Source organism: Streptomyces hokutonensis (assembly GCF_042751305.1).
GTDB classification, from domain to species: Bacteria; Actinomycetota; Actinomycetes; order Streptomycetales; family Streptomycetaceae; genus Streptomyces; species Streptomyces hokutonensis_A.
Genome location: NZ_JBHYWD010000006.1, coordinates 368,393 through 424,769 on the forward strand (window position 1 = coordinate 368,393; position 56,377 = coordinate 424,769).

General features: G+C 69.8%; 50 protein-coding genes, 1 tRNA gene and 3 pseudogenes (1 of these 54 only partly in view). 32 read left to right on the top strand and 22 right to left on the bottom strand.

Annotation, left to right across the window (positions count from 1 at the left end; genetic code table 11):
• Positions 1-103, top strand: partial view of a ribbon-helix-helix domain-containing protein gene (locus tag ACFXC1_RS19195; protein ID WP_381244143.1) — the 3' end only. It extends 176 nt beyond the left edge of the window; 103 of the gene's 279 nt are visible here — the last part of the coding sequence; its start codon lies off the left edge, out of view; its stop codon occupies positions 101-103.
• Positions 103-498 carry a hypothetical protein gene (locus ACFXC1_RS19200; RefSeq protein ID WP_381244144.1) on the top strand — a complete coding sequence of 132 codons (396 nt, stop codon included), beginning with the start codon at positions 103-105 and terminating at the stop codon, positions 496-498. Before ACFXC1_RS19195 ends, ACFXC1_RS19200 begins: the two co-directional genes overlap by 1 nt.
• A gap of 98 nt (positions 499-596) precedes the next feature.
• Here the strand turns inward: ACFXC1_RS19200 and ACFXC1_RS19205 are convergent, their stop codons facing one another.
• Positions 597-794 (bottom strand): hypothetical protein, encoded by a 198-nt coding sequence (locus ACFXC1_RS19205; RefSeq protein ID WP_381244146.1) that lies wholly within the window; start codon positions 792-794, stop codon positions 597-599.
• Between the two features lie 227 nt (positions 795-1,021).
• The gene (locus tag ACFXC1_RS19210; RefSeq protein ID WP_381244148.1) at positions 1,022-3,976 is read right to left on the bottom strand and encodes an AfsR/SARP family transcriptional regulator; all 2,955 of its coding nucleotides are present in this window, start codon (positions 3,974-3,976) and stop codon (positions 1,022-1,024) included.
• Between the two features lie 209 nt (positions 3,977-4,185).
• Between ACFXC1_RS19210 and ACFXC1_RS19215 the strand changes: the two genes are divergently transcribed.
• From ACFXC1_RS19215 to ACFXC1_RS19225, 3 genes are all read left to right on the top strand, one after another.
• Positions 4,186-5,430 (top strand): amidohydrolase family protein, encoded by a 1,245-nt coding sequence (locus ACFXC1_RS19215; RefSeq protein ID WP_381244150.1) that lies wholly within the window; start codon positions 4,186-4,188, stop codon positions 5,428-5,430.
• The gene (locus ACFXC1_RS19220) at positions 5,427-6,350 is read left to right on the top strand and encodes an LLM class F420-dependent oxidoreductase (RefSeq protein ID WP_381244152.1); all 924 of its coding nucleotides are present in this window, start codon (positions 5,427-5,429) and stop codon (positions 6,348-6,350) included. Before ACFXC1_RS19215 ends, ACFXC1_RS19220 begins: the two co-directional genes overlap by 4 nt.
• Positions 6,351-6,455: 105 nt before the next feature.
• Positions 6,456-7,106, top strand: coding sequence for a response regulator transcription factor (locus ACFXC1_RS19225; RefSeq protein ID WP_381244153.1), 651 nt, complete (start codon positions 6,456-6,458; stop codon positions 7,104-7,106).
• Positions 7,107-7,126: 20 nt separating this feature from the next.
• Here ACFXC1_RS19225 and ACFXC1_RS19230 read toward each other — a convergent pair whose 3' ends face one another.
• Entirely contained in the window at positions 7,127-7,918 is a 792-nt protein-coding gene (locus ACFXC1_RS19230) for a hypothetical protein (RefSeq protein ID WP_381244155.1), read from the bottom strand.
• Positions 7,919-7,979: 61 nt separating this feature from the next.
• Positions 7,980-8,714, bottom strand: a complete 735-nt coding sequence (locus ACFXC1_RS19235; protein ID WP_381244157.1) for a hypothetical protein — start codon at positions 8,712-8,714, stop codon at positions 7,980-7,982.
• Positions 8,715-8,874: 160 nt separating this feature from the next.
• Here ACFXC1_RS19235 and ACFXC1_RS19240 point away from each other — a divergent pair, with 160 nt between their 5' ends.
• The 4 genes from ACFXC1_RS19240 (at position 8,875) to ACFXC1_RS19255 (ending at position 14,175) form a co-directional block, all read left to right on the top strand.
• Complete coding sequence (locus tag ACFXC1_RS19240; RefSeq protein WP_381244159.1) at positions 8,875-9,645, top strand: SDR family NAD(P)-dependent oxidoreductase; 771 nt, start codon at positions 8,875-8,877, stop codon at positions 9,643-9,645.
• 110 nt (positions 9,646-9,755) lie between these two features.
• Entirely contained in the window at positions 9,756-10,874 is a 1,119-nt protein-coding gene (locus tag ACFXC1_RS19245) for an LLM class flavin-dependent oxidoreductase (RefSeq protein WP_381244161.1), read from the top strand.
• A 101-nt stretch (positions 10,875-10,975) separates the two neighbouring features.
• Positions 10,976-12,715, top strand: a complete 1,740-nt coding sequence (locus tag ACFXC1_RS19250) for an N-acyl-D-amino-acid deacylase family protein (protein WP_381244323.1) — start codon at positions 10,976-10,978, stop codon at positions 12,713-12,715.
• Positions 12,712-14,175, top strand: a complete 1,464-nt coding sequence (locus tag ACFXC1_RS19255; protein WP_381244162.1) for an aldehyde dehydrogenase family protein — start codon at positions 12,712-12,714, stop codon at positions 14,173-14,175. Before ACFXC1_RS19250 ends, ACFXC1_RS19255 begins: the two co-directional genes overlap by 4 nt.
• 19 nt (positions 14,176-14,194) lie before the next feature.
• On the opposite strand, the gene ACFXC1_RS19260 is transcribed toward ACFXC1_RS19255, so the two are convergent.
• The 4 genes from ACFXC1_RS19260 to ACFXC1_RS19275 form a co-directional block, all read right to left on the bottom strand.
• Entirely contained in the window at positions 14,195-14,515 is a 321-nt protein-coding gene (locus tag ACFXC1_RS19260; RefSeq protein WP_381244164.1) for a type II toxin-antitoxin system PemK/MazF family toxin, read from the bottom strand.
• Entirely contained in the window at positions 14,491-14,721 is a 231-nt protein-coding gene (locus tag ACFXC1_RS19265) for a hypothetical protein (RefSeq protein ID WP_381244166.1), read from the bottom strand. Before ACFXC1_RS19265 ends, ACFXC1_RS19260 begins: the two co-directional genes overlap by 25 nt.
• Positions 14,722-14,766: 45 nt before the next feature.
• On the bottom strand, positions 14,767-15,162 hold the full coding sequence (locus ACFXC1_RS19270) for a nitroreductase/quinone reductase family protein (RefSeq protein ID WP_381244324.1): 396 nt from the start codon (positions 15,160-15,162) through the stop codon (positions 14,767-14,769).
• A gap of 100 nt (positions 15,163-15,262) precedes the next feature.
• Positions 15,263-16,792 (bottom strand): CehA/McbA family metallohydrolase, encoded by a 1,530-nt coding sequence (locus ACFXC1_RS19275; RefSeq protein WP_381244167.1) that lies wholly within the window; start codon positions 16,790-16,792, stop codon positions 15,263-15,265.
• Positions 16,793-17,032: 240 nt separating this feature from the next.
• Here ACFXC1_RS19275 and ACFXC1_RS19280 point away from each other — a divergent pair, with 240 nt between their 5' ends.
• From ACFXC1_RS19280 to ACFXC1_RS19290, 3 genes are all read left to right on the top strand, one after another.
• The gene (locus tag ACFXC1_RS19280) at positions 17,033-19,618 is read left to right on the top strand and encodes a bifunctional FO biosynthesis protein CofGH (RefSeq protein ID WP_381244169.1); all 2,586 of its coding nucleotides are present in this window, start codon (positions 17,033-17,035) and stop codon (positions 19,616-19,618) included.
• Positions 19,619-19,711: 93 nt separating this feature from the next.
• Positions 19,712-20,263, top strand: a complete 552-nt coding sequence (locus tag ACFXC1_RS19285; RefSeq protein WP_381244171.1) for a hypothetical protein — start codon at positions 19,712-19,714, stop codon at positions 20,261-20,263.
• Positions 20,264-20,440: 177 nt separating this feature from the next.
• Entirely contained in the window at positions 20,441-20,626 is a 186-nt protein-coding gene (locus tag ACFXC1_RS19290) for a zinc-binding dehydrogenase (protein ID WP_381244173.1), read from the top strand.
• On the opposite strand, the gene ACFXC1_RS19295 is transcribed toward ACFXC1_RS19290, so the two are convergent.
• A complete protein-coding gene (locus ACFXC1_RS19295; RefSeq protein ID WP_381244174.1) occupies positions 20,616-21,128 on the bottom strand; it encodes a DUF5753 domain-containing protein in 513 nt (170 codons plus the stop codon). The two genes, ACFXC1_RS19290 and ACFXC1_RS19295, sit on opposite strands and share 11 nt — an antisense overlap.
• A 24-nt stretch (positions 21,129-21,152) precedes the next feature.
• Positions 21,153-21,464 (bottom strand): helix-turn-helix domain-containing protein, encoded by a 312-nt coding sequence (locus tag ACFXC1_RS19300; protein WP_381244176.1) that lies wholly within the window; start codon positions 21,462-21,464, stop codon positions 21,153-21,155.
• Between the two features lie 1,154 nt (positions 21,465-22,618).
• Between ACFXC1_RS19300 and ACFXC1_RS19305 the strand changes: the two genes are divergently transcribed.
• Positions 22,619-23,746, top strand: coding sequence for an ADP-ribosylglycohydrolase family protein (locus ACFXC1_RS19305; RefSeq protein WP_381244178.1), 1,128 nt, complete (start codon positions 22,619-22,621; stop codon positions 23,744-23,746).
• A 266-nt stretch (positions 23,747-24,012) separates the two neighbouring features.
• On the opposite strand, the gene ACFXC1_RS19310 is transcribed toward ACFXC1_RS19305, so the two are convergent.
• Together ACFXC1_RS19310 and ACFXC1_RS19315 are read right to left on the bottom strand one after the other, a co-directional pair.
• On the bottom strand, positions 24,013-25,599 hold the full coding sequence (locus ACFXC1_RS19310) for a sodium:solute symporter family protein (RefSeq protein WP_381244180.1): 1,587 nt from the start codon (positions 25,597-25,599) through the stop codon (positions 24,013-24,015).
• A 135-nt stretch (positions 25,600-25,734) separates the two neighbouring features.
• The gene (locus tag ACFXC1_RS19315; protein ID WP_381244182.1) at positions 25,735-26,523 is read right to left on the bottom strand and encodes an SDR family oxidoreductase; all 789 of its coding nucleotides are present in this window, start codon (positions 26,521-26,523) and stop codon (positions 25,735-25,737) included.
• Between the two features lie 81 nt (positions 26,524-26,604).
• On the opposite strand from ACFXC1_RS19315, the gene ACFXC1_RS19320 reads away from it, so the two are divergent.
• A complete protein-coding gene (locus ACFXC1_RS19320; protein WP_381244184.1) occupies positions 26,605-27,444 on the top strand; it encodes a hypothetical protein in 840 nt (279 codons plus the stop codon).
• Here the strand turns inward: ACFXC1_RS19320 and ACFXC1_RS19325 are convergent, their stop codons facing one another.
• Together ACFXC1_RS19325 and ACFXC1_RS19330 are read right to left on the bottom strand one after the other, a co-directional pair.
• Entirely contained in the window at positions 27,445-29,292 is a 1,848-nt protein-coding gene (locus ACFXC1_RS19325) for a DUF2062 domain-containing protein (RefSeq protein WP_381244186.1), read from the bottom strand. It abuts the gene before it with no gap.
• Between the two features lie 187 nt (positions 29,293-29,479).
• Positions 29,480-32,737, bottom strand: a complete 3,258-nt coding sequence (locus tag ACFXC1_RS19330) for a D-alanyl-D-alanine carboxypeptidase (protein WP_381244188.1) — start codon at positions 32,735-32,737, stop codon at positions 29,480-29,482.
• Positions 32,738-33,013: 276 nt separating this feature from the next.
• On the opposite strand from ACFXC1_RS19330, the gene ACFXC1_RS19335 reads away from it, so the two are divergent.
• The 3 genes from ACFXC1_RS19335 (at position 33,014) to ACFXC1_RS19345 (ending at position 35,448) form a co-directional block, all read left to right on the top strand.
• Entirely contained in the window at positions 33,014-33,766 is a 753-nt protein-coding gene (locus ACFXC1_RS19335) for a GOLPH3/VPS74 family protein (RefSeq protein WP_026179532.1), read from the top strand.
• A gap of 372 nt (positions 33,767-34,138) precedes the next feature.
• A complete protein-coding gene (locus ACFXC1_RS19340) occupies positions 34,139-34,996 on the top strand; it encodes a helix-turn-helix domain-containing protein (RefSeq protein ID WP_381244191.1) in 858 nt (285 codons plus the stop codon).
• 242 nt (positions 34,997-35,238) lie between these two features.
• Positions 35,239-35,448, top strand: coding sequence for a DUF397 domain-containing protein (locus ACFXC1_RS19345; RefSeq protein ID WP_381244193.1), 210 nt, complete (start codon positions 35,239-35,241; stop codon positions 35,446-35,448).
• 416 nt (positions 35,449-35,864) lie between these two features.
• Here ACFXC1_RS19345 and ACFXC1_RS19350 read toward each other — a convergent pair whose 3' ends face one another.
• On the bottom strand, positions 35,865-36,737 hold the full coding sequence (locus ACFXC1_RS19350; protein ID WP_381244194.1) for a MerR family transcriptional regulator: 873 nt from the start codon (positions 36,735-36,737) through the stop codon (positions 35,865-35,867).
• 78 nt (positions 36,738-36,815) lie between these two features.
• Positions 36,816-37,319: a glutathione peroxidase gene (locus ACFXC1_RS19355; protein ID WP_381244195.1), complete on the bottom strand. Its 504-nt coding sequence runs from the start codon at positions 37,317-37,319 to the stop codon at positions 36,816-36,818.
• 137 nt (positions 37,320-37,456) lie between these two features.
• Between ACFXC1_RS19355 and ACFXC1_RS19360 the strand changes: the two are divergent.
• From ACFXC1_RS19360 to ACFXC1_RS19370, 3 genes and pseudogenes are all read left to right on the top strand, one after another.
• Positions 37,457-37,885 (top strand): annotated as a pseudogene (locus ACFXC1_RS19360) (MFS transporter); the annotation flags it as partial.
• Between the two features lie 204 nt (positions 37,886-38,089).
• Positions 38,090-39,220 carry a GNAT family N-acetyltransferase gene (locus tag ACFXC1_RS19365; protein WP_381244197.1) on the top strand — a complete coding sequence of 377 codons (1,131 nt, stop codon included), beginning with the start codon at positions 38,090-38,092 and terminating at the stop codon, positions 39,218-39,220.
• A 195-nt stretch (positions 39,221-39,415) separates the two neighbouring features.
• Complete coding sequence (locus ACFXC1_RS19370; protein WP_381244199.1) at positions 39,416-40,552, top strand: DUF475 domain-containing protein; 1,137 nt, start codon at positions 39,416-39,418, stop codon at positions 40,550-40,552.
• Between the two features lie 75 nt (positions 40,553-40,627).
• Here ACFXC1_RS19370 and ACFXC1_RS19375 read toward each other — a convergent pair.
• Positions 40,628-40,700 (bottom strand) — tRNA-Arg (locus tag ACFXC1_RS19375).
• Between the two features lie 675 nt (positions 40,701-41,375).
• Positions 41,376-42,329 carry a TetR/AcrR family transcriptional regulator gene (locus tag ACFXC1_RS19380; protein ID WP_381244201.1) on the bottom strand — a complete coding sequence of 318 codons (954 nt, stop codon included), beginning with the start codon at positions 42,327-42,329 and terminating at the stop codon, positions 41,376-41,378.
• Positions 42,330-42,430: 101 nt separating this feature from the next.
• Between ACFXC1_RS19380 and ACFXC1_RS19385 the strand changes: the two genes are divergently transcribed.
• The 8 genes from ACFXC1_RS19385 (at position 42,431) to ACFXC1_RS19420 (ending at position 49,207) form a co-directional block, all read left to right on the top strand.
• Positions 42,431-43,369, top strand: coding sequence for an NADP-dependent oxidoreductase (locus ACFXC1_RS19385; protein ID WP_381244203.1), 939 nt, complete (start codon positions 42,431-42,433; stop codon positions 43,367-43,369).
• A gap of 27 nt (positions 43,370-43,396) precedes the next feature.
• Positions 43,397-44,107: an SDR family NAD(P)-dependent oxidoreductase gene (locus tag ACFXC1_RS19390; RefSeq protein WP_381244205.1), complete on the top strand. Its 711-nt coding sequence runs from the start codon at positions 43,397-43,399 to the stop codon at positions 44,105-44,107.
• Between the two features lie 78 nt (positions 44,108-44,185).
• Positions 44,186-44,557 carry a DoxX family protein gene (locus tag ACFXC1_RS19395; RefSeq protein ID WP_381244207.1) on the top strand — a complete coding sequence of 124 codons (372 nt, stop codon included), beginning with the start codon at positions 44,186-44,188 and terminating at the stop codon, positions 44,555-44,557.
• Between the two features lie 38 nt (positions 44,558-44,595).
• Positions 44,596-45,234, top strand: coding sequence for an NAD(P)-dependent oxidoreductase (locus ACFXC1_RS19400; RefSeq protein WP_381244209.1), 639 nt, complete (start codon positions 44,596-44,598; stop codon positions 45,232-45,234).
• A 180-nt stretch (positions 45,235-45,414) separates the two neighbouring features.
• Positions 45,415-46,377, top strand: a complete 963-nt coding sequence (locus tag ACFXC1_RS19405; protein WP_381244211.1) for an NAD(P)-dependent alcohol dehydrogenase — start codon at positions 45,415-45,417, stop codon at positions 46,375-46,377.
• A 47-nt stretch (positions 46,378-46,424) separates the two neighbouring features.
• Positions 46,425-47,567 (top strand): LLM class flavin-dependent oxidoreductase, encoded by a 1,143-nt coding sequence (locus ACFXC1_RS19410; RefSeq protein ID WP_381244213.1) that lies wholly within the window; start codon positions 46,425-46,427, stop codon positions 47,565-47,567.
• A 321-nt stretch (positions 47,568-47,888) separates the two neighbouring features.
• Positions 47,889-48,776, top strand: coding sequence for a dioxygenase family protein (locus ACFXC1_RS19415; RefSeq protein ID WP_381244214.1), 888 nt, complete (start codon positions 47,889-47,891; stop codon positions 48,774-48,776).
• A complete protein-coding gene (locus ACFXC1_RS19420) occupies positions 48,773-49,207 on the top strand; it encodes a nuclear transport factor 2 family protein (protein ID WP_381244216.1) in 435 nt (144 codons plus the stop codon). Before ACFXC1_RS19415 ends, ACFXC1_RS19420 begins: the two co-directional genes overlap by 4 nt.
• Positions 49,208-49,485: 278 nt before the next feature.
• Here ACFXC1_RS19420 and ACFXC1_RS19425 read toward each other — a convergent pair whose 3' ends face one another.
• A complete protein-coding gene (locus ACFXC1_RS19425; RefSeq protein ID WP_381244218.1) occupies positions 49,486-49,944 on the bottom strand; it encodes a MarR family winged helix-turn-helix transcriptional regulator in 459 nt (152 codons plus the stop codon).
• 63 nt (positions 49,945-50,007) lie between these two features.
• On the opposite strand from ACFXC1_RS19425, the gene ACFXC1_RS19430 reads away from it, so the two are divergent.
• Both ACFXC1_RS19430 and ACFXC1_RS19435 read left to right on the top strand, forming a co-directional pair.
• Positions 50,008-50,376 carry a VOC family protein gene (locus tag ACFXC1_RS19430; RefSeq protein ID WP_381244220.1) on the top strand — a complete coding sequence of 123 codons (369 nt, stop codon included), beginning with the start codon at positions 50,008-50,010 and terminating at the stop codon, positions 50,374-50,376.
• 78 nt (positions 50,377-50,454) lie between these two features.
• Positions 50,455-50,816, top strand: a pseudogene (locus ACFXC1_RS19435) (transposase); the annotation flags it as partial.
• A gap of 156 nt (positions 50,817-50,972) precedes the next feature.
• On the opposite strand, the gene ACFXC1_RS19440 reads toward ACFXC1_RS19435, so the two are convergent.
• From ACFXC1_RS19440 to ACFXC1_RS19450, 3 genes and pseudogenes are all read right to left on the bottom strand, one after another.
• Positions 50,973-51,341 (bottom strand): DUF805 domain-containing protein, encoded by a 369-nt coding sequence (locus ACFXC1_RS19440; RefSeq protein WP_381244222.1) that lies wholly within the window; start codon positions 51,339-51,341, stop codon positions 50,973-50,975.
• A 370-nt stretch (positions 51,342-51,711) separates the two neighbouring features.
• Positions 51,712-51,978, bottom strand: a pseudogene (locus ACFXC1_RS19445) (alpha/beta hydrolase); the annotation flags it as partial.
• A 587-nt stretch (positions 51,979-52,565) separates the two neighbouring features.
• The gene (locus ACFXC1_RS19450) at positions 52,566-53,240 is read right to left on the bottom strand and encodes an SDR family oxidoreductase (protein WP_381244224.1); all 675 of its coding nucleotides are present in this window, start codon (positions 53,238-53,240) and stop codon (positions 52,566-52,568) included.
• A gap of 147 nt (positions 53,241-53,387) precedes the next feature.
• On the opposite strand from ACFXC1_RS19450, the gene ACFXC1_RS19455 reads away from it, so the two are divergent.
• Positions 53,388-54,083, top strand: coding sequence for a TetR/AcrR family transcriptional regulator (locus ACFXC1_RS19455; protein WP_381244225.1), 696 nt, complete (start codon positions 53,388-53,390; stop codon positions 54,081-54,083).
• Between the two features lie 809 nt (positions 54,084-54,892).
• Positions 54,893-56,152 (top strand): MFS transporter, encoded by a 1,260-nt coding sequence (locus ACFXC1_RS19460; RefSeq protein ID WP_381244226.1) that lies wholly within the window; start codon positions 54,893-54,895, stop codon positions 56,150-56,152.
• Positions 56,153-56,377: the final 225 nt, after the last annotated feature.

Consider the following 56,377-nt stretch of genomic DNA (forward strand, 5'->3'; position numbering starts at 1 on the left):
GGAGGCCGAACTCGCTGCGGCCGAGGCCGAACGCAGGGAAAACGAGCGCCACTTCACCGGTCACCATGGGGTCGACGATGTCGACTGCCCGAAGGCGAGCTGATGGGGCCGAGCACCTATGTGCTGGACAGTGAGGGCTTGTCGCAGGCGGTGCGTGGCGAGCGGATGATGCTGGCCAGACTCAAGGACGCCCATCGGACCGGCATCCGCGTGCTGACCAGCTCCATGACCCTCATCGAGGCGTACCACGAACAGGTGAATCTCGCGGCGTGGGGCTGGGCGATGTCCCGGGTCGTGGTCGAACCCGTGACACGAGACGTGGCCGACGCGGCGATCGCCCTCCTGAAGGACACCCGCCTGCACGGCCACGAATACGCCATCGACGCCGCCCTCGCGGTCATCGTCGGGCGTCAGCCGGGCGGTGTCGTGCTGTACACGTCCGACGTGGACGACATGCGGAAACTGTGCCCGCCGAGCGTGGCCGTCAGAGGTCTGTAGGGCCCCGGCCCCGGACACACATCGGCCGCGACGGCTCCCCCTCGGTGCCGCCGCGGCCGATCCCCCGTACTGGGAGAAGGTCTAGCCGGGTCCGGATGTCACGTCACGTGGGTGTTGTCCGGGGTGACGGTCCCGCTGTCCTCGTCCTCGTCCGCGATCACGGTGACGTGAGTGTTCAGCGGCTTGATCGGGCTGCCGGTCACGTGGGTGTTGAGCGGTGTGATCTCCTCACCGGCGGGTTCGTCGGTGACGTGGGTGTTGTCCGGCGTGACCGTGTCGTTCTCGGTGTCGCTCATGGTGGTGCCTCCCCTGTTGGAACAAGTCGGAACTGTGAGAGACCCGTCCGGTCACTCCCCCGAGGATGACCGGACGGGTACTCGGTCGCCACCCTAGATGCCGGGCCCGGCGACTTCACCGGCGGTCCGCCTGCCCCCCGACGCGACGGATCGACTACGAAGAGACTGCCTGGCGGCGATAAACGAACGATGAACGCCGCCCGGGGGCCCGGCCGTTGGATGGAGCCCTAGGAAGTGGCGACCTGGGTGAGGAGCGAGCGCACCTGCGCGGCCTCCTGCGAGTCCAACCCCTCGTAGATGTCGAGGGCTTCATGCCAGCAGACCTGGGCCCTCCCGGAGTGCCCGATGCCGTTCAGCGCCTTGCCCAGCACGGTGAGCACATGCGCCCGCCGCCACTCGCCGCCGATTCCCCGCAGGACGGTGAGTGCCATTTCGGCGTTGCTCGCGGCGCTGGCCTGCTTGCACGCGTCGAGGTCGACCTCCGCGAGCCGGCAGAGCGTCATCCCCTCCCACAGGCGCTGGCGGCTGGAGCGGAAGACCCGAAGGGCCTCCTCCAGCTGTTCGGTGGCGTTGGCGTACTGGCCCGTCTTGCCGAGGGCCATCCCGAGGGCATAGTGCCCGTTCGCTCCGCGCAGGGAGTGGCCCAGCTTCTCGTAGATGTCGGTTCCCTGTCGGGCGAGCTCCACCGCCGATTCGGCACGGTCTGTCGCGAGGTGCAGGCGGGACAGGTTGCAGAGGCCGGCCGCCGCTCCCGCCATGTCGCCGCAGTGCCGGAACTTCGTGATGGCCCGACCGAAGTGGTCCTCGGCGTCCTGGTGCCGGTTCTGGTAGAAGGCGATGCTTCCCAGGATGTTCGCCGCCCAGCAGGAGGGCAGCAGGTCGTCGGTGGCCTCCGCGAGCCGGAACGCCTCCTGCGCTTCCCGGTACGCCATGTCGAAGAGTCCGGAGAAGAGGCGCGCGTTGCTCAGGACGACCGACGCCCGCCCCTCCGCCCGGACGTCGCCCTCGGCCCGCGCGGCGTCGCGCAGGGCCGCCGCGGCCGCTTCGTACTCCTTGGAGTTGGCGCCCGACTCGGCCAGGTCGACCGACGCCCACATGAGGTCGATCGCACGGCGCAGGGTGGCCTTCTCGGTGGACTGCCGTACGCAGGCGAGCAGCGGAACGGCCTCCGAGTAGAGCCAGTCCCACGCCGCTTGGCGGTTCGCGAAGGTGAGGCCTTCGACGGCGGTCGGCTCCAGGTGGTCCACCAGCCGGTCTCCCGGCCGCTCGATCCCGTAGACCCCGGCCGCCGTGGCCAGGTAGAAGTCCAGCAACCGGGAGATCGCCGCACCCCGCTCGCTCGGCGATGACTCGTCCCGCTCCGCGCACGCACGCGCGTAGAGCCGCACCAGGTCGTGGTACCGGTAGCGGCCGGGCGCCGCCGACTCCACCAGCGACGTGTCCACGAGGGACTCCAGGACGTCTTCCGTCTCCTCGGCGGACAGGTCCAGTACGGCCGCTGCCGCGGCGAGGGAGATGTCAGGGCCGTCCGCCAGCCCCAGCAGGCGGAACGCCCGCGCCTGGGCCGGCTCCAACTGGCCGTAGCCCAGCTCGAAGGTGGCCTTCACAGCCAGGTCGCCGGCCTGGAGCTCGTCCAACCGCCGCCGCTCGTCCGCGAGTTTCGCCGCGAGGACCGAGACCGTCCAGGTGCGGCGGGCCGCCAGGCGGGAGGCCGCGATGCGGATCGCCAGTGGGAGGAAGCCGCAGGCCGCGACCACGTCCAGGGCCGACTCCCGTTCGGCGGCGACTCGTTCGGTGCCCACGATCTTCGTGAAGAGCTGCAACGCCTCCTCGGGGGACATCACGTCCAGGTCGATGAGGTGGGCACCCGCCAGGTCCACCATCCGTACCCGCGAAGTCACCAGCGCCGCGCAGCCTTCCGTCCCCGGCAGCAGCGGCCTCACCTGGGCCGCGTCCCGCGCGTTGTCGAGGAGCACCAGCACCCGGCGGCCGTCCAGCACCGACCGGTACAGCGCCGAGCGTTCCTCCAGCGAGTCCGGTATCGCGGAGTCGGCCGTGCCCAACGCCCGTAGGAACGCGCCGAGTACGGTCTCCGGTTCGGCGGAGCGGGAGCGCGCGCCCTGGAGGTCGACGTACAACTGGCCGTCGGGGAAGGCGGATCGGGCCTGGTGGGCGACGTGCACGGCGAGGGTCGTCTTGCCTACGCCGCCGATGCCCGCCAGTGCCGAGACCGCCATGACGCGCCCCTCGGCCGAGGCGAGGACCTCGCTCAGTTCGGACACGAAGGCGGCGCGGCCGGTGAAGTCCGGGACCGTCGCCGGGAGTTGGTGGGGGCGGACCGGTGCGGGCGCGGTCTCCGCCGCCGGTGCGGACGGTTCCGCGAGGCCTGGGTCGGCCTGGAGGATGCGCTGCTGGAGTTCGCGCAGGCCGGGGCGCGGGTCCACGCCGAGTTCGTCGGCGAGCAGGCGTCGGGTGTCGGCGTACACCGCGAGGGCCTCCGCCTGGCGGCCGGAGCGGTACAGCGCGAGCATCAGCAGCTCACGGAGGCGTTCGCGCAGCGGGTGCGCGGCCGTGAGGGCCGTCAACTCGCTGACCGCCTCCGCGTGGCAGCCCTGCTCCAGGTCCATGTCGAGACGGGATTCGAGGAGTTGGAGCCGCCACTCCTCCAACCGGACGCGCTGCGCCTCCGCGTACGGGCCGGGCACGCCGGCCAGCGCCTCCCCGTCCCACAGCGCGAGCGCGCGGCCCAGCAGATCGCGCGCATGGCTCAGGTCACCCGCCGACTTGGCCTTCTCCGCCTCCATCGCCAGGTCCTGCGCCACCGCCGCGTCCAGCGCGCCCTCGGGCAGGCCCCGTACGGCGTACCCGCCCGACTCGCTGACCAGCACCTCCGCGTCCAGGACCTTGCGCAGCCGGGACGCGTACGTGCGCACCGCGGCCAGCGCCTGCGAGGGCGGTTCCTCGCCCCACAGGGCGTCGATCAGCTCCCCGGCGGTCGCCGTCCGGCCCTCGCGCAGCAACAGCGCGGCCAGCAGGGCGCGTTGCTGGGGAGAGCCGGTGGGCAGCGAAACAGGGCCCCGCCAGGCACGTACCGGACCGAGCACGCTGAAGCGCAGCGCCGTCGACTCTTCCGAGTCGGAGCCGGGGCGCCGCTGCTCCGGTACTCGCGGTCCACCGTCCATCGCCGTTCCCCCTAGGCATGCCTGATAACTACGACAGTTTGCCTTGTTCGCGGCGGTCGCGTCAGCACTCGGAGACAGCGCTCACAGGTCGCCGCGCGGGATATCACAGGACTCTCACACGGCTCACGCACAGTTCCGCACAGAACCGAGCACCCCGAACCCGGATCCAGCTAGCTGACGGGTCGTCAGATCGGCGCTACCGTGGCGCCATGGACACCCAGAACACCGACCAGGCGACCCTCCCTCCGATCATCTCCGTCGACGACCACACCGTGGAGCCCGCCGACGTCTGGCAGCACCGGCTGCCCAAGAAGTACCTGGACACCGGCCCGCGAGTAGTGCGCGCGCCGCTGAAGGAAATGACGTTCCTCGGGGGCCGGTTCAAGCCCGTGATGGGCGAACCGGGCGACGACGGACCGATCGGCGACTGGTGGGTGTACGAGGATCTGCACCGCCCGCTCACCCGTCTCGACACCGCCGTCGGCTACAGCAGGGACGAGATCAAGCTCGAAGTCATCACTTACGAGCAGATGCGGCCGGGTTCGTACGACGTCCCGTCCCGGCTCGCCGACATGGACGTCAACCACGTCCAGTCCGCGCTGTGTTTCCCCACCTTCCCGCGCTTCTGCGGCCAGACGTTCACCGAGGCCGCCGACCGCGAGCTGGGACTGCTCTGCGTCCGCGCCTACAACGACTGGATGGTGGAGGAGTGGTGCGGCCCGCAGGCCCAGGGCCGCCTGATACCCCTCCCCCTGATCCCGCTCTGGGACCCGGAGCTGGCCGCCGCCGAGGTCCGCCGCAACGCGGCCCGCGGCGTCCGCGCCGTCGCCTTCTCCGAGATACCCCCGCACCTCGGCCTGCCGTCCATCCACACCGACGACTGGGACCCCTTCCTCCAGGCCTGCGCCGAGACCCGCACCGTCATCGCCATGCACATCGGCTCCAGCAGCCGTATGCCCTCCACCTCCGCCGACGCCCCGCCCGCCGTCGGCTCCACCATCACCTTCGCCAACTGCTGCTACTCCATGGTGGATTGGCTGATGAGCGGCAAGTTCGAACGCTTCCCCGACCTCAAGGTCATGTACGCCGAGGGCCAGATCGGCTGGATCCCCTACATCCTGGAGCGCGCCGACGTGGTCTGGGAGGAGAACCGCGCCTGGGGCGGCGTCGCCGACAAGGTCCACCGCCCGCCGTCCGAACTCTTCACCGAGCACGTCTACGGCTGCTTCTTCGACGACGCCTTCGGCCTGAAGAACCTCGACTCCATCGGCGTGGGGAACGTCCTCTACGAGACCGACTACCCCCACTCCGACTCCACTTGGCCCAAGTCCCGCGAGGTCGGCGAGGCCCAGATGGGGCACCTGCCGCCGGACGTGGTCGAACGGATCGTGCGCGGCAACGCGATCGACCTGCTGGGGCTGACGCCGGACGGCCTGTGGGAGGGCCCCGAGTGAGCGGCCTCGCCTACGGCATCCAGTTGCCCGTCCAGTCGCAGAGCACCATCTACGCCGAGCCCTGGGAGGCCGACGCGGGCCCCGCCGACCTCGTCGAGATCGCCCGCGCCGCCGACCGGTCCGGCTTCGACTACATCGCGGGCTGCGACCACGTCGGCGTACCGCGCCGCCTCGCCGCCGCGATGAGCACCATCTGGTACGACCCCGTCGCCACCCTCTCCTTCCTGGCGGGCGTGACCGAGCGGGTCCAACTGCTCAGCCATGTCGCGGTCGTCGGCCTGCGCCACCCGCTGATCACCGCCAAGCAGTACGCCACCCTCGACCACCTCAGCGGCGGCCGGCTGCTCCTCGGGGTCGGCGCCGGACACGTACGGGAGGAGTTCGAGGCGCTCGGCATCGACTTCGACCGGCGCGGGCCCGTCCTCGACGAGTCGATCGACGCCCTCCGCGCCGCCCTCGGCCCGGACGAATTCCCCGAGCACCACGGCAAGTTGTACGACTTCGAGGGGCTGGGGCAGCGGCCCCGCCCGGCACAGGAACACATCCCCCTCTGGGTCGGCGGCTCCTCACCCGCCGCCGTACGCCGGGCCGCCCTCAAGGCCGACGGCTGGCTGCCGCAGGGCGACCCGCGCGACCGGCTGCCCGCGCAGATCGAGCGGATCCGGCGACTGCGCGAAGAGGCCGCCGTGGAAGGGGCGTTCGTGTTCGGGGCCATCACCGAACCGCTGTACATCGGCGAGCCCGGATGGGAGGTCGGGCGTCGCACGCTCACCGGTTCGCCCGAAGTCCTCGCCGAATCGCTGCGCGCCTACGGGGAGATGGGCGTGGACCAGATCCAGGTGCGGTTCCGCAGCCGGAGCCGGGCCGAACTCACCGACCAGATGGCCGAGTTCGGGGCCGAGGTGGGGCCCCTGCTCTGATCACAACCTGTTCGAACATGATCACGGGCCGTTTGAACACGGTCACGCCGAGCCGCGTATGTATGGACGTACGGACGTCATGGCTCCGGCGGAAGGACCCCTCACGTGCGATCCTCCCAGCGATTCGTGGTCGCCCTGGCCTCCGCCGGCCGCACCTGGCCGCACGAGGACTGGCCACCCCCGGACGATCCGTACGTGAGCGGGGTGCTGCGTGTCTCCCCGCCCTACGACGGGCTGGCGGAGACCACCGCGGATGTCGTCGTGCTGCACTGCGAGGATCCGGCCGTGTCCTTTCCGGGGCTGCTGGAGGTCCTCCGCACCCGGGGTGTCCCCGCGCTCGTGGTCAGTCCGCGCCGGGACACCGAAGCGGTGGTCGAGGTGTTCCGGGCCGGGGCGGGCTATCTGGTCGAGGGCGACCACTGCCCCGCGATGATGTCCTCGGCAGTGGTGGCGGCCACCGTCGGGCACACCTACCTCTCTCCGTCCGCCTGCGACGCCCTGCGGGAGGGGGCCGGTCGGATGGCCGCGACCGACGACGCGATGCAGCGGTTGCGCGCGCTGCTCTCGCCCCGCGAGCAGCAGATCATGGAGCTGCTGTCGACCGGTCTGGGCGCCCGGCAGATCGGGCAGCGATTACGGCTGAGCGAGAAGACCGTCCGCAACAACCTCAGCAACATCTACGCCAAGCTGGACGCCAGGAGCGGCACGGACGCGGTCCTGCGCTGGCTGGGAACCACGCCCGTGCTTCGCACCTGAGAACCCGGCAGACCTGGATATCAGGAAGCCGGGATCTCCGTCAGCGGGATTTCCACGTCGGTCACATTGTCGCCGCCCTCACCGAATCCGGGTTCCGAACGGAGGGCCTTGGTCGAGTTCCGGACTCCACTGGCTTCGGCGGTCCCGCATTTCACGTTCCGCAGCCACAGCCGCCCGTCGGGCGTTCCGTTGTTCAGGATCTGAGGATAGAAGACGTGCACGGTCGCCGCGCCTTCACTGGGCGCGAAGAACACCGTCCGGCCGTCCTGTGCCTCTTTGTACGTGGCCCTGAGGAATCCGCTCACATCGGTGCGCTTGGCGGACCACATGTAGAAGGCGATGCTGTCCGCCTGCACGGTGTCCGTCCGGCTGAACGCCAGGGTGGTCGTCTTGTCGTCGCGCGTGATGTTGATGGTCGACGTGCTGAACTTCAGGCCGACCTCGAAGAACGAGTTCCCGAGTTTCGTGCCGGCCTCGGTGGTGGACCCTTCCTCCAGCTGAATGGTCCGCGTGACCGAGGTGCTCACGTTGAAGGTCTTCGTCGCGGTGCCCGTGGAACCGCAGTTGTCGGTCACCGCGGAGACGCGTTCGTTGGGCCCGAGACTGTTCGCCTTGAACTGGACGTCGACGAACCGGCAGTCGGCGAGTTCGTCCGAGTCCGAGGCGCAGTCGGCGGTCACTTCGGAGGAGGTGGCGGCGTTCGCCTGGTTCATCAGCGGGACGATCACCGCGAGGGCCGCCACGGGGGCCAGGGCCAGGGTGATGCGCTTCTTCTTGCTCCGGTGGCTTCTGCTGCGACCGGTTCCGGCCATGGGTGTCTCCTGTGACATGAAGGGGGTGTGAGCTGGGGGTACTTGAAGGTCGGCCAGCGGCTCAGCAGTCCTCCAGGACCGCCTTGGAGGTGCCGTCCACGACACCGGGGGCGCCCGCGGCGCCCGGCAGGATGACCGGTCCCTCGACGACGTCCGGTGCCACGAAGTTCTGCTCGGGAGAAGGGTTTACGGCGAAGCTGCCGGGGTCGGCGTCGATGCGCACCCGCCATTCGCCGGTCATGCGCTGGAGTTTCGGCGTGAACTCCATGTGGAGCACCTTGCCGACCGGTACGTCCCGCGTCTCCGTGTCGCCGGCCGTCGCCGACTTCACGGTCATGTCGAGGGTGCCCTTGTGCTTGACCCAGGACCCGCTCAGGAATCCGAACAGGCCACCGCCGCCGCCCTGCTGGGTGGAGACGTACTTTCCCTGCCCCTGGGCGGCCGTCGCCGACCAGGTGATGGACACCTTGGCCGCTTCGGTGGCGTTCGGTTCGCAGTTCGGGAAGTCGATGGAGGACTTCTCGGTGGGTCCGTCGAAGGTCTCGAAATTCGTCTCCACGAAATCACAGTTGTCGGCCTGGAAACCGTCCGCGAAAGCGCCGCCGAAATCCTCCACCGACCGTTTCACGCCATTCACCACGGCGGACCTTTCACACATGGTCATGATCTGGTCCGGCGTCTTCGCGTCGGCCGCGTTCGCCGACGGCAGGAGGGCGACGATCGTTCCCCCGGTGGCGAGTGCGGCACCGATCGCCACGTACCTGACTTTCCTGTTGCGCAATCTCCGCTTTGCCATACCCGGCATTCTTGGAGTCAAGCCGAGGTATGGCCAGGGTCAAATGTCCCTACTCCGGGGTCACTTCAAGTGTGCTTGTGCAAGCCCTCGTTCTGCATCTGACGCTTCGTCAGATGCGGCGGTACGATGAGCCGCATCCACCGATCCCGAGGAGGCCCGCATGGGCAAGCTGGACGGGCGTGTCGTCATCGTCACCGGAGCGGCGCGCGGGCAGGGGGAGCAGGAGGCGCGACTGTTCGCGGCGGAGGGCGCGAAGGTCGTCGTAGCGGATGTGCTGGACGAGCAAGGGGAGGCGCTGGCGAAGGAGTTGGGCGCGTCCTTCGTGCATCTCGATGTCGGCGAGGAGGCGGACTGGGGGGCCGCCGTGGGGGCCGCGAAGGAGACGTACGGGCGGATCGACGGGCTGGTCAACAACGCGGGGATCCTGCGGTTCAACTCCCTCGTGGACACGCCGCTCGAGGAGTTCATGCAGGTCGTGCGGGTGAATCAGGTCGGGTGCTTTCTCGGGATCAAGACCGTGGCGGCGGCGATGGAGGACGGGGGCACGATCGTCAACACGGCCTCGTACACGGCGGTTACGGGGATGGCGGCCGTGGGGACGTACGCGGCGACCAAGCACGCGATCCTCGGGCTCACCCGGGTCGCCGCGCTGGAGTTGGCGAGCCGGCGGATACGGGTCAACGCGATGTGCCCCGGCGCCATCGACACGGCGATGTCCAACCCGGCCCAGCTCGACCCGGACGCCGACGCGGAGGAGATGTCCCGGGCCCTGGACGAGCTGTACCGCAAGCTTGTGCCGCTCGGGCGGATCGGGAAGCCGGCGGAGGTCGCCCGCCTCGCGCTGTTTCTGACGTCGGACGACTCGTCGTACATCACCGGGCAGCCGTTCGTGATCGACGGGGGCTGGCTGGCGGGGGTCAGTGTCATCTGACAGCAGCATCCGAGGTATCTGACGGGGCGTCATCTATTGACGAATCTGACGCTACGTCAGAAAGTCGTAGCACTCATAGGGACCACCTGGACTTGGGACGGTGAACCTCCTTGGAATTCGGGCTCTTTGTACAGGGATACGTGGGCAAGCGTGCCGAAACGGACCCGCTGGCCGAGCACAAGGCGCTGATGGAGGAGACCGAGTACGTCATCCAGGCGGACAAGTCCGGTTTCAAGTACGCCTGGGCCTCCGAGCACCACTTCCTGGAGGAGTACTCGCACCTCTCGGCGAACGACGTCTTCCTCGGCTACCTCGCCCACGCCACCGAACGCATCCACCTCGGCTCGGGCATCTTCAACCCCCTCGCCCAGGTCAACCACCCGGTGAAGGTCGCCGAGAAGGTCGCCATGCTCGACCATCTCTCCGGCAACCGCTTCGAGTTCGGCAGCGGGCGGGGTGCCGGCAGCCACGAGATCCTCGGGTTCATACCGGGCGTCACCGACATGAACTACACCAAGGAGATCTGGGAAGAGACCATCGCCGAGTTCCCCAAGATGTGGCTCCAGGACGAGTACGTCGGCTTCCAGGGCAAGCACTGGCAGCTGCCGCCGCGGAAGGTTCTGCCGAAGCCGTACGGGAAGGCGCACCCGGCGATGTGGTACGCGGCGGGCTCCCCTCCGTCGTACGCCATGGCCGCGCACAAGGGGCTCGGTGTCCTCGGGTTCAGCATCCAGAAGGTCTCCGACATGGAGTGGGTGCTGGAGCAGTACAAGACGGCGATCGTGAACGCCGAGCCGGTGGGGGCGTTCGTCAACGACAACGTGATGGTGACGACGACCGCGATCTGTGCGCCCACGCATGACGAGGCGATCCGGATCGCGACCAGCGGTGGGCTGCACTATCTGCCCTCGCTGGTGTTCCGGTACCACGACACGTTCCCGCGGCCCGAGGGGTTCCCCGTGTGGCCGGAGACGCTGCCCGAGTACACGCCGGAGTTCGTCGAACTCCTCGTGGAGGAGGAGCTGTTGATCTGCGGGGACCCGGACGAGGTGCTCACGCAGTGCAAGCGGTGGGAGCAGGCCGGGGCGGATCAGTTGAGCTTCGGGTTGCCCGTGGGGGTGCCGAAGGAGGAGACGTTGCAGACGATTCGGTTGATCGGGGAGCACGTGATTCCGAAGATCGACACGGATCCTGTTCATCGGACCACGCGGTTCCGGGAGACCGCCTGAGGTTGTACGGCGGCTGCGGGTGTGTGGGGGCTGGTCGCGCCCACGCGGCGGTAGCCGCAAATCGATACAGCCCCGCGCCCCTAGGTAGGTATGCGTCACGTATCTCAAGGAGTCACCCTGTGTTCGATCACGTCATCAAGGGTGCGACCGTCGTGGACGGGACGGGCGCGCCCGCGTACACCGCCGATGTCGGCATACGGGACGGGCGGATCGCCGCGATCGGGACGATCACCGAGGAGTCCCGTACCAGTGAGGACGCGCACGGGCTCGTCCTCGCGCCCGGGTTCGTCGACCCCCACACCCACTACGACGCCCAGCTGTTCTGGGATCCGTATGCCACGCCCTCCCTCAACCACGGGGTGACGACCGTCGCGGCCGGGAACTGTGGGTTCACCCTCGCGCCCCTGAAACCGCAGGACGCCGACTACACGCGCCGCATGATGTCCAAGGTCGAGGGGATGTCGCTGGTCGCGCTGGAGGAGGGGGCGCCCTGGAGTTGGCGTGGGTTCGGGGAGTATCTGGACGCGCTGGAAGGGCGGATCGCGGTCAACGCCGGTTTCATGGTGGGGCATTGCGCGCTGCGCCGGTACGTGATGGGGCCGGACGCCGTGGGTGGGCAGCCGAGTGAGGAGCAACTCGCCGAGATCGTACGGCTGTTGCACGAGGCGATGGACGCGGGGGCCTGGGGTTTCTCCACCACCCAGTCCTCCACCCACTCGGACGGCGACGGGCAGCCGGTCGCCTCCCGGCACGCCCGCCCCGAGGAACTGCTCGCTCTCTCACGGGCCGTCGGGGAGCACGAGGGAACGCAGATCGAGGCGATCGTCGCCGGGTGTCTGGATCAGTTCAGCGACGCCGAGATCGATCTGTTCGTCGAGATGAGCGCGGTGGCCGGGCGGCCCCTGAACTGGAACGTGCTCACCGTGGATGCCGCCGTGCCCGAGCGCGTGCCCCGGCAGCTGTTCGCGAGTGAGCGGGCGCGGAAGGCCGGCGGGCGGGTCGTCGCGCTGACCATGCCGATCCTCACGCCGATGAACATGTCCCTCGGCACCTTCTGCGCGCTGAACCTGATACCCGGGTGGGGGCCGATCCTGAGCCTGCCCGTGCCCGAACGGATCGCCGCGCTGCGCGAACCCGGCGTACGGGCGCAGATGTTGCTGCGGGCGAACAGCAAGGAGGCCGGGGTCTTCCGGCGGCTCGCGAACTTCGGGCGCTATGTGATTGGGGATACGTACAGCGAGGCCAACGAGGGGCTGACCGGGCGGGTGGTCAAGGACATCGCCCAGGAACGGGGGCAGGAGCCCTTCGAGTGTCTGGTCGAGATCTGTGCGGCTGATCAGTTGCGGACCGTGCTGTGGCCCATGCCGTCCGACAACGACCCCGCCTCCTGGGCCTTGCGCGCCGAGACCTGGCAGCACGAGGACGTGTTGCTCGGCGGGTCCGACGCGGGGGCGCATCTGGACCGGATGTGCGGGGCGCCGTACACGACCCGGTTCATCGGGGACTGTCTGCGCGGGCGGAAGCTGGTCGGGCTCGAGCAGGCCGTGAAGATGCTGACCGACGATCCGGCGCGGCTGTTCGGGCTGCGGGAGCGCGGGCAGGTGCGGGAGGGCTGGCATGCGGACCTGGTGCTCTTCGACCCGGAGCGGATCGACGCCGGCAAGGCCACCCTGGTGCACGACCTGCCGGGTGACAGTCCGCGGCTTGACTCCAAGGCGATCGGGGTAACGGCCGTGTGGGTCAACGGTGTTGAGGCCATCCGGGGCGATGTGGTGAGCGGGTCCGTGCCGGGGCGGGTGCTGCGGTCGGGGCGGGACACCAGGACGGTGAGCACCCGGTGAGTTCCCAAGTTGCCGATGGGCAGCGGCTGTTCATCGGCGGGGAGTGGGTCGTGCCGGACGGTGGGCATTACGCCGTCGTCGATCCCGCGACCGAGGAGACCGTGGGGTGGGCGCCGGAGGCCTCGCGGGAGCAGGTGTTCGCCGCCGCGGCGGCTGCTCGGGAGGCGTTCGGGCCGTGGTCGCGCACGCCGCCCGGGGAACGCGCGGCGATCCTCGGGCGCGCGGCCGACCTCGTCCGGGGCGAGCTGGTGCCGTACGCCGAACTCGCCCAGGCGGAGACCGGCGCGACGACCGGGACCGCGCGGGGCATGCAGGTGGGGGTGGCCGCCGCCCGGTTCCGGCGGTACGCGACCGTCGAGCCGGCCGAGTGGGCGATCGCGCCGCAGGTCAACGAGGCGGGACCCTTCGGCCGGGCGGCCGTCATGGGGGCCCTTGCCGTACGGCAGCCGGTGGGTGTCGTCACGTGCATCACGTCGTACAACAACCCGTGGGCGAACCCCGCCGGGAAGATCGCCCCCGCCCTCGCCATGGGCAACACGGTCGTCGTGAAACCCGCCCCGCAGGACCCGCTCTCCGTCTACCGGATGGCGGAGGCGCTGGAGGCGGCCGGGGTGCCGCGCGGGGTCGTGAACGTGGTCAACGGGCGGGCGGTGGAGGTCGGGGAGGCGGCCGTGGAGTCGCCGGACGTCGACATGGTCAGCTTCACCGGGTCCACGGCGGTCGGACAGCGCATCGCCGAGGTGTGCGGGCGGGGTATGAAGCGGCAGTTGATGGAGCTGGGCGGGAAAGGGGCGGCTGTCGTCTTCGACGACGCCGACCTCGCCTCCGCCGTCTCCGGTATCGGCACGACCTTCTCCTTCTACAGCGGGCAGATCTGTACGGCGCCGACGCGGGTACTGGCCCAACGGGGCATGTACGAGAGGGTTGTTGAGCAACTGGCCGCTTACGCCGGTCGATTGAAGGTCGGAGATCCACGCTCGCCGGACACGGTGGTCGGGCCGGTGATCTCGGCTGCGCACCGGGAACGCGTCGAGTCGTACGTCGAACTCGGCCGCAAGGAAGGCGCGGTGGTCGTCGCCGGTGGCGAACGGCCGTCGGACGGACCGGGGTTCCACGTCGCCCCCACCGTCCTGGCCGACTGCACCGCCGAGATGCGGGTCGTCCGCGAGGAGATCTTCGGTCCAGTCGTCGTGGTCGTTCCCTTCGACGACGAGGAGGAAGGAATCGCCCTCGCCAACGACAGCGACTACGGCCTCATCGACTACGTCTGGTCGGGGGACGTGGCCCGGGCGTTCCGGGTGGCCCGGCTGCTGCGGGCCGGCGGGGTGGGCGTGAACACCGTGGGGCGCAACATGGAGGCGCCGTTCGGCGGGTTCAAGAAGAGCGGCGTCGGCCGGGACGTGGGCTCGTACGCGCTGCACGCGTACAGCGAGGTGCAGGCGATCGTGTGGCAGGGGTGAGGGGCGGGACCGACCTCGGCTAGAGACCGAAGACTGCGCGGAGTCCGATCTCGACCGCTTCCATGAGCCGCTCGTCGACTGGTCCGAGGTCCTCGGTGAAGCGAGGCGCGGACAGTGTGCGAAATTCGCCGAGCACGACGGTGCCTGTCGAAGGCGAGGTGATCGGGATGTCGACGAGCGTGGCCTCCCGTACCTGTTGCGGACAGATCAGCACGCAGGTGGCGCACTTGTTCTGCGTGTTCAGAGCGTCCGACGAGATCACCAGAACATGCCCGGGACCGCCGGAGAAAGCCAATTCGTAGACGTGCCCCCGCTTCACCGACCGCCCACCCGCGCCCACCGCTCGAAGGTCGCTTCCTCGGTCTCGGCGGGCTCTGCGGCGGTCGTCACGATGCCGGCTTCGGCCCGCAGGCGCGCGGACCTCTCCAACTCCGCCGCGAGCATTCGGCGGCGCAGTATCCGGGCCGTGTATGCGGAGGCGTTGCCCTTGGCCTTGATGTACGCGGCCACATCATCAGGGAGGCTCATCGTCATGTTGACCGTCATGTCGGCATCGTGGCACCCGTCATTTAGGTATATGGCGAGTCATCCCTATTTGTCCAGATCCACCCGCACCGTCAGCAGGTTCGACCCCATCGCCTTCACCGCCGCGCTGTTGAAGCGGGGCAGGGTGCGCAGCCGGGCGCGGGGGTCGTCGTCGGGGAGGAGGTGGGCCGTCCCGGTGTGCCAGCGGCCCATGATGCGGACCCGGACCTCGGGGTTCGCCTTGATGTTGCGGACGTAGTGGGAGAGTTCGCCGAACTCCGAGACCAGCCAGAAAGTGTCGCCGACACGGCGTCCGCCGAGCGGGGTGCGGCGCGGCTGCCCGGAGACGCGGCCGATGGTCTCCAGGACGGTCTGGGTGGGGAGGCGGCGGGTGACCGAGTTCAGCATGCGCTGGATTCGGCTGATGGTGCGGTACTTGGATTCGGGGGTGGATGGGGGCATCGGTTCTCGGGTCTCCTGTTGATCGGCCGGGGCGTGTCCTCCCATGGTGCCGTGCGCGTCCGACAGGGAATCCGTCGGCATGGGCAACGCCGTCCTCAGTTCACCGTGCGGCTTCTCCGAGGAAGATCGGATTCGTGAACGCCGCGAGTGCCCCCGGCACCACCCCCGCCGCCGTCTCGTGCCTCAACTCGGCCCGTACGTAAGCCGCGTAGGTCGGAGTCGTCCGCCATTCGATGGTGCCCGTGCCCGCGACCGGCAGGGGATCGCTGGTGAACAGCACGCCCTGGTCGGTCACGAGGCGGACGGTGCAGCGCGGGGCGCCGGTGACCTCCAGCCGTACCGTCACCGGGGTTTCGGCGGCCACCCTCAACCGCTCGCCGATACCGGCGTGTTCGCCCTTCGTCCCCGTCGCGGTGAAGGAGAGGGAGACGTTCTTCGACTCGGCGACATAGGAACGACCCGCGCGGATGCCGTCCTGGATCGCCTCCCTCGTCAAGTCGTCGGCCAGGACGACGGTTTGGGGGAGGCCGACCGCGTCTGGGTCGCGGTGGGCGTCGCTGTTGCCCATCGCCGGGAGCCACTCCCGGTTCTCGCGGACGGAGGCCACGAGGGTCGCGTCCCAGGAGGCGAGGGCGACCTCGTCGTCGGGCGTGTAGGGGCCGTTCCACACCTCGACGGCGTCCGCCTCGCCGAAGCCGAACTTCCAGGCGCAGCCGATGCAGGTGGCGTGCGGGTGGGCCGGGACCACGAGCCCTCCGGCCCGGCGGATCTCGCGGGCGAACCGGCCGAAGCGGTTGTCGCGGGCCCTGTACCGCCAGTCGACGAACGTGCCGGGCTCGGTGCCGAGGGCGACCACGTGACCGTTGCGGGTCGTGACCTCCTCGCCGAGCATGATCAGCAGGTCGTCGCCCGCCTCCGAGGCCCAATGGGGGTGCGAGGAGTGCGTGTTGTGCTCCGACGTGTTGATGAAGTCCAGGCCCGCCGCCCGCGCCAGCGCCGCGATCTCGGCGGGGGTGCGGCGCCCGTCCGAGTACCAGGAGTGCAGGTGGCAGTCACCCCGGTACCAGTCCCGCCCCCGCCCCTTCGCCCGCTCCGGCGGGTACACCGGCTGCGGCGCGACACCCGGTTCGCCGTAGGTGAGCGTGATCGTGAGCTCGTACGACAGGCCCTGCGGGGACACCGTGTACGGGCCCAGCGCGATGTGCCAGACGCCGGCGTGCACCGGGCCGGGGATGTACCCGGGCGTCGCGTCGTCCACCCGGACGAAGAACTCCGTGCGCGCCCCGCCCGACCAGCCCCGGAAGCCCCGGCCGCCGAGGCCGGTGCCGTGCTGGTCGAAGACGCCGATGTCGAGGGCGTTGCCCTGGGTGCCGGCCGGGACGGACGGTCGGTCGTAGGTGTACGCCACCTTCAGCTCGCGGACCCCCGCCGGGACCTCGACGGGGACGTACACGAAGTCGGGCGAGCCGGGCGGCAGGGTGCCCCGTACCGTCCGGCTCTCCTGGTCGCCGTCTGCCGCGGCCTCGGCGCCGCTCGCGAAGCTCACGCTTCCCAACGTAAGCGCGGCGGCTGCGCCCGTCACGAACAGCGCGCGCCGGTTGAGACCGTTTCCGTGATCGTCGTCGCACATGCGGCTGCTCCCGGGGTGTCGTCAGTGACAGGGATCGTGCGGAGGTGACCCGTACGACTCTGATAGCCCGCTGTGAACTCCCGTGCAAGGAAAGGCAATCGGCGGGTGTCGGGAAACCGGAGCCGGCACGGGGGAGGGCGGAGAGCTCCCACTGCCAGTGACACCGTGTAACGACCTGCCCGGCCGGAACGAATCGGGCGCCCCTCTTTGGCCTGATCAGACCGATCGTATGCTCGAAGGATGACGACTCCCGCGAGCTCCGGAACCGCCCCGACCGAGAACTCCATGCGTCGCGCCCTCAAACGCGCCCGTGACGGCGTCGCCCTCGACGTGACGGAAGCGGCGGTGCTGCTCCAGGCCCGCGGCGAGGCCCTCGACGACCTCACCGCGTCCGCCGCCCGGGTGCGCGACGCGGGCCTCGACGCGGCCGGCCGCGCCGGCGTGATCACGTACTCGAAGAGCGTCTTCATCCCCCTCACCCGCCTGTGCCGCGACAAGTGCCACTACTGCACCTTCGTCACCGTCCCCGGCAAGCTCCGCCGCGCCGGCCACGGCATGTTCATGTCCCCGGACGAGGTCCTCGACATCGCCCGCAAGGGCGCGGCCCTCGGCTGCAAGGAAGCCCTCATCACCCTCGGCGACAAGCCCGAGGACCGCTGGCCGGAGGCGCGCGAGTGGCTCGACGCGCACGGCTACGACGACACGATCGCCTACGTCCGCGCCATCTCCATCCGCATCCTGGAGGAGACGGGCCTGCTGCCCCACCTCAACCCCGGCGTCATGAGCTGGACCGACTTCCAGCGCCTGAAGCCGGTCGCCCCGTCCATGGGCATGATGCTGGAGACGACCGCGACCCGCCTCTGGTCCGAGCCCGGCGCCCCGCACTACGGCTCCCCGGACAAGGAACCCGCCGTACGCCTGCGGGTGTTGGAGGACGCGGGCCGCTCCTCCGTCCCCTTCACGTCCGGGATCCTGATCGGCATCGGCGAGACGTACGAGGAGCGCGCGGAGTCCCTGTTCGCGCTCCGCAAGATCTCCCGGTCCTACCACGGCGTCCAGGAACTCATCATCCAGAACTTCCGTGCCAAGCCCGATACGGCGATGCGCGGCATGCCGGACGCGGAACTGGACGAGCTGGTGGCGACGGTCGCGGTGGCGCGGCACATCATGGGCCCGTCGGCCTGTCTCCAGGCGCCGCCCAACCTCGTCGACTCGGAGTACAAGCGCCTGATCGGCGCGGGCATCGACGACTGGGGCGGGGTGTCCCCGCTCACCATCGACCACGTGAACCCCGAACGCCCCTGGCCCCAGATCGAGTTGCTGCGCGAACAGTCCGCGGAGGCGGGCTTCGAACTCCGCGAACGCCTCTGCGTCTACCCCGAGTTCGTGGGCCGGGGCGAACCCTGGCTGGACCCACGCCTGTTGCCGCACGTACGGGCCCTGGCGGACCCGGAGACGGGCCTCGCGCGTGAGGACGCGGTCGTGGAGGGCCACGCCTGGCAGGAGCCCGAGGAGGCCTTCGTCTCCTCCGGCCGTACGGACCTGCACGCGTCGATCGACACGGAGGGCCGTACGTCCGACCGCCGTGACGACTTCGACGAGGTCTACGGCGACTGGGCCGCCCTGCGCGAGGCGGCGGCGCCCGGCATGGTGCCCGAGCGCATCGACACGGACGTACGGCAGGCACTGGCGACGGCGGCCGACGACCCCACGAAGCTCACCGACGCGGAGGCCCTCGCCCTGCTGCACGCGGACGGCCCGGCGCTGGACGCGCTGACGCGGATCGCGGACGACGTGCGGAAGTCGGTGGTCGGTGACGAGGTGACGTACATCGTCACGCGGAACATCAACTTCACGAACGTCTGCTACACCGGCTGCCGTTTCTGTGCCTTCGCGCAACGCCGTACGGACGCGGACGCGTACACGCTCTCCCTGGACCAGGTGGCGGACCGGGCCCAACAGGCCTGGGAAGTCGGGGCGGTCGAGGTCTGCATGCAGGGCGGCATCCATCCCGACCTGCCCGGCACGGCGTACTTCGACATCGCGAAGGCGGTGAAGGAGCGGGTTCCCGGGATGCACGTCCACGCGTTCTCCCCCATGGAGGTGGTGAACGGCGCGACGCGCACGGGCCTTTCCATCCGCGAGTGGCTGACGGCCGCGAAGGAGGCGGGCCTCGACACCATCCCCGGTACGGCGGCGGAGATCCTGGACGACGAGGTCCGCTGGGTCCTCACGAAGGGCAAGCTGCCGACGGCGACCTGGATCGAAGTCGTCACGACGGCACACGAGTTGGGCATCCGGTCGAGCTCGACGATGATGTACGGCCATGTGGACCAGCCCAGGCACTGGCTGGGCCACCTGCGGACCCTGGCCGGAATCCAGCAACGCACGGGCGGCTTCACGGAGTTCGTGACACTCCCGTTCATCCACACCAACGCGCCGGTGTACCTGGCGGGCATCGCCCGCCCGGGCCCGACGATGCGGGACAACAGGGCGGTGGTGGCGATGGCTCGTCTCCTCCTCTACCCCTGGATCCCCAACATCCAGACGAGCTGGGTGAAGCTGGGCTCGGAGGGCGCGGCGGAGATGCTGCGCTCCGGCGCGAACGACCTCGGCGGCACGCTGATGGAGGAGACGATCTCGCGCATGGCGGGTTCGTCGTACGGCTCCTACAAGTCGGTACGTGACCTGGTCGCCGTGGCGGAACTGGCGGGCCGGCCGGCGCGACCGCGCACCACGCTGTACGGAGAGGTGCCCGAGGAGCGGCAGCGCGCCGCGTCCGCCTCGGACGGGCACCTGCCGGAACTGCTGCCGGTGCTGGACTGAGGGTCCGGGCGGTCGGACAGGGGCCGGTACGATGATCCGACCCCTGTTCGATCGGGATGTGGGGGCTGTGAGTAGCTGAGGAGATGCGTGCCCGTGCCTGCCTCGAAGGTCTGGGTTACCGGTCTGACGGTGGGAGCGATCGCCGCGGTCACGGTCCTGGCCATGCAGGCCGACAAGGGTCCGCACCCGAAGGCGTCCGCCGCCCGCCCCAGCGCCTCGGCCACCGCGCACGCGTCCAAGTCCCCCAAGCCGCACGCGACGGCCGCCGCGGTACCCGCCTCCTCCGGCACCGGCCGGCGCATCGTCTACGCCGTCGGCCAGAAACGGGTCTGGCTGGTCGACGCGAGCGACAAGGCGGCCCGCACGTTCCCGGTCTGGCCGGGCACGGTGAGCCCCGACCCCGGCAAATACACCGTCTCGGTCCGCAAGGACGCCACGACGGGCTCCGACGGCGTCCAGATCGAGCACATCGTCTACTTCGCCACCAAGTCCGGCCTCAACATCGCCTTCTCCAACGCGGTGGACGGCTCCTCGCCTCCGCCGGCCGCGGGCAAGCAGACGGGCGGTGTGCGGATGGGCAAGGCGGACGGGGCGGCGCTGTGGGCGTTCGGGACGACGGGCACGCGGGTGACGGTCGTCAATTAGGGGAGATTCCTGATCGTCGCGCCGTCTCGGCCTGGCCGGCCAGAGCAACCACGAGTGGCTGAAGAACCACGGAGTGATCCCGCTCGCCTACGGCGACGGAGCCGCCGACCGGATCAGTGCCGCCGCGCCAAACGGATCGACACCATCGCTGATTTCGCGGCCGCCGCGAAGTACGGGGTGAAAACCGACGGAGGGGCGGCGGCCGGGCCGGGCGCCAAGGTACTCACCGAACCGGCCGGGCTGATCTCCGACGGCCATCTTGAGGTACCCATCGCGAACGTCTACGCGTTGGCGCAGGTCCAAGAGGCCTATACCGAGCTCGAACGCCGCCACACCCACGGCAAGATCGTCCTCAAGCCCTGAAGGTCAGAGACTCCCGGGGCGTGAGAGCCTGCGCCCGGGTCATGCCATAGCGCATCTCAAGGACATGAACTTCCTTGGGATCGCTGATCAGACGGCTGTGGAGCTGGCTCTCCGAGTGCCCGAGTGCCTTGCCATCGCGGAGTTTCAACAGCCTGATCGAGCCCGCCATACCCGCGTGGTCCTCGCGGTCCGTGGGCAACACCATTCTGCCTCCGAGGGGTCGCCGTAGCGTCACCTCTTCCTGGACGAAGGTGAGCTGCGGCGCTGGCTTGCGTTCGAAGACGGCCTTGCGTGCCACGCGCGCGGTGACGTGTCGATCGATCTCCTCCTCCGTATACGCGGGCCGTCGCATGGCGTACAACTCCCTTGCGTGGTCCGGGGTTTGCAACAGACCGTGAATCTGGTGGCTGTCGTAGGCCCCCAGTTCTACGGCCTCGTCCTCCAGCTTCTTCAGATCCCGCACCTTCTTTGGGTACCGGGCCTTCTCCACGTCCTCTTTCATCGCGGAGATCTTGGCCGCCCGCTTTCAGTACCTTGTCCGCCTTGTCCGGGAACTCCGGCTTGGGTGCTCGCCGCCCCGCTCCACCGACGAGACCATCTCCGCGCTGTACCCGATCTCGCCCCCGAACTCCGCCTGCGACAGCCCGGCGGCCTCACGCACGCGAGCCGGACGACCCCGGACAGCACCCGGACAGTCGCGCTCCGTACCGACATGAATGCTGTTGAGGCACCCACCCCCTGCAAGACCGTGTGGGCCGAACTCGTGTTGGGGCGGGGTGAGGGGGTTGCTGTGGCTCTGAGTTGTGGGGTGAACGTTGGGCCACTCGCTTCTTGTCATTGTCGGGCTTCCGCGGACCGAGTAAAGGGCGCTCCCTGCGGTCGCGTCGGCTTCGCCGATGGCCCTGCGGGCCACCCTTGACTAGGTCCGCTCCAGCCCGTCTGAGAAGCGAGCGAGCGGCCCGGAGGAATGGGGGGCCCAGGTATGTCAGCCCCTTACGTGGGCTGCGTTGTGGGCCGGTGTTGCGGGGCGCGTCGGCGTCTCGCCTGCACGCCGGGTGGGCTCAGCGGCCAACGGCCGGTGGGGGGACTGGGGTGCTCGGCGTGTTGTGGGATGACGTGAAGTGTTTCTTCGGCCTGGGCTTGGTGGGCCGTTTTCCGGGTGTGGGTGTCGCGAATGCCTCGGTGGAGGGCCGGTGCCGTGGGCGGAGGGTGTGTTGTCCTGTTGCGGCGGATGCCGAGTGTCCTGAGGTGCGGGTCTGGCTGATGGCCGATGTGCTGGCGGTCTTCGGCTTCGGTCTGCGGGGTTTCCAAGGCGGGGACCGGCTTGGTGCGTTCTGTGGCTTGCTTCGGGAGTTCGGGCGCTGTTTGGGCAAGCCGTGCGGCCGTGCGGTGCTCTGCTCCCGCAGGTCAGGTTACGGGGGGCAGGGCACAAGGCCGGAGGCCCCATTGCGCAGCCGACAGAGACGGTGGGGGAGGAGGAAAGGAGAGGGGGTGGGGGTATGGGTCTGAAAAAGTGTGACGCTTCGGGCGGGGAGTGTCACACTTTTTCGGACCCCCCTACCCCCCCAGGCCTGTGTCCTGTCCCTGCGGATCCCCCCCACTCGGGGTTGGCCGCTGAGCCGGCCCGGCGTGCTGGCGAGGCGCGTACGCGCCCCGCTCCGCTGGTTGCGGACGCAGCCCACGTGAGGGGTGGGCATGCGTCGGCCACCCATTCCTCCGGGCCGCTCGCTCGCTTCTCAGACGGGCTGGAGCGGACCTAGTCAAGGGTGGCCCGCAGGGCCATCGGCGAAGCCGACGCGACCGCAGGGAGCGCCCTTTACTCGGTCCGTGGAAGCCCGACACTGGCAAAGAAGCGAGTGGCCCAACGTCCACTCTGTCGTCGCAGGTCGGTTCAACTCCCCGTATACCGATCAGCCCCCTCAACTCACCGTCCCCGTTCGATTACAGTGCTGAGCTGACTCGTACGTATGGACGGCGCCTGAGGAGGTCTTGGTGAGTGCCGCAACCGCAACCGCTGCCGGGGCCGTCTGGGGGCGGGGGGAGCAGCAGGACTTTCGGAGCCGGGTGCGGGGGACGTTGCTGGGGGCCGCTGTGGGGGACGCACTCGGGTCGCCCGTCGACCTGTTGGCGATGGACGAGATCCGGGAGGCCTACGGTGCGGAGGGCCTCGTAGATCTGGCGTTCGGGTACGGGCGGCGGGGGGCCGTCACTCATCTCACGCAGCTCAGCCTGTTCACCGTCGACGGGCTGATCCGGGCCCAGGTGCGGCGGGACACCGGGGCCTGGCATCCGCCCACCGATCTGCACCGGGCGTATCTGCGATGGGCGGCCACCCAGCACGACTGGGGACCCGACGAGCGTCGTAAGGATGACGGGTGGCTCGCGCGGGAGGAGTGGCTGTACGCGCGGCGGGACCCGACTCGGGCCTGTTTGCTGGGGTTTGGGGACGAGCGGATGGGGACTCTCGACGCGCCCAAGAATCCTGGTGAGGTGGGGGGCGAGGCGGCTGCGCGTTCGGCGCCCTTCGGGTTGCTCGTCGGGTGGGAGCCGCAGCTGGTGATGCAGCTTGCGGTGGAGTGTGCGGCTCAGACGCATGGGCATCCGGTCGGGTATCTGGCGGCCGGGGCGTACGCCGTCGTTGTGCATGGGCTCGCGCGCGGGGAGAGTCTCGACGCGGCTGTGCAGAGGGCGCTTGCGCTGCTGGCCGCCCGGCCCGGGCATCAGGCTGTCTCCGATGGGCTGCAGCGTGCGCTTGGTGCCGTGCGGCAGGGGATGCCGACCTCGGGGCGGGTCGAGGAACTTGTGGGGGAGGGGGGCGCGGAGGAGGTGCTCTCGGGGGCTGTGTACTGCGCGCTCGTCGGGGAGGACGTACGGCACGCGTTGTGTCTTGCCGTGAATCACGGTGGGCCCTCCGGGGTTGCGGGGGCGCTCACCGGTGGGCTGCTGGGGGCGTTGTACGGCGAGACGGCCCTGCCGCCGGTCTGGCTGGCCGAGCTGGAGGGCCGTCCCACGCTGCTCGTGCTCGCGGACGACTTCGCCGTGGAGATGACCCAGGGGCCGGCGCTGCACGGTCCGGCAGGTGCCTCCCCGGGCTGGCTCGCCCGTTACCCGCGGGGCTGAACCGTCCGCAACCGGTGTGCGATCGGATCAGTTCATCAGGCGCTGCGACTGGTCGGGGTCGACGAGCGTCTGGCAGAACAGGGTGATCGTCCCGACGTCGGTGCGACGTCCCTTGGCCGGAACATGGACCCGGACCGGGAGGACTGTGTTCGGGCCACGGCAGTCGTCGAGCGGGGCGACGCCGTCGTCGGCGTCGCCCCTTACGCTCTGGACCAGGAGACGCGGCCCGGCTGTGGACGGTGTCCGAAGCCTTCGTCCGCTGGACGTCAGTCCGTTCCCCGCGTCACCGCCGCCGTGTCCTGCGTCCCGTCGGCCTGCGCCGGTACCGGGACCGCCGCCGCCTCGCCGTCGTCGTCCCCGCCGCCGTTGATCTGCTCGATCAGGGCGTCACGTTCCGGGGTGTCCTCGGGCTTCACGTAGCCGATGAGGATGTAGAGGACGAGCGACACCGCGAGCGGGATCGACACCTGGTACTGGAGCGGGACCCCGCCGTCGACCTCCCAGTTGATGGGGTAGTTGACCAGCCAGAAGGCGAACAGGCCCGCCGCCCAGCTCGTCAGCGCCGCCGTGGGGCCGGACTTGCGGAAGGGGCGGAGCAGACCCAGCATCATCGGGATCGCGATCGGGCCCATCAGGCCCGCGACCCACTTGATGACGACCGTGATGATGTCCTTGAACGTGGGCGAGTTGATCTGCGTCGCCACCGACATCGACAGGGCGAGGAAGACGACCGTCGTCACGCGGGCCGCGATCAGGCCTGAACGGTCGTTCCAGGCACGGGCCCTGGCCGATACGACCGGTGCCACGTCCCTGGTGAAGACGGCCGCGATGGCGTTCGCGTCGGACGAGCACATCGCCATCGTGTGGGAGAAGAAGCCGACGACGACCAGGCCCAACAGGCCGTGCGGCAGCAGCTGTTCGGTCATCAGGCCGTAGGAGTCGGAGCCGTCCGGCTTCTGCGCGTGGACGAGCAGCGGTGACATCCACATGGGGAAGAACAGGACCGTCGGCCAGATCAGCCACAGTGCCGCCGAGAGGCGGGCCGAACGCTCGGCCTCGTGGGGGCTCTTGGTGGCCATGTAGCGCTGGGCCTGGTTGAGCATGCCGCCGTTGTACTCGAAGAGCTTGATGAAGAGGAACGCGAGGAGGAACACCGTGCCGTAGGGGCCGACGAGGGGTTTGCCGTGGCCCTGGAGCGCCGGTTCGTCCCAGGCGCCGAAGAATCCGATGCCCTTGTCGTTCAGCTTCAGTACGACGGCCACGAACATGGAGACGCCGGCGAGCAACTGGATGACGAACTGGCCGAGTTCGGTCAGCGCGTCGGCCCACAGGCCGCCGATCGTGCAGTAGACGGCCGTGATCGCGCCGGTGATGAGGATGCCCTGGTTCAGGGACACACCCGTGAACACGGAGAGCAGGGTCGCGATCGCCGCCCACTTCGCGGCCACGTCCACGATCTTCAGCAGCATCCCGGACCAGGCGAGCGCCTGCTGGGTCCGCAGGTTGTAGCGGTTCTTCAAGTACTCGAGGGGAGACGCCACATGGAGCCGCGAGCGCAGCCGGTTGATGCGCGGCGCGAACAGCTTGGAGCCGATGGCGATGCCCAGCGCGATCGGGAACGACCAGGTGATGAAGGACGTGACACCGTAGGTGTAGGCGATGCCCGCGTAACCGGTGAACATGACCGCGCTGTAGCCCGACATGTGGTGCGAGATGCCGGAGAGCCACCAGGGCATCTTGCCGCCGGCGGTGAAGAAGTCGCTCACGTTGTCGACACGCTTGTGCGACCACACACCGATGGCCACCATCACGCCGAAATAGCCGATGAGCACGGCCCAGTCGAGCCCGTTCATATGCGCCCTCCCACGATTGAGCCGGTTCAGCCCGGGGCTCATCGTGGGCGGTCGTGCGTGAGCACGACAAGTAAGCGAACAGTCAAGGGGGAGCAAAATCGTTCGGATTGATGTTCCGCGTTCATCTACATGAACTCAACGCATCAGCTCCCCGGCGTTGACCAGCAACGACTGTCCCGTGATCGCCCGCGCCCGTTCCGACGCCAGGAACACCGCCGCGTCCGCCACATCCCCGTCCGTCGCCAGCTCGGGCAGCGCCATCCGGTCGGACAGCCGCTTCAGCACCTCCGCCTCCGGCACCCTCTCCGTGTGCGCGGTGAACTGCACGTACGCCTCCACCGGCGGCCCCCACATCCACCCCGGCAGCACCGTGTTCACCCGGATCCGGTACGGCCCCAACTCCCTTGCCAGCGAGTACATCGCGCTCGTCAGCGCCCCCTTCGACGCCGCGTACGCCGCCTGCCGCACCTGCGAGGGGGCGGCCACCGCCGACTGCGTCCCGATGATGACGACCGAGCCGCCGCCCGCCTCCTTCAGCGCCGGCAGGCACGCCCGCGTCATCCGCAACGTACCCAGCAGATTCACGTCCATCACCGACTGCCAGGTGGCGAAGTCCGCGTCCTCGAGCCCGCCGAAGTAGCTGTCCCACGCGGCCACATGGACCACCGCGTCGATCCGTCCGAACCGCTCCCGCGCCACCTCCGCGAGCGCCTCGCACTGCGCCTCGTCCGTGATGTCGGTCGACCGGTACGCCGTGTGCGAGCCGTCCGGATCGATCTCGGCGGCCGACTTGGCGAGATGCGCCTCCGTGCGCGCGCCGAGCACGGCGTTCCCTCCGTCCCGTACGACGGCCGCGGCGACCTGGTGGCCGAGTCCGGCCCCGACCCCCGAGACGACGACGGTCTTGCCCGCGAGCAGCGACATCCGATCCCTCCCGGGGTCTGGCGGTTTATCTGACGGGGCGTCAGAGTATGGGCGACCGGCGGAGGACGGAAGGGGAGCGACGTGAGCGAGGACACCCGGAGCGACGTGTACGCCGAACTGGCCGCCGTAGGACCGTACGGAGTCCGGCCCGGCCACGCGTTGATCACCATGGTCGAACCGCAGCCCGGCCACGAGTACGCGTACAACCGCTGGTACGAGGACGACCACTACTACGCCGGCGCGATGGCCATGCCCTGGATGTACGCCGGCCGCCGCTGGGTCGCCACCCGGGACCTCCAACTCCTGCGCTATCCCGAGAAGTCGGCGATCGCCCAGCCCGTCACCGCCGGCTGCTACCTCTCCACGTACTGGGTCACCGAGGGCCGTTACGACGACCACATGAAGTGGACCGTCGGCATCAACAAACGGCTCAATCGCGACGGTCGGGTGTACCAGGACCGTACGCACGTCTTCACCGCGTTCCAGGACCACGAGGCGACCGTGTACCGCGACGGCGCGGCCGGACCGAGGGACTTCCACGCCCTCGACCACCCTTACGCCGGGCTGGTGTTGGAGGTCGTCGACAGTGAATCGGCCGCGCAGCGCGCCGAGTTGCTGGAGTGGTTGCGCTCCCGGCACCTCCCGAAGCGGCTCGCGGGGTCCCCGGCCGCGATGGTGACCGTGTTCCGTCCGACCCCGCTGCCGGGCGACCGCATGACCTACGTCAAGCAGGTCGAGGGGGTGGATACGCGGCTGACGCTGCTCTGGTTCCTGGAGGCGGATCCACGGGACTGCTGGGAGGAGTACTTCACGGGACTGGACACCGCCGTGGCCGAATCGGGCCTGGGGACGGTCGAGTTGGTGGCGCCTTTCATCCCGACCGTCCCCGGCACGGACAAGTACGTCGACCGGCTCCGCTGACTACTTCAGCTCGTCGGGGCAGGGCGTACCGCGCGGCAGCTGGTAGGGCGCCGCGAGCCGGTACGTCCCCGCCTTCGGGGCCAGCAGCATCGTCCACTTGTCGCCCTTCGAGTCCTCCGCGGTCTCCGTCAGGCACCCGTTGAGGTTGTCGTACGTCTTGGGCGTGCCCTCGGCGCGATGCTTGGACGCCTCGGTCTCCTGCGGCGGCTTGAGGCTCTTGCCCTTCGCGTCGACGACGCTCAGCCACGGCGAGTACGGGATGCGGATCAGGATCCGGCCCTTCTTCTTCACCTCGATGGTCAGCTCGCCCTGCTCGGCCCGGTCGACGACCGCGTTCGGCTCGGCGAGCGGCGTCGGGTCGGTGACCTGGAACAGCTGCCAGTTCGTGTCGCCCCAGACCTGCTTCAGATAGGGCATCCCGCGCTGGACCAGGTCCCGTTCGCGCTCGCCGCCGTCGCCGTCCAGCTTGTCCTTCGGCAGGACGACGTAGTGGACGGCCCAGCGCTGGAGCCACTCGTGGTAGTTCGCCGAGTTGAGGGTGTCGTCGTAGAAGAGGGGGTTGCGCTCCATGTCGGCCTGGCGGTTCCAGCCGCGGGCCAGGTTGACGTACGGCGCGAGCGCGGAGGCCTCGATGTGGGAGCGGGCCGGTACGACCTCGACCCGGCCGCGTTCGGCGCCGACCTCCTGGAGTTCGTTGACCAGCGGCGCGAGTTCGTGCGACCAGGACGCGGCGGGGGCGGTGTTGACGACGTCGTCGACCGACTTGAAGCCGATCCAGCCGGTGAAGCCGACGAAGGCCAGCACGATCGCGTACCACTTGCGCGAGCGCGGCACCGCGAACGGCAGCGCGGAGACCAGTGCCACACCGGCGAAGAGCATCGCCAGCCGGCTTATGTTCGAGCCGATCTGCGAACTGACCAGCCAGACCAGGATGACCCCGACGCTGTACACGGCCGCCGTGATCCGCACCGTCGTCCACTCGTGCGGCACCAGGAAGTAGACGAGGACCCCGGAGATCAGCGGCAGGATCATCGAGCCGAACAGCATCGGCTGGGTGCCGGAGAACGGGAACAGCCAAGCGGATACGGCCACTACGGCCGCGGGTGCGAGGCCGAGCGCCCAGGCGCCGGGGCGGCGCTTCTGCAGGAACAGGGCTACGGCGACCAGGCCCACGAACAGGCCGGCCACCGGGGACGACATCGTCGCGAGCGCGGCCAGCGGGGCCGCGCACAGGGCCTTCGCCCAGCGTTTGTAGCGCCAGCGGTACGGCCAGCAGAAGACGACGGCCACCGCGCCGAGCCCGAACACCATGCCCAGGCCGTACGTCACCCGGCCCGACGCCGCGTTGCACAGCAGCGCGAAGACACCCGCGAGCGAGGCCCACAGCGGGTTCTTCACCGAGCGGCTGCGGATCAGGATCAAGGTGAGCAGGCCCGCCGAGATCGTCCCGGCGATCATCATCGTCGTACGGACACCGAGGACCGACATCAGATACGGCGAGACCACGCTGTACGACACCGGGTGCATGCCGCCGTACCAGGCGAGGTTGTACGCCGAGTCCGGGTGGCGGCCGACGAACTCCGCCCAGGCGTCCTGCGCCGCGAGATCGCCGCCACTGTTCGCGAACGTGAAGAACCAGACGATGTGCAGGATCCCGGAGAGCAGCGTGAAGCCGATCACCGGGTGGCGGAGGAAGGGGGTGCGGAGACGGTCGATCAGCCCCGCCCAACGGGTGCTTCCGCTAGGTGTCGCGTCCTGGTCCGTGTGGTGCGCGGGCAGGTGTATTCGCGGGCCGGCTACCGGGCCCGGATCGGCATCGTCGGCGCGTGTCGGCTCCGCTGTGGCCACCTGAAGGCACTCCCCGTGTCCCGTCTTCTGTTCCCGGCCGCGTCCCGTCCCGTTCCCGGCCTGTTCGACGCCGCGTCCACTTGACCGGCGACGTGCCCCGATTCGCGACGCTAGCACGCACCCCGCCGGTCGGCTCCCGTGCGGGTGGCCGGTCGGCGGGGTGCGGTGACGTACAACGCCTCGTGGGTCAGCCGAGACGCGTCAGCTTCGCGGTCAGGGCCGGTTCCGCGAGATCCTTCTGCAGGGCGACCGGCACCTTGACCGCGCCGCCCGAACCGTCGCCCACGGTGAGCGTGCCCACCTTGGTGCCGGCCTTCGCGGTGTGCGGTACGGAGTCGGGGGCGAACGACAGCTTCACCTTCAGGCCGGCCCAGCCGACCGCGGCGACGTCCTTGGTGACGACGACCGGGGTGTGACCGCCGAGCTGGTCGTCAACGTACCCGACGACGTCACCCTTCTTCAGGATCTTCGCCGACTTCATGGCGTCCTGCGCCGCGAGCATCGCCGTCTTGCTGACCGCGTTGACGGTGTCGATGATCGGCGCGGTGTGCTGGCCGAGGATCGCGCCGACGACGACGGCCGTCTCACCGCCGACCTCCTTGGTGGCGGCGAAGAGCAGGTTGCCGCCGGCCGCGGTGGTGGTGCCGGTCTTGATGCCGAGCGAGTTGTTGTACGGCACCAGGCGGTTGTAGTTGGTCCACTTCTTGCCGGACGGGTCGACCCAGCTCGGCAGCTTGGTGATGTCCATCAGCGCCTGGATCTTGACCAGTTGATTGCCCAGCTTCACCTGGTCCTCTGCGGTGGAGACCGTGGTCTCCTTCAGGCCCGAGGCGTCCGTGTACGTCGTGTTCGTCATCCCCAGCGACTTCGCGGTGTCGTTCATCTTCTTGATGAACGCCGCCTCGGAGCCCGCGTCCCACCGGGCCAGCAGCCGCGCGATGTTGTTCGCCGACGGGATCATGATCGCCGACAGCGCCTGCTTCTCGGTGAGGACGTCGCCCGCCTTGACGGTGTTGAGCGTGGACTCGCCGTCCTTGTCGTAACCGCCCTCCTTCTCGGCGGTCGCGTCCACAGTGATCTTCTCGCCCTCCGCGCCCGACTTCAGCGGGTGGTCCTTGAGGACGATGTACGCCGTCATCGCCTTCGCCACGGACCCGATGGCGACCGGCGTCTGCTTGCCGAAGTTGCCCATCGTGCCGATGCCGTTGACGTCCATCCAGCCCTGGCCCTCGCTCGGCCACGGGAGGTTCGCCTTGCTGCCGGCGAAGGTGTACGAGTCGTCGGCGGTGAGCGTGAGGGAGGGCGTCGGCAGCGGCCTCAGGGCCTGCACTACTGCAAACACGATCGCCAGGAGGACGACCAGCGGGGTCCAGATCTTGACCCTGCGGATCGCCGTACGGACCGGGGTCTCCGGCGGCGGCGGAGTGTTGGTCAGCTCGGCGAGGAGGTCCAGCGGGGGCTTCGGGGGAAGCGGCTGCTGGGTCGTGCGCTCCGGGCCGACCTGGGCGACGGGGCGGGTGGCGTCCGGCCGGGGTGCGCGGGGCGCCCGCGGCTCGTCGAGGGGCTTCAGCGCGACGAACTTGCTGGTGCGCTCGGCGGGGGCCTCGGGGGTGGGCGGGGCCTTGGGTGCCTTGAGAGTGGTGGTCGGCTGGTCCACCGCGGGCTTGGGCGCCCGTACGGCCTTGAAAACGGCCGTGGGCTGATCGACCGCCTCGGCTACGCCGTCGTCCGCCTTCGTTTTCCCACCCGCACCACCCGTGCGGGTCGCGTTGTCGGGTGCGGGTGGAGCCTGTGGGGCGGAGGCGCCGTCGGCGGCTTTCGGTTCGGGGGTGGTGGGGGGTTCGGGGGTCGGGGGGGTGTCTTGCGGCTCAGCTGTCGCGTCTTCCGGTTCGGCTTCGGGTGTGCGAGGGGCCGCGTCCTCCGGCTCCGCTGAGGAGGAGCCAGGTGCGGCGTCTTCCGGGTCGGCTTCGGATGCGCTGGGTGCGGCGTCTTCCGGGTCGGTTTCGGAGGAGCCGGGTGCGGCGTCTTCCGGGTCGGTTTCGGAGGAGCCGGGGGTGGCGTCTTCCGGGTCGGTTTCGGAGGAGCCGGGGGTGGCGTCTTCCGGGTCGGTTTCGGATGCGCCGGGGGCCGCGTCCTCCGGCTCGGCTGTGGAGGAGCCGGGTGCGGCGTCTTCCGGTTCGGCTGCGGACGCGTCCGGTGCGGTGTCCTCCGGCTCGCCCTCGGCTGCGTTGGGGACGGCGTCCTGTGGTTCCTCGTCCGCGTCTCCGTCGGCCTCCGGAGTCTCGTCCGGGTCGGGAGCCGCGTCCTCGGGAGTGCCGGTGGCCTCCGGGCGGGCGTCAGCGATCTCGTCGTGGGTCTCGGTCTCGGTCTCGGTCTTGTCGGCTTCGGCGGTCTCAGGAACCGCGTCCTGCGGCCCGTCCTCGGTCGCGGTCCCGGCGTCCTCCGACTCGGCACCCCGCCCAGCATCGGCCGCCGCGGCCGCTACGGCACTCACGGAGCCCTCCTGGGCCTCCGCAGCGCTCTCCGCGTCCGCGGGGCGCCCCTTCGCGGGGCGAGTCGCCACGACGACGGTCTCCGCGCTCTCGGCGGACTTCGCCGAGTCCGCGGCCGTAGAAGCCTCGCTCGCGTCGTCGGCCGCTTCGGCCCCGGCAGGCTCGTGTACGTCCGAACCGTCCGACTCGCCCGAGTCCTCGGGCTCGTCCGCACTCGCCACCCAGGCCGCCACAGCCGCCCGCAACCGGGCATCGCCCGCCGGGCCGCCCTTGGCGGAAGGGTTCTGCGCATCGGCGTCCTCGACGGCTTCCGCGCCCGCAACGCCCCCGATGACTTCGGCGTCGTCGGCGGACTCGGCGCCCTCGGGACCCTCGCCACCCTCGGCCGGCTCGGGACCCTCGGAGTTACCGGTTTCGTCGGCGCCGGCCGCCTCACCCGACTCGCCGGCACTACCCGACCCGTCGTCGCCCTCACCGACATCGCCCGATGCACCGGCCCCACCGGACTCGCCAGTCCCACCAGCCTCGCCCGACCCACCGACCGCATCCGAGTCACCGCCCGAGCCGGAGCCGGAGCCATCGTCCGAGCCGGACGCACCGCCCGCACCGTCGGAGCCGGCCACACCGCCCGCACCGTCGGAGCCGCCCGCACCGCCCGCACCGGACGCACCGTCCGACCCCGCCCCGTCACCGGCCGTCCCCGACGCCCCGCCCGTGTCCCCGTCCTCGGTCGCCCCCGCCCGCAGCTCCCGGATCGAGAAGATCTTCGTCGCCGTGTCGACACCCCCGCGCTGGGACGACGTCGACGTGGCCTCGCGGGCCACCGCCAGGCGCGGGTCGCGTTCGGACCTCGCCTCGGGAACCGGACTCGCGCTCCCCGGCGTCGGTTCTGCCGACGACTCGCGCTGCTTCGACCTGTCGGGGGACTCGCCCGCCACCGATGCCTCCTCCATGAGCCGCACGCCCACCGTGCGTCAACCGAACCGACCGAGATAGCCGAGACAGCTACAGAAACAGCTGAAAACAGCCGGTAAATCTCCTACCCGCAGCCCGGACAACGCATCAAACACCGTTGTCCGAACGATGTACCAGTGTCCTGTGTGCGGGCTTAACCCCTGCGGTAGACGAGAACGACATACCTACCGGTTCCACTACGAAGCGGTCACGCACTCTCGACAGACCAATGTGAGAGGGGTCACCCTGTCATTCATCCACGCGGGGAGGCATGGATGGGCAGGAGCCGCAGAACTCTTCCGGAAGAGCTTCTACTGCTGGCATTGGACCCGGCCACGGGTACCACTGCGCAGCCGCAGTCGCTCGACCTCGGTCTGGCCGGAGCACAGCTAGTGGAGCTGGCGCTGGCCGGACGGATAGCCCCAGACGGGGATCGTATCGCCGTGGTAGTCCCACGGCCGACCGGAGATCCGACTTTGGACTGCGCGTTGGAGTTGCTGCGAAGGCGTGGCGCTCCCGTGCGTGCAGTGAACTGGATTGGCGGGCCCCGACTGGGACTTCGCCAGACCTACCTCTCGCATCTGGAGCGGTGCGGCATGGTGCATGCCGTGGCGGGACAGATGTGCGGGGTGTTGCCCACGACTCGCTACCAGGCGACGGACAACGAGATCAGCCGTGAGATCAGGGCGCGACTCGATTCCGCGATCCGCACCGGCGTACCGCCGGACCCGCGGACCGCGGCGCTCGCCGCACTGGCGCACGCGGTGGGTCTGGGCAAGCACCTGTATCCGGGTAACGAGGGACGTTCGTCCCGCTCCCGGCTGCGGGACCTGATCAGGCACGACCCCATGGGCGGACTCGTGGCGCACGCCGTGATGGACGTCCAGAACGGTGTGGCCGCACAGCCACGCCGCAGCCCGGCCCCGGCCGGCCGTCAGGCCGCGCCCGGATCAAGGCCACCGGAACCGGCTCGTGGTGTTCCGATGCAGCCGCACCGCGGCACCATGGCGCGCGCCGTGGCTCACTGAGCCGCAGTTCCACGGCACACGCCCGCATCAGGCACGACAGGACCGCACCACCGTACGACCGCAGTACACGCACCACACGCAGTACCGCCGCACCGCCAGTCCCCAAGACCCGGTTCGGGAGCCGCTGGTCCGAGCGGGGTGGAGTAGACGTAACGTCACTCCACCCCGCTCGGCCGCATCTACGGACGCCGTGGGAAATCGGAACCTGGCCCGTACCTGCCGCATATCCACCGTTTCCCAGCGGTAGAAACCACCTTGGTGGCAGTCTGCTCAACAGCAGATACGCAAAGTGGCAAGCAGTGAGCAGCAAGTAGCGGCAAGTAGCAACAAGCAGTGGCAAGCAGAGGCATGCAGCCGGAGGTGCACGTTCCCGTGGCGTCAAGTGTCAATCCCACCGTCAGGCGACGCCGGTTGGGCCAGGAGTTGCGTCGGCTCCGAGAGCTCAAGGGCATGACGGCCGAAGAGGTCGCCGAGCGGCTGCTGGTGTCGCAGTCGAAGATCAGCCGGCTGGAGAACGGCCGGCGCAGCATCAGCCAGCGCGACGTCCGCGATCTGTGCGGGGTGTACGAGGTCGAGGACGTCCGGATCGTCGACTCGCTGATGCAGATGGCCAAGGACTCGCGCCAGCAGGGCTGGTGGCACTCCTTCGGCGACATCCCGTACAGCGTCTACATCGGCCTGGAGACGGACGCCGCCTCGCTGCGGGCCTACGAACCCCAGATCATCCCGGGCCTGTTGCAGACCCGGCCGTACGCCGAGGCGCTGATCCGGGGCGCGCTGCCCGAGACCTCGCCGAGCGACATCCAGAAGCGCGTCGAGGTGCGGCTGCGCCGGCAGGAACGTGTCTCCTCCGGGGAATCCCCGCTGCGCCTGTGGACGGTGCTGGACGAGGCGGCGCTGCGCCGGGTCGTCGGGGGCCGCCAGGTGATGCGCGAGCAGCTGGAGAATCTCGCCGAGATGTCCCAACTCCCGCACGTCACCGTGCAGGTGCTGCCCTACGAGGTGGGCGCGCACCCCGGTCTCAACGGCCAGTACGCCATCCTGGAGTTCCCCGACGCGGCGGACTCCAGCGTCGTGTACATCGAGGGCGTCACCAGCGACCTGTACCTGGAGAAGGCGGCCGACGTGCAGAAGTACAGCGTCATGTACGAGCATCTGCGCGCCCAGGCCCTGAACGTGGACCAGTCGCACCAGTTCATCGCGGACATCGCGAAGGAGTACGCCCGCTGAGTGGCCCCGTCCGGCGGAAGGTGCCGCACCTTACACCTTCCGCCAGCCAGGATGGAAGCACCAGGGGAATATGCCACCCGGTCGAGTGAATGGCCGCTTCGCCTACCAATGTTGGCGAGTAGCGTCGATCACGCCATCGAGCAACAGGCGTTGGCGCAAACCGTGTTGTACGTCCGGAGTGTTCGTGGCCGGACGGGACGCGCGGTGACAGCGACTCATCAACTGGCGTAACCGGAGCAAAAATGGCAATTCAGCAAGGCGCCAACGACAACTGGATCAAGTCCTCGTACTCGGCCGGAAACGGCGCGTGTGTCGAGGTCAAGTCCCCAGCTCTCGCGGCGTTGGCCGTACGGGACTCCAAGACCCTCGACGGCCCCACGCTGGCGTTCCCCGTCGACGCGTGGACCGCCTTCGTGGCCGAGGTCGGCAGGGGGACTGTCGGCCTCGCGTGACGGATGACCACTCCCATTTCACAGACACACCGAAAGAGCCCTCTCGACTGGCCCGCCGTCCCGGCCGAGGGGGCTCGGCCATGCCCACCCCACGCGACCAACGGGCCCGTGCCGCACCTGTCGAGCCTATGCCGTGACCGCCGGGCCCGCGCCCGCACCTGTCGGCCCTGTGCCGCGACCGGCGAGCCCGTTCCCACGGCTACCGGGGCCCGGCCCCTTCCGCGGCGATCGAGCCCGATCCGCGACTATGGGGACCGGGCCCGATCTACGGCTACCGAGCCCTGCCAGGGTCAACAGGCTTCGGTTCTACGGTTACTGAGCCCCTGCCGCGGCCAACGGGCACCAGTCTTACGGCTGCCGAACCCGTGCCGAAGCCAACAGGCCCCGCTCCTACGGCTGTTGAACCCCTGTCACGGCTACTGAGCCGGATCCCGTTCCACCGGGAACGCCACATCGCACACCGCGTCCTCGGGGCCGGCCGCGTCCCAGTCCGCGAAGTACACCTCACGGCACGGACCGGCGAACCGCAGCCCTTCCGCGGCGACCCACTGCTCCACCGCCTCGAACGCGGCCAGGATCTGCGGATGCGCCACCTGCGCCTTGGTGATGCGGGTGTACGCCAGCCGCCGGGCCGGTTCCACCCGGACCGCGGTCTGCCGGGTCCGCCCCTGCCGCGCTGCCCACGCCCGGGCCGCCGCCTCGTCCGCGACCGGTACGCAGGACTCTGCCGGGCCGTCGCTCTCCGTCGACACCTCGGAGTGGTAGACGACGAAGGGCGAGGCACTCACGCCCCCGCACTCCTCGGCCGCCGCCTCCAGGCGTCCGAGCGAGGCCCCGATCCAGGCCGGCAACTCGTCCGCGAGGGTGTGCCGGGTCTCGGTGATCAGCACCTGCTGCGGCACCTCGACCGTCTCGACCACGAACTTTCCGTACATCTCGGAACTCCTCCCCGAAAGGCGTGCACGGAGGTACTCGGCGAGCGTGCGCTGCCCGGCGATCCGGGTCTCGACGTCCGTCCAGTACGCGGCGAGGAGTTCGGCCGCGTCCGGCCCGTCCGCCTCGACCAGCGCGGCGACTTGGGCCAGCGGCATGTCCAACTGCCGTAGCAGCGCCACGAGTCGGGCCTGCTCGACCTGGTCGGCGCGGTAGTAGCGGTAGCCGCTGGCCGCGTCGACCCGGTCCGGGGTCAGCAGCCCGAGGCGGTCGTACAGCCGCAGCGCTTTGGCCGAAAGCCGCGCCCGGGCGGCGAACGCCCCGATGGTCAGCAGTTCGTCGTTCACCCCAGCCATCCTCCGTCACCGGGCGGAATCCGTCCGCCCGGCGAGAAGGACGCTCAGCCCTGCCCCAGGGGCAAGGTCAACACATGCTCAGGCGAGGGAACCCTCCACCGCCGCCACGACCTCCGCCGACTCCGGCTCGGTCTGCGGGGAGAAGCGGGCGACGACCGTGCCGTCGCGGCCGATGAGGAACTTCTCGAAGTTCCAGCGGATGTCGCCGGTGTGGCCCTCCGCGTCCGCGAAGCCGACGAGGCGCTCGTACAGCTCGTGCCGGCCGTCGCCGTTGACCTCGACCTTCTCGGTCAGCGGGAAGGTCACGCCGTAGGTCGCCGAGCAGAACTCGGCGATCTCCTCGGCGCTGCCGGGCTCCTGCCCGAGGAACTGGTTGCAGGGCACGCCGAGCACGGTGAAGCCCTGTGCCGCGTACCGCTCCTGGAGCCGCTCAAGGCCCGTGTACTGGGGGGTCAGCCCGCACTTGGAGGCCACGTTCACCACGAGGACGGCTTGGCCGGCGTACTGGGAGAGGTCCGCCGAGCCGCCCTTGAGCGACCCGATCTCGACGGCGAGGGGACCCGTGTTCTCTGTAGTCGTCATAACCGGATGCTAACTCCGGTAAATGTCGTTCTCGCGAGCGGCCCATCCGTCTCGGGACCTACACACCGGCAGCCTCCACCACGGCCTCCCCCGCCGCCGTCCGCGAATACAGCACCGAGCGCCCCGCCCGCCGCTGCGCGGCGCTGGGCATGTTCGTGGGCGACCTGACCCTGGGCCGCTTCGTGCCGGCCGCCCTGCGCGGCCGCCTCGACATCCCGCTGCGCCTGCTGCTGGCGGCGCCGTACTTGTTCTTCGCGCTGCGGCCGGGCATGCCGTGGGCGGCGATCGCCGTGTGCGTCGCCTCCGTCGGCTACGGCGCGAGCCTGGTCCTCCAGGAGCGCCTGATGGAGCTCACACCCGACGAACTCGCGGGCCACGCACTCGGGTTGCGCTCCGCGGGCCTGCTCGCCATGCAGGGCGTCGGCGCGGCGCTCGCGGGCACGCTGGCCCAACTGACCTCCTCCGCAACGGCGATGACCCTGATGGCGACCGGATCGGCAGTGGTCACAGGGGTGTTGGCGGCCTGCGCCCGGCAGGACCGCCCGGTGACCGTCTCCGCCTGTTGATCGCCTCCGTGTCCTGATCGTTCCCGGATCGTTCCCGGCCGGGCGATCCGTGCTCTTTCCATGACCACAGGCATCCTTGACGGCGTCCGTACTGTTTCGCGACGTTTGAGACCTGCCGAACTGTTCGTCTCTCGTCGTACCGTGGGAGGAGTAGGCAGGGCGCGGACGACGCGTCGTGGGGGAAATGTGGGGGGACGGTCGCCCATGCGATCCATGCGATCCAATGGCAAGGCGGACATCACGATCCACAGACCGGAGGAGTTGAGCACCTCGCTCCGCCAGGCCTGGCACAAGGCGATGGACGAGTCGCCGGACTACGCGAACCCTTTCCTGGCACCGGAGTTCGCGGACGGCGTCGGCCGTCACCGCGGCGGTGCGCAGGTGGCGGTGCTGCACGAGGGCGGGGAGCCGGTCGGCTTCTTCCCGTACGAGCGCAACCCTTTCGGCGTCGGCCGGGCCATCGGCCTCGGTCTCTCCGACTGCCAGGCCCTGGTGCACCGGCCCGGTGTCACCTGGGACGTCCAGCAACTCCTGCGCGCCTGCGGCCTGTCGGTCTTCGAGTTCGACCATCTGGTCGAGGAACAGCAGCCGTTCGGCCGCCATGTCACGGGCACCTTCGCCTCCCCGGTGATCGACCTCAAGGACGGCGACGGCGAGGTCCCCTATGCCGAGTGGCTGCGCGGCGCGTACCCGGGCATCGCCAAGACGACGCTGAAGAAGGAACGCCGGCTCGGCCGCGACCTCGGCGAGATGCGCTTCGTCTACGACGACCGGAGCCCCGAGGTGCTGCACACGCTGATGCGGTGGAAGTCCGCCCAGTACCGCAGGACCGGCCGCATGGACCGCTTCGCCCGGCCGTGGATCGTAGACCTGGTGGACCATCTCTTCCGGGTCCGCGAGGAGCACTTCACGGGCATCCTGTCGGTCCTCTACGCCGGGGACCGCCCGGTCGCGGCCCACTTCGGACCGGCGTCCCGCACGCTGTTCGCGGCCTGGTTCACGGCGTACGACCCCGAACTCCGTTACTACTCCCCGGGGTTGATCATGCACCTCAGGATGGCCGAGGAGGCGGGCCGGCACGGTGTGCGCCTCATGGACCTGGGGCGCGGCGACAAGGAGTGGAAGGACTGGCTCAAGACCCGCGAGCTGCGCGTGGGGGAAGGTTTCGCCACCCGCCCCCACCCGGTGGCCACGGCCCACCGCCTGTGGCGCCGCCCGGTCCGCGGCCTGCGCAACACGGTCCTGGCCCACCAGTCCCTGCGCGACCCGGCCGACCGCCTCCTGAAGACGGTCGGCGCGCTGCGCACATCGGGCCGGGCGGCGCTCAAGAAGTGACGGCGCGGCGACACCGACTCCGGAGGGGCCCTCGACCTGGCCGGTCGAGGGCCCCTTTCGCGTGTTTTCCGTGCCCCTGATCGGCCCCGTCATCCGCGCGACAGGCGGCCGTGGTAGACAACGCCGATGATTGGTCGGGTTGTTGACGGATACCCGGCCCGCGGGCGACCGCGCGACAACAGGAAGGGGCAACCCGTGCTTCTGAAGACCTTCCGCTGGTCGTTCGCGGTCACCGCGCTCGGCCTGGCCCTGGGAGTCTGGTACGGCGGCTGGACGGCGTTCGGTGTCATCGCGATCCTGGCCGTCCTGGAGATCTCGCTGTCCTTCGACAACGCGGTGGTCAACGCCGGGATCCTGAAGAAGATGTCCGCCTTCTGGCAGCGGATCTTCCTCACGGTCGGCGTCCTGATCGCGGTGTTCGGCATGCGCCTGGCGTTCCCGGTCGTGATCGTCGCCGTCACGGCGAAGAAGAACCCGATCGACGCGGTCAACCTGGCCCTGACCGACAAGGACCGCTACGAACAGCTGGTCACCGACGCCCACCCGGCGATCGCGGCCTTCGGCGGCATGTTCCTGCTGATGATCTTCCTAGACTTCGTCTTCGAGGACCGCGACATCAAGTGGCTGGGCTGGCTGGAACGCCCGCTCGCCAGGCTCGGCAAGGTCGACATGCTCTCGGTCTGCCTCGCCCTGATCGTCCTCCTGATCACGTCCTTCACCTTCGCCACCCACGCCCACCAGCACGGCGGCGCCCACGCGGACAAGGCCCAGACGGTCCTCGTCTCCGGCATCGCGGGCCTCATCACCTACATGATCGTCGGCGGCCTCTCCGGCTTCTTCGAGAACCGCCTGGAGGCGGAGGAGGAAGCGGAGGCGGAGGAACGGGAGCGCGAGGGCGAACGCTCGCCCGTGGTCCTGGCAGGCCAGGCCGCCTTCTTCATGTTCCTGTACCTGGAAGTCCTCGACGCGTCGTTCTCCTTCGACGGCGTGATCGGCGCCTTCGCCATCACGAACGACATCGTGCTCATGGCCCTCGGCCTGGGCATCGGCGCGATGTACGTCCGCTCACTGACGGTCTACCTGGTCCGCCAGGGCACCCTCGACGACTACGTCTACCTGGAGCACGGCGCCCACTATGCGATCGGCGCCCTCGCCGTGATCCTCATGATCACCATCCAGTACCAGATCAACGAGGTCATCACGGGTCTTGTCGGCGTCCTGCTGATCGGATGGTCGTTCTGGTCGTCGGTGCGGCGGAACAACGCGCTCGCGGGGGCGGGGACGGGGGAGACGGCGGCGGCCGAGGACCCGGATGCGGCGAGGGTGCCGTAGCCCGGAAAGAACGACGACGGCCCCGAACCCTCTCGCGGGTTCGGGGCCGTCCTGATGTTCCGACTACTACAGGTGTGCCCCCGGCAGGATTCGAACCTGCGACACCCGCTTTAGGAGAGCGGTGCTCTATCCCCTGAGCTACGAAGGCGGGGGCTTGTGGAAAACCTTGTTGAAAACCCAGGACGTGGATCTTCGGCAAGGGGCACAAGCCCGCTGGTCAGACATGGTGCGATGCTCTCCGCCCGGTCACCTGAGCAGACAACGCGACGTACCAACGACCGACCAGGGACAGCGTAGCGGATGCGCGCCGGCAGCTGTCCTCTGTATAGAGGCAGGAGAGCGGGGCGGCGAGCTTGAACGTCTCTGAGCTGCAGCTTCTGTGGCCTGTAGCGAATGATTGGTGGGCGTTCTGGGGCAGCGGCCGAGGGCGGTTGGACCGTTCTGCTCCATGCGTCAGCTTGTGGGGCCACTGAGTGCTGTAGCGCTGGCGTCTGGCAGGGCAGGTCGCCCCTTGTTCGGGGACAGGTCCCCTTCTGGAACTCCGTGCAGACTCTCGCCTTCACCCTGGCATGAATCGCGGTTGACGACTTTGCTGACGCCGCCCCGATCTCACAGCGTTGCGGGCACGGATGGGGCTGCTGGTCGCTCGACTGTTCCGGGCGCCTCCGCTGCCCTGTAGGTCCGAACGTGATCGGTACGGCGGTATCGGGACGACGAGAGGGGGCGGCGCGGCCGTTGGCGAGGACCCGCGCCGCAGCCGGCACCCTCCTGGCTGTCACCGGTGCATCCCTCCAGGTCATGGGTTGCCTCTGCGTTCACGGCGTCATGGCCTGAGCTGGGGCGGAGCGCGCGGTTCTCCGTTGCCGGGTGGGCATCCGTCACGGCGTGCACGCGTACCACGGGCCGAAGCTGCCGCCCTAGACGGTGTCCGGGCCGGTTCGTGAGAGTCGGACCATGGCGCGGTAGAGCGCCGCGGGCCTCGGGGCTTCGGGCACCGCGGGAAGCGGTGCGCCGGGTGTGGCGTAGGAGCGGAGCATGTGGCCGACGAGGCGGCGCCAGGCGTCGGGGGCGGGGGGGCGGGCTGGGGGGGGCGCAGGCGGGCGGGTGCGGGGCCGCCGCGGCCCGCGGGGCGCGGGCGACAGCGGCGGGTCTGGGGGGCCCGCGCGGTTGGGGGGTTGGGGGGGGTGGGGTTGGGGGGGTGTTGGGGGGGGGGGGGGGGGCGGGGGGGGGGTGGGGGGCCGCGGGGGCGGGGGGCGCCCCCCCCGGCGTTGGCCATGAGCAGGATGACGAGGTCCTGGTGGGTGAAGTCGTCGCGCAGGTGTCCGCTGTTCTTGGCGCGGGCGATGAGCTCGAGGAACCCGTTGTGTGACTCGGCGCGGCGGGCTTCCAGCGCTTTGGCGGCGGGGAAGGTCATGGTCAGGACGTCGGCGAAGCCGCGGTCGGCGGCCTGCATGGCGCAGACGGCGTGGAGGTAGCCGGTGAAGCCGTGCCAGGGGTCGGGGTCGGCGAGTGCCGCGCTGACGGCGTCGGCGTAGGCGTCCATGCGGTCGGCGAAGACCGCGTTGACGAGTTCCTCCCGGGTCGCGAAGCGCCGGCCGAGTGTGGCTTTGCCGACGCCTGCCTCGCGGGCGACCGAGGCCATGGAGACGCCGAGCCCTTCGGTGGCGTAAAGGCGGCGGGCGGCGGCCAGGATGCGGTCGCGGTTGCGTTCGGCGTCGGCGCGCAGTCCCGTGCCGGGCTGCCGGCACGGTGTCTGGTCGGAAGGCGGGGAGGTCATGCCTTCATTCTACTCAAGTGGAACGGGTGGACCGTTTCTGGTGTACGGTGGGCCGCAGTGGAAGTGGGCCACCCGTCCCACTTATTTCGGAGGGTTTTGTCATGCGCGCTGTCACGCTCGAATCCGTTCCCTCGGCCCCGGCCGTGGCCGAGGTGGACACTCCTCGCCCGGCGGCCGGGGAATTGCTGGTCAAGGTGGCCGCCGCTTCGTTGAACGGCATCGACCTCGCCACTGCCGCCGGTTACACGCAGGCGTTCATGGAGCACCGGTTCCCGCTGGTCCTCGGCCAGGACTTCGCAGGCACGGTCGAGGAGCTCGGCGAGGGCGTGGAGGGCTTCGCGGTCGGCGACGCGGTCTTCGGTGTCGTCCTGAAGCCCTACTTGGGCGCCGGGTCGTTGGCCCAGTACGTCACGGTGGCCGCCGGACACGGCGTCGCCCGCATCCCCGCGGGCGTCGAGGTGGGAGACGCGGGCGCGCTGGGCGTGGCCGGAGCCACTGCCCTGGTGAGCCTGGACGCGGTTGCCCTTTCCGAGGGGGAGACGCTGCTGGTCTCCGGGGCCTCCGGCGGGGTGGGCGCACTGGCGGTGCAGCTCGCCGCCGCCCGTGGCGCGAAGGTGATTGCGACCGCCCGCCCCGGCGCGCAGACCGACTTCGTCACCGGGCTGACCGGCGCGGATGTCCACGTGGTCGACTTCACCGGTGACCTTCAGGGGCAGGTCCGCGCGATCGCCCCGGAGGGCGTGGACGCGGTGCTGCACCTGGCGGGCGACGGCGCCCAGCTGGCCGCCCTGCTGCGGCCTGGCGGCCGGCTCGCCTCCGCCACCGGCCTGACCCAGGACGACGCCAAGGGGTATGACGTCACGGTCCACACGATCATGTCCAACCCCGACGTGAAGATCCTGACCTTCCTGGTCGAGCAGGTCGCCTCCGGCGCGCTGCGCGTGCCGGTCACCGCCACCTACCCGCTGGAGCGGGCCACGGAGGCGTTCGCCGCCTTCAGTGCCAGCGCTCCGGGCAAGATCGCCGTCTCCTGCTCCTGACACACGCCCAACGGAGGAGGAACGACCGTGCCCACCATTGCCATCGTCGGCGCCGGCCCCGGTATGGGCCTGGCCATCGCCCGCACCTTCGGCAGCCGCGGTTTCGACGTCGCGCTGATCGCCCGTACCAAGGAGAAGCTTCAGACGCTGGTCGACCGGCTCGGTCAGGAGGGCATCACGGCGGAGGCGTTCACCGCCGATGTCCTGGACCGGCCCTCCCTGACCGCCGCCCTGGACGCCGTGAAGGTCCGCTTCGGCGGCATCGACGTGCTGGAGTACTCGCCGGCAGCGCACTCCCTACTGGAAAACTCGCCGGCCGCGCACTCCCCGGTGCCCCACCTCACCCTGGCCACTCCCTCGGAGGCCACGGTGGACAACCTGCAGCCGCAGATCGAGTACGTCTTCTACGGCGCCGTCGCCGCCGCCCGCGCGGTGCTGCCCGCGATGCGGGAGGCGGGCGCCGGCACCCTGCTGTTCACCACCGGCGGCGGTTCGGTGGATCCCGTCCCCATGCTCGGCAACGTCCACGCCGCCGGTGCGGCCCTGCGCAACTGGGTGATCAACCTGGGCAAGGAGCTGGCCGGCAGCGGTGTGCACGCCGCCCACGTGGCGATCAACGTGTGGATCGGCGACGGCGGCCCGGAGGGCTTCCCGACGGCCACGTCCGACGAGATCGCCCCCCTGTACTGGGACCTGCACGAAAACCGTGACCGCTCCGAGGCCGTCTTCAACGCCTGACCGGCCCTCCCACCCCGCTCCCGGGCCGGCGCATCCCCTCTCACCCCGCCTCGTCCCCCTCGTCAAAGGAATCCGTACGTGAACGTCTTCTTGTGGATCGTGCAGGCCGTGCTGGCCGCCATGTTCGCCCTGGCCGGCGTCATGAAGTCCACCCGGCCCAAGGAGAAGCTGGCCGGCCAGCTGCCCTGGACCGCCGACTTCTCGCAGGGCACCGTCCGCTTCATCGGCATCGTGGAGTTCGCCGCAGCCCTCGGACTGATCCTGCCCCCGGCCACCGACATCGCCCCCGTGCTGACCCCGCTGGCCGCGACCGGCCTGATCGTGGTGATGGTGCTGGCCGCGATCACCCACGCCCGCCGCAAAGAACCCTCCGCGATCGCCTTCAACGCCGTCCTGCTGATCCTGGCCGCCCTGGTGGCCTGGGGCCGCTTCGGCCCGTACGGCTTCTGACCCCCACGCCCGATCGCCACCGCGAGGAACCAACCCTGATGCGTGTCACCGTATTCGGCGCGTCCGGTGCCATCGGCCGCCTGGTCGTCCAGCAGCTCCTGGACGACGGCCACCAGGTCACCGCCCTGATCCGCGCACCGGCCAAGCTCGCCCTCACCCACTCCCAACTCGCGGTCGTCACCGGGCAGTTGTCCGACGGCGATGCCGTCGAGCAGGCCGTCAGCGGCGCCGACGCGGTGATCAGTGCCCTCGGGCCGTCCCTGAAACGGTCCACGACCGGCACCCAGGTGACCGACGGAACCCGCACCATCGTGCAGGCCATGGAGGCGCAGAAGGTCGCCCGGTTCATCGGCCTGGCCACGCCCTCGCTTGCCGATCCGCGGGACAGGCCGCACTGGAAGCACAAGGTGCTGCCCGTCGCCGCCGGCCTGATGTTCCCCAACGCGCTGGCCGAGCTGAAGGGCATGACCGAGGCCGTCACCGGTTCGAGCCTCGACTACACCATCGCCCGCATCACCAACCCGACCAACAAGCCCGCCACCGGCCGCATCCGCTCCGGGTTCCTCGGCCACGACAAGGTCGCGTCCGCCATGAGCCGCGCCGACATCGCCGCGTTCCTCGTCGCCCAGCTCACCGACACCCGCTACCGGCGGGCCATGCCCGCCATCAGCAACTGAGGCAAGGACCCCGCCATGACCTTCGAGCTCGGCGTCCACTCCTTCGGCAACAAGTCCGCAGCCGTGGTCACCGCGGTTCTGTTCGTGCTCGCCCAAGTCGTCGCCCGGGGCCGGTTCAGCCTCTCCGGCGGGTGAACCCGATGCGCGTCGTCCACCGAACCTCCGGCAAAGGAGCCCGCCATGGCGTCTGACCAGCTGATGATGCGCGCCGCTCAGTACGACCGTTACGGAGGCCCCGAGGTGCTCTCCGTCGGCACCGTCCCGCGTCCGTCCCCCGGTCCGGGCGAGGTGCTCGTCCGGGTCCACGCATCCAGCGTCAACCCGGTCGAAACGAAGATCCGTTCCGGCGCGATGCGGGTGATGACCGGACGGCGCTTCCCCAAACGCACCGGATTCGACTTCGCCGGCGAGGTGGTCGAACTCGGCGGCAAGGTCACCGACGTCAATGTGGGCGCACATGTGTGGGGCATGCTCAGCGACTTCTCCGGACGAACGGGTGCGGCCGGCGAATACCTCCTGGCCAAACCGAAAGCCATCAGCACCGCGCCCAGCGGCACGGACCTGGTGGCAGCCGCCGCCCTGCCCTCGGTAGGCGTCACCGCGCTGCGCGCCCTGCGCGACAGCCTGCGCCTGCGCGCGGGGCAACGACTGCTCGTGGTCGGCGCGAGCGGCGGCGTCGGCAGCACGGCGGTCCAACTGGCCCACGCCTGGGGAGCCCACGTCACCACCGTCGCCGGCGCCGCCAACGCCTCGTTCTGCTGCGAACTCGGCGCCGACGTGACCCTGGACTACGCCACCACCCCACCGAGCTCCCTGAAGGGGACGTTCGACGCCGTCCTCGACTGCCACGGCTCCTCGGTCCGCGACTACCGCCGTGCCCTGCGCCCCGGCGGTCGCATCGCCTCGCCCTCCGCCGGCGCCATACCGTTCGCCCTGCTCTCCGTCGTCCTGCCCGGCCCGCGCGTACGCCTCCTCATGGCCAGCTCCCGACGCGCGGACCTGCAAACCCTCGCAGACCACGTCGACGGGAAAGACCTGCGCCCGGTCATCGAGCGCGTCTATCCCCTGGACGAGATCCAGGACGCCCACCGGGCCACCGAAACCGGCCACGCCCGCGGCAAGCGCGTCATCCGCCTCGTGTAGCGCCGAGGGGGTGCCGTCCGAGCCCTCTGCTGCTGGGAGTCGGTTCCGTGCGTCGCGCCGACATCGCCGCGCTCCTCGTCTCCCAGCTCACCCGCGCTCGCCACCGGCGTGCCATGCCCGCCATCAGCAACTCAAGCCAGGACCCCGCCATGACCTTCGAACTCGGCGTCTACTCCTTCGGCAACACCCCGCGCCTGCCCGACGGCAGCCGTGGCCCCACGTCCCAGGCCCTCCGCGACGTACTGGAGGCCATCAAGCTCGCCGACGAGGTGGGACTGGACTTCTTCGGGGTGGGCGAGCACCACATGCGGGCGATGCCGCTGTCCTCACCCGCCTCCGTGGTCAACGCCGCCGCGGCCGTCACCCACCGGATCAAGCTCAGCACCGCGGTCACCGTCCTGTCCACCGACGACCCGATCCGGGTCTTCCAGCAGCTCGCCACCGCCGCCTCCCTCGCGCCCGGACGCATCGAACTGGTCGCCGGACGCGGCTCGTCCACGATCACCTTCCCGCTCTTCGACCACGACGAGCACGACTACGACATGCTGTACGCCTCCAAACTCGCCCTGCTGATGGCGGTCAACGCCGGCGAGAACGTCACCTGGCGCGGCCCGCACCGCAAACGGCCGCTGCAGAATGTCACCGTCTTCCCCCGCCCCGAGGAACCGCTGAAGATCTGGCTGGGCACCGGCGGCAGCCCGGACTCGGTCTACCGCGCCGTCGAGTTGGGACTGCCGATGTTCCTCGGCATCCTCGGTGGCACGCCCGAGCACTGGGCGCGCTACGGGCATGCCTACCGGGCCGCCTGGGACGAGGCCGGCCACCCCGCCGAGCAGGCCGACATCGCGGTGGCCGTGCACGGCTTCGTCGCCGGGTCCGCCGCCCAGGCCCGGTCCACCTACCTGGAGTACGAGCACCGGATGATGGCCGAGGGCAGCGCCGAACTGGGCCGCCCCGCCCCCTCCCGCGCCGACCGAGCCGCAGCCATCGAACCCGGCGGCATGGTCTTCGTCGGCAGCCCCGACGAGATCGCCGACCGCATCCTCCACCTGCACGCTCTGCTCGGACACACGCGCCAGATCCTGCAGATGGACGTCGGCGGCATGCCACAGCCCGACTTCCTGCGTGCCATCGAACTCCTCGGCACGAAAGTGCTTCCCCGGATCCGCGCCGAGCCGGCGAAACCATGAGCAGGAAACCTCCCCATCACGGGGGCCGCCTACCGCCCCGCGATCTCCGCCATACGGCCGGCTCGGCGCCCCGACCAGCGGGTGCCGCCTCCGCAAGCCGAGCGGTGTGCCCCCGGGCCGACCGCCGACCACTCCGCCGGACTCCGCGCCGCCGAGGTCGCCCTCGCCATCCGCGGGGAACCAGCCCCGCCGCCGCCCGAAGTGACCGCGGCGTGAAGACCGTCGCCACCGGCTTACGCGCCCGTGGTCCGCCGACTCTCCTCATGCCCCGGGCGCCTGATACCCGTCCTCAGTGATCCCCCCACCATGAAGGAGACCGCAATGACCACGACCACCGATCCGTCCTACGTCGACCCGGCGCTGATCAACCCCCGCACGTTACGTCTCGTCGAGGCGTTCAAGGACGCCCTGGCCCGCCTCCGCGACGAGGAAGGACTGACCTTCGACGACCTCAACGCCGTCACCGACCTGTTCCAGCAGCTCCAGACGGCCACCGGCGCCCCCCTCGCGTTGGTCGCCATGCCCCTGTACGGCGAGCTCTTCCAGGGCGGCCGGGACGGCTACACCCCCTCCGAGGACGTCAAGAGCCCCACCGTCATCCCCGGCTCCCCGCGTATCGACAACCCCGGCACCCTGCCGATGCGGCCGGACGAGCCCGGGATCCCGCTGATCGTGTCCGGCCGCGTTCTGGACGGCCACGGTCAGCCGCTCGCGGGCGCCAAGCTGGAGATCTACCACGCGGCCAACAACGGCAACTACTCCGGTCTGTACGACGACGGAGTGCCCAAGTACAACCTGCGCGGGCACCTGTTCACCGACGCCGACGGCCGCTACACCTTCACCACCGTCACCCCCGTCGCCTACGCCGACGAATACGCCATGGCGATCGACAGCGTCGTCGAGGCCGCCGCGGCCCTCGGCCGCAGCCTCTACCGCCCGGCCCACATCCACTACGAGGTCCACCACCCTGAGCTGATCACCCCCTGGTTCGGCGAGATCTACTTCAAGGGAGACCCCGTCATCCCCGTCGACTTCGTCGGCTCGAAGCTGGCCCACCCCGCCCTGCAGGCGGACACCACCCTGCACGAGAACCCCGAGGACATAGCCGCCCACGGGTTCCAGGGCCCCTACCGGACCATGGAGTTCGACTTCGTCCTCAAGACCCGCACCAGCCCGGACACCCTCACCCCGAAGGGGGAGAAGGCATGACTCCCGAAGAGGCAACGGCCTGGGCGCTGACCCGGCTGAACACGGCCTTCTTCCACCACTACGACCGCCGCGAGTACGACGAACTGCTCCAACTGTTCGCCCCCGAGGCCCTGTACGAGGTCCATGGACGCAAGCTGCGCGGCCACGCGGAGATCCTGGACGTGCTCCACGCTCGCTCCGGTCCCGAGGTAACGGTTCGTCACCTCGTCACCGGCCAGCACTTCCACAGCATCGGGGACGGGACTGCCCAGGCCACCGTCTCCCTGCTCGCCTACGCCGGACCCACGCCCGTCGACGAGGGCCCCGCCCTCTATCCGGCCGCGAACGCCGGACACGTCGTCGAACTCAACGACCACTACCGGCTCGACAACGGGCACTGGAAGATCACCCACCGCGTGGCCCACCCGGTACTCGCTCCGGCCTCCGCCTGATCCCTCCACGGGGGCATCGTGTCTCGTCGGCGGGAACCGCTATGGCCGTTCCCGCCGACGAGCAACCGCCCGTTCGGGAAGAGACGCGACCACCCCTGGGGGATCACCGGATCGTGCGCTCGCACCGATGAAGGTCCCGCTGCCGCTTCAGCGCCGTGGCTCATCGCAGAAGAGGGCGGAGCCGGGTCTGTCGGCTTTCGAGGTCGCCGGTATGGAATTTCACGCTCGGCAGCACCACTCCTGTCCGGCCACGACGAGACGCGCGCCGGGCAACGGGCTTACGTACCGGCGTTGCCGTCGCGCAGAGAACGGATCATGCTCTGCAGGATCCGGAACGCGCCCGCCTGCTCGGTCTGTGTCATGCCGGCCAGCATTCTGACCTCGACGGACCGGACCGCTACGGTCGCCTTCTCAAGGCTCCGTCGGCCGCGAGGCGTGAGCCGGGTGGGAAGTGCCTTCCCGACGGGTGCCTCGGCAGGCCTGGTCACGTAGCCGTCCCGTTCCAGGGCCTGGAGCAGCACGTTCATCGACTGCCGCGTCACGAACGCGCCCCGCGCGAGCTCGGAGTTCGACAAGCCCGGCCGTTGCGCCAGCAGCTCAAGGCAGGAGTAGTGCGTCACGCTCATCCCGAGCGGCCGCAGCACCTCCTCCATGGCGGCGCGCAGGACGCTCGACGCCTCTTTCAGCAGGTAGCCCAGTGACGTCTCCAGGTCGACGCCGGCACCGTCTTGATTCATGTCAGCATTCTGACATAGGTTCACTTGTGTCAGAAAGCTGACACGAAGAGAAGGAGCATCATCATGCCCGCCACCGGCCCCGACTTCATCTCGCTCCAGGCCCGCGACCTCGACACTTCGCAGGCGTTCTACGAGCAGTACCTCGGCCTCGTCCGCTCGCCGGCCGGACCTCCGCACGCCGTCGTCTTCGAGACGAAGCCGATCGCGTTCGCACTGCGCGACGTCGTTCCCGGCACCGATCTCACATCCGTCCCCCAGCCCGGTGTCGGTGCCGCGATCTGGCTCCACGCCACCGACGTCCAGGCCATCTACGACGCGCTCGTCGCCGACGGTCACACCATCGTCTCCGCGCCGATCGACGGCCCCTTCGGCCGGACCTTCACCTTCGCCGACCCCGACGGCTACCAGGTCACTCTCCACGACCGCGCCTGACTGGCCCAACGCCACCGGACGATCACCGAGCCCCGAAGACCGCGGTTGCGCCCCAGGTGCGAGCGTGACGCCGTTTTCTTGGATGAGCACGCGTGGCGCCACACCTGTCGCAGGGCCGAGGTCGTCACCGCCATCTTCGACCTCACCCCGGTCCGCGACGGCGCCGGACCGTCGAGACTGCCGGGCAGGGGCGAAGGCCGATTCAAGGGGTGAGGTGTTCAAGGCCTGGCGCGAGGCCCGGACACCAGGGTTCCGCAACGACATTGAGATCGTGGCCGTGGACGACTGCGCGGGCTTCAAGCCCGCTGCAGCTGAAGAAATCCCCGACGCAGTCGGGGTGATGGGCCCGTTTCATGTTGTCGCCCTGGCCGGCGATGCGCTGGACCGAGGCCGGCCAACGCGTCCAGCAAGACACCTGCAGGCACCGCGGCCGGGCCGGTCCGGTGAGCCCAGTGGAGCCGGCTGTTCCCACGGTCTGCGTGGCGGCTGGACGCCGTCGTTGGCGCCGGTTTCACCCTTGCCACCGGACCGGCTCCGCTCGTGTGTGCCTGATGCCCAGCTCTGAGAACCGGATATCGGCCCGCCACGTGACCGGTTCAGCCGACGGGCTGGGCGGCGGCTTTGGGGGAGGGGCCGTACTCGTTGGTGCCCGGGGTGCCGTCCACCGTCATGCCAAGGAGGTAGACGATGGGACCGACAGCCGGGATCAAGGCGATGAGCATTCTCCGCCCTGACTTACCGGTGTCGTGCAACCGGCGGACGGAGACGCTCAGCATCGGCACGATGAGCGGCAGCAGGAAGATGCTGAACAACGGAGCCTCGATTGCGAAGCTGACCCCGCCGATCACGGCGGCGGCTCCCATGTACAGCAGCGAGAACCACCAGTACTCCGCGCGCCGTGCGCGACCGGAGAATGTGGCGAACTTGGAGGTGAGGCACGTGCGTGCCGCATCGGTGAACGACATGCTTGTCACAGTGGTCCTTTCGCAGGAGTGTCACCTGGGACACGGCGGATCGGGTGGTGAGAGTGCGGCTGGGATTCGGTGCCGCCGGCGCGGCCTCCGCGGCGCAGGCCGTACGACCCGCCGCAAATCGGAGTGACCTATCCGATTAGAGATCCGGATAGGTCACTCCGATTTCTCGTGTCAGCCTAGCATGGGAAATGGATAGGGCAATCCGATTGCCGGCTTGGGGTCACCGCACGACCAAAGTCCTGGAGCTGCGCCTCGGCCCTGTGATCCAACTGCTCCCAGGACCGCGCACTTCGCTGCCATGGTGGGCGTCGTCGGCGTGCCGGGAGTGGCGCCCGTGCTGTGTCGGCCGCTTCCGCGACTTCGCGGTCCATGTCAGGGCCGCGTAGCAGTCCTCCAGCCCGGCGGGGAAGGGGTGTTCCGGGGCGAGCCGGTATTCGACGGAGACCACGACCGTGCCGACCTCCGCGGCGATGCGGGTGGCGGTGGCGTCGAACTGCTCGACACTGCCCATGATGAATCCGCCGCCGTGGATGAACAGCAGGCCGGGCAGCAAGCCGTCGTGCTCCGCGGGACGGTAGACGCGGACCAACACGTCGGGTGCACCGTCGGGCCCGGGGACGGTGACGTCGGCGATGCTGATCGGGATGTCCGGCTCGTACACCGGCAGGCCGCCTCGGACCGCCGCCTCGCCCATTGCTCGTAGCTCATGGAAGTCGGCGAACGGCCCGTTGGGGAACAGGTCGAGCCAGGGTGCGATCTCGGGGTCGTACGCGTAGGCCATGAAGCCTCCTTGGCGAGGTCGGGCGAGGATCCGGTGAGCGCGGCGTGAGTGACCTCGCAGGGCCCGGTGTCGCGGCATCGGTGCTCGGTGAGTGCACCGAGGTGACGGGCGCCCGCTGCCGGACGGTGACCAGGGTCTTCACCTGCCGATGTCGGGGAGTCGTAGGCGATGGACGACACCCGGACCAGTCCCAGCGCGATGGATGCGAGGACGGGCAGCACAGCGTGGACGGCGACGGCCGCGCGGTGCAGCCCAAGTAAGGCGGTGCGCTTGATGACGCCGATCAGCGCACCAGCGGAGACAAACATCCCCACCGCAGGCGTCGGGACGAGTGAACGCGGCGGGAACCTGTTTCGGACCGCGCCGTCGCAGCGTCAAGCGCGATGGCGCGATCCGGCTCCGACGAGAGGAGAGGACGGAGCCCTGGTGCGATCTCAGAGGCTGAAGACGAGTTCGGCCTGGTCGCGCTTGGTGGTGTGCAGCTCCCAGTAGACCGGGGAGATCTCCTCGGGCTGGGCTGTCGGGAAGCCGGGGACGGCCGGCGTGCCGATCGACACGTCGATGCCGACGTGGGCGGCCTGGACGCCGGTGCCGTCCAGCTCCTTGTGGAGGTTGAGCACCCAGTTGCGCAGGGCCGCGGCGGCGGCGTTGACGTTGCCGACCTGCGGCACGGGATCGATGGAGCCCGCGCCGGTGGTGTAGAGCAGGGTGCCCGCGCCGGCCTCCCGCATGGCCGGCAGTACGGCCTTGGTGGCGGCGATGGCGCCGTAGAGCTGGAACTCGATCTCGTGCTGCACCTGGGCCGGTTCGGCCTCGGCCGGGGTGGCCAGCGTGGTGGCGAGGCCCGCGACCGGGGAGTACTCCAGGACGTCGATGCTGCCGAACCTCGCGGCGGCGTCCTTGAGGGCCTGGGTGAGCGCGTCGCGGTCGAGGACGTCGGCGGGGAAGGCGGCGGCGGTGATGCCCTCGGTGGTGAGCTTGCTGACGAGGTCGTCGAGCTTGTCGCGGTTGCGGGAGATCAGGGCGACGTCCAGGCCCTGGGAGCCGAAGGTGCGGGCGATGGCCAGACCCAGCTGGGGGCCGGCTCCGATGATGGCGATGCTGGTCACAGCGATCCTTTCCCAAAAAGGCAGTCGAAGGAAGAAGGAATTCGGATAGGCCTATCCGTATCTAGATCCGGATAGGTCTTACCGGTTCACTGTTGTCACCGTACCACCAAAAATGGATAGGGCAATCCGATTGCTAGACTCCCCGGCATGACCCCTGGCACCCAGCGTCCCGACGGCCCTGCCGCCCAGCCTCTGCGCAGCGATGCCGAGCGCAACCGCGAGCGGATCGCCGCCGCTGCCCGCAGGGTGTTCGCGCGTGACGGGCTGGGTGCCTCGATGGCCTCCGTGGCCCGTGAGGCGGGGGTGGGGATCGCCACCATGTTCCGCCGCTTCCCCACGAAGGAGGAGCTGGTCGACGCCGTCTTCATCGACCGCATGGACGCCTACGCCGACGCGGTCACCGTTGCCCTGGAGGACCCCGACCCCTGGAACGGGTTCGTCGGCTACATCGAGACCGCCTGCGCGATGCAGGCCGCCGACAGCGGCTTCGCCGACGTCCTGATCACGACCTTCCCTACAGCCAAGGCCCTGGAGCGGCGCCGCAACGAGGCCTACGAGGGCATGGTGGAGCTCATCGGCCGGGCCAAGGCGACGGGCCGGCTGCGCGAGGACTTCGACTCCTCGGACCTGGTGCTGCTGCACATGGCCAACGCCGGTGTCGTCAACGCCACCGGCGACGCCGCCCCCGATGCTTGGCGCCGCGTCGTCGCTCTGCTGGTCCAGTCCTTCGAGGGACCGGCCCGTGGACCTCTGCCCGCCTCGCCCGAGCACGACGCTCTCTACAGGGCCATGCTCCGCGCCGGTCCGGCGGCTGCTGCGGAGCCGGATGCGGGCGACGGCTGACCTGCCCTGCCACTTGAGCTCCGGTCTCGGTGACCAACGGCAGCCGGGATGGATGCCGAGCTTGACCGCGGTCTGCTTGGCCTGCTTGCCGGCGCGATGGCACGCGCCCGGCACTCCGGAGGACAAGGGCGAGGCATGACTGCCAGCCTTCCGTGAAGGACTGTCAGTCAGCCACCAGAACTGCAACCGAGGACGTGGGGCAGGCCAAAACCTGCATCAGACCCCTCGGGCGAAGCGTTGAGTGTGCGAGGAAGCTTTCAAGCCGACGAGAGTGCGGACTGCTTCGTGTCGCTGCGCGTCACTTCCAGAAGGTCCACCGGCAGGATCCGCCGGCGCGCCCTGACCTGCAGCGATCAGCTGAGCGTTTCCGAATCGGCGGGCGTGCGTTCCGGAGCGCTCTCCTGGCCGGCCGCTGACCTGCGGCGACGGAGTTTTCTACGGGCCCCACGAAGGCGCGGTGGCCGCGTAGCCGACGTACGGCTGTGCCACCGGCGCCAGTGCAGCGCGTGGCGGGTTGGCGGCCGGCGCGTTGGCGGGAGGCCGGGCTGCTGGGGGTCCGGTGGCATCGTTGCGGTCGGCGGGGGCAGTGGGGGGTGGTGCAGGGCGCCCCGTCGCCCGCCCTTGCTAAAATCCCCCCAGCTCATTCCTTCGGGTCGACACCTCCGGTCAGCGAACAACCGGACCGGGTGCCGACCCTTTTTTGATGCCCTGCGCCGGCTCTGTCTCCGGCACCGCAGCGGCACACCCCAGCAGCACACCGCACCGACGGGCCCCCGCGCCCGCCGGTCCTTCGTCATGGAGTTCGACAGATGACAGACACCACCCTGCCCGTCCCCCGAGTCCCGCCCCTCCGGCGGAACTCGGGCTTCCGGAACTTCTGGCTCTCCCGTGCCGTGTCCGGACTCGGATCCGCCGTCACGACCGTCGCGCTGCCCGTCCTGGTGTTCCAGCAGAGCAGGTCGCCGCTGCTGGTGTCCCTGGTCGCGGCGGCCGGGACGTTGCCCTACCTCGCGTTCGGGCTGGTCGCGGGCGCGGTCGCCGACCGCGTGGACCGGCGGACTCTGATGATCGTGACCGACTGCCTCAGCGCCCTGTGCCTCGGCTCCGTGCCGGTCGCGCAGGCCCTGGACGCGCTGACCGTGGGACAGGTCGTCGTGGTCGCGTTCCTCTGCTCCAGCCTCTCCCTCTTCTTCGACGCGGGTGGGTACGGTTTCGTCCCGGCCGTCGTCGGCAAGGACAGACTCGCGGACGCCAACAGCGCGCTCTACGGCGCCGAGACCGTCGTCCGCATCATCGGGAACGGCGTCGCGGGCGTCCTCATAGCCCTCGTCCACCCCGTGGGCACGCTCACGCTCGACGCCCTGAGCTTCGCCGGCTCCGCGCTGTTCCTTCGGGCCGTCGCCAACTCCCCTGCCCGCGCCGCCAGTTCCTCGGGTCCGCGACCGGGGTTCCGGGAGTCCGTCGGTGAGGGGCTGCGCTTCCTGGCCGGGCATCCGACGCTGCGGGTCATGACCGTGGTCGGCACCCTCCAGTCGTTCTCCGGCGGAGCCATCGTCGGTCAGCTCGTCGTCTTCGCCGACCGCGTCCTCGGCGTCCACGGCACCGACGGCCGTATCGGCCTGCTCTACATGGCGTGGAGCACCGGCGGCATCGGCGGCTCCCTGCTGCTGCCCCGGCTGCGGCGCCGCTACGACGCCTTTCCGCTGCTGCTCCTGGTGCTGCCGGTCGGCGCGCTGCTCGGACTCGTGGTCGTGCTCTCCACCGACTGGCGGATCGCGCTGGTCGCGCTGGCGGCCTGGGGAACCGCCTATCTGGTCGTCCTGGTGAACACGATGACCTACTCCCAGGAGGTGACCCCGGCCGAGCTCCAGGGCCGGGTCAACACCACCCGCCGCATGCTCTCCTCCGGCCTGGGCGTCCCGCTCGGCGCCCTGGTCGCGAGCGGCGTCACGGTGTCCGCCGGAATCCGGGCCGGGATGGCCACCGCGGTCGCGTCGATCGCCCTGGCGGCGATCGTTGTGTGGGTGGTACGGCTGCGCGGCCTGCTGGGACCGGGCGCCGGGGCGTAGGTATCACGGGGGTGCTTGCCTGGGCCGGGGCGGCGACAGTGGTACGGCTGCGCCGGCTGCCGGATCCCGCTGCCGAGGTGTAGCCGTGGGGCGGGTTCTCTCGTAGGCCGGGGCGGCGACAGTGGTACGGCTGCGCCGGCTGCCGGATCCCGTCGCCGGGGTGTAGCCGTTCGGCGGCGGGTTCTCTCGTAGGCCGGGGCGGCGACAGTGGGTACGGCCGTGCCG

What these genes read in the sequence shown, in the direction of transcription:
- ACFXC1_RS19200 (WP_381244144.1), top strand. Translation starts at nt 103, where the DNA reads ATGGGGCCGAGCACCTATGTGCTGGACAGTGAGGGCTTGTCGCAGGCG.
- ACFXC1_RS19205 (WP_381244146.1), bottom strand. Translation starts at nt 794, where the DNA reads ATGAGCGACACCGAGAACGACACGGTCACGCCGGACAACACCCACGTC.
- ACFXC1_RS19210 (WP_381244148.1), bottom strand. Translation starts at nt 3,976, where the DNA reads ATGGACGGTGGACCGCGAGTACCGGAGCAGCGGCGCCCCGGCTCCGAC.
- ACFXC1_RS19215 (WP_381244150.1), top strand. Translation starts at nt 4,186, where the DNA reads ATGGACACCCAGAACACCGACCAGGCGACCCTCCCTCCGATCATCTCC.
- ACFXC1_RS19230 (WP_381244155.1), bottom strand. Translation starts at nt 7,918, where the DNA reads ATGGCCGGAACCGGTCGCAGCAGAAGCCACCGGAGCAAGAAGAAGCGC.
- ACFXC1_RS19235 (WP_381244157.1), bottom strand. Translation starts at nt 8,714, where the DNA reads ATGGCAAAGCGGAGATTGCGCAACAGGAAAGTCAGGTACGTGGCGATC.
- ACFXC1_RS19240 (WP_381244159.1), top strand. Translation starts at nt 8,875, where the DNA reads ATGGGCAAGCTGGACGGGCGTGTCGTCATCGTCACCGGAGCGGCGCGC.
- ACFXC1_RS19265 (WP_381244166.1), bottom strand. Translation starts at nt 14,721, where the DNA reads ATGACGGTCAACATGACGATGAGCCTCCCTGATGATGTGGCCGCGTAC.
- ACFXC1_RS19270 (WP_381244324.1), bottom strand. Translation starts at nt 15,162, where the DNA reads ATGCCCCCATCCACCCCCGAATCCAAGTACCGCACCATCAGCCGAATC.
- ACFXC1_RS19275 (WP_381244167.1), bottom strand. Translation starts at nt 16,792, where the DNA reads ATGTGCGACGACGATCACGGAAACGGTCTCAACCGGCGCGCGCTGTTC.
- ACFXC1_RS19280 (WP_381244169.1), top strand. Translation starts at nt 17,033, where the DNA reads ATGACGACTCCCGCGAGCTCCGGAACCGCCCCGACCGAGAACTCCATG.
- ACFXC1_RS19295 (WP_381244174.1), bottom strand. Translation starts at nt 21,128, where the DNA reads ATGAAAGAGGACGTGGAGAAGGCCCGGTACCCAAAGAAGGTGCGGGAT.
- ACFXC1_RS19300 (WP_381244176.1), bottom strand. Translation starts at nt 21,464, where the DNA reads ATGACAAGAAGCGAGTGGCCCAACGTTCACCCCACAACTCAGAGCCAC.
- ACFXC1_RS19310 (WP_381244180.1), bottom strand. Translation starts at nt 25,599, where the DNA reads ATGAACGGGCTCGACTGGGCCGTGCTCATCGGCTATTTCGGCGTGATG.
- ACFXC1_RS19315 (WP_381244182.1), bottom strand. Translation starts at nt 26,523, where the DNA reads ATGTCGCTGCTCGCGGGCAAGACCGTCGTCGTCTCGGGGGTCGGGGCC.
- ACFXC1_RS19330 (WP_381244188.1), bottom strand. Translation starts at nt 32,737, where the DNA reads ATGGAGGAGGCATCGGTGGCGGGCGAGTCCCCCGACAGGTCGAAGCAG.
- ACFXC1_RS19335 (WP_026179532.1), top strand. Translation starts at nt 33,014, where the DNA reads ATGGGCAGGAGCCGCAGAACTCTTCCGGAAGAGCTTCTACTGCTGGCA.
- ACFXC1_RS19345 (WP_381244193.1), top strand. Translation starts at nt 35,239, where the DNA reads ATGGCAATTCAGCAAGGCGCCAACGACAACTGGATCAAGTCCTCGTAC.
- ACFXC1_RS19350 (WP_381244194.1), bottom strand. Translation starts at nt 36,737, where the DNA reads ATGGCTGGGGTGAACGACGAACTGCTGACCATCGGGGCGTTCGCCGCC.
- ACFXC1_RS19355 (WP_381244195.1), bottom strand. Translation starts at nt 37,319, where the DNA reads ATGACGACTACAGAGAACACGGGTCCCCTCGCCGTCGAGATCGGGTCG.
- ACFXC1_RS19365 (WP_381244197.1), top strand. Translation starts at nt 38,090, where the DNA reads ATGCGATCCATGCGATCCAATGGCAAGGCGGACATCACGATCCACAGA.
- ACFXC1_RS19380 (WP_381244201.1), bottom strand. Translation starts at nt 42,329, where the DNA reads ATGACCTCCCCGCCTTCCGACCAGACACCGTGCCGGCAGCCCGGCACG.
- ACFXC1_RS19385 (WP_381244203.1), top strand. Translation starts at nt 42,431, where the DNA reads ATGCGCGCTGTCACGCTCGAATCCGTTCCCTCGGCCCCGGCCGTGGCC.
- ACFXC1_RS19400 (WP_381244209.1), top strand. Translation starts at nt 44,596, where the DNA reads ATGCGTGTCACCGTATTCGGCGCGTCCGGTGCCATCGGCCGCCTGGTC.
- ACFXC1_RS19405 (WP_381244211.1), top strand. Translation starts at nt 45,415, where the DNA reads ATGGCGTCTGACCAGCTGATGATGCGCGCCGCTCAGTACGACCGTTAC.
- ACFXC1_RS19415 (WP_381244214.1), top strand. Translation starts at nt 47,889, where the DNA reads ATGACCACGACCACCGATCCGTCCTACGTCGACCCGGCGCTGATCAAC.
- ACFXC1_RS19420 (WP_381244216.1), top strand. Translation starts at nt 48,773, where the DNA reads ATGACTCCCGAAGAGGCAACGGCCTGGGCGCTGACCCGGCTGAACACG.
- ACFXC1_RS19425 (WP_381244218.1), bottom strand. Translation starts at nt 49,944, where the DNA reads ATGAATCAAGACGGTGCCGGCGTCGACCTGGAGACGTCACTGGGCTAC.
- ACFXC1_RS19430 (WP_381244220.1), top strand. Translation starts at nt 50,008, where the DNA reads ATGCCCGCCACCGGCCCCGACTTCATCTCGCTCCAGGCCCGCGACCTC.
- ACFXC1_RS19440 (WP_381244222.1), bottom strand. Translation starts at nt 51,341, where the DNA reads ATGTCGTTCACCGATGCGGCACGCACGTGCCTCACCTCCAAGTTCGCC.
- ACFXC1_RS19455 (WP_381244225.1), top strand. Translation starts at nt 53,388, where the DNA reads ATGACCCCTGGCACCCAGCGTCCCGACGGCCCTGCCGCCCAGCCTCTG.
- ACFXC1_RS19460 (WP_381244226.1), top strand. Translation starts at nt 54,893, where the DNA reads ATGACAGACACCACCCTGCCCGTCCCCCGAGTCCCGCCCCTCCGGCGG.